Here is a 55,945-nt window from a genome sequence, read left to right as displayed (position 1 = left end):
CGCCCGGAGTCTTCCACGGGGACGTGCTGTTCTTCGGCGCGGCCCGGGAAGAAGCCGCGGACTTCCCCGGCGATCTCGCCGTGCTGCCCGGCAAGGCCGACGGCTGGCGGCCCTACGTCGACGGAACCCTCCACACCCACAGCGTGCCGTGCGGGCACTACGAGATGACCGAACCCGAACCCATGGCCCTGATCGGCGCCACGGTCGCCGAGGCGCTGCGCCGGGCCGGCGACCGGAGCACCGGCCGCACACCCGACCTTCCGGCCCCAGGGGGCCTCGACCGTGCAGGAGATCCCACGTGACCGCGACCGCGCCCCAGGACCTCTACGACCTCGGTGATGCGCCGGAACTCGGCACCGCGCCCCGGCAGATGTACGCCTCCCTCATCCGCCGTGAACGCTACGGCCGACCCGTCGACGCGTTCCGCACGGAGGTCGTCGACGTCCCCCCGGTGCGGCGCGGGCAGGTGCTCGTCAAGGTGATGGCGGCCGGGGTCAACTACAACAACGTCTGGGCGGCGCTCGGCCATCCGCTCGACGTGATCGCCGCCCGGCAGAAGGCCGGCGCCGCGGAGGACTTCCACATCGGCGGCTCCGATCTGTCCGGCATCGTGTGGGCCGTCGGCGAGGACGTGCGCGGGGTGCGGCTCGGCGACGAGGTCGTCGTGCTCGCCAGCCGCTGGGACGAGTCGGCCGAGGACATCCGGCTCGGCGGCGACCCGGCCGTCTCCGGCACCCAGCGCGTGTGGGGGTACGAGGAGAACTACGGCTCCTTCGCGCAGTTCGCGGTCGTCGACGACTACATGTGCCACCCCAAGCCCGCCCGGCTGTCCTGGGCGGAGTCCGCCTGCTACATGGCGACGGCGGCCACCGCCTACCGCCAGCTGTTCGGCTGGCAGCCGCACACGGTCCGGCCCGGCGACCCCGTGCTGATCTGGGGCGGCGCCGGCGGTCTCGGCAGCATCGCCATCCAGCTCGTCCGGCACGTCGGCGGCATCCCGGTCGCGGTCGTCTCCAGCGAGGAGCGCGGCGAGTTCTGCGTGAAGCTCGGCGCACAGGGGTGGATCGACCGGCGCGAGTTCGACCACTGGGGCCGGATGCCGGACACCTCGGACGAGGCGGCGATGGGCCGCTGGCTGACCGGGGCCCGGGCCTTCGGGCGGCGCTTCTGGGAGGTGCTCGGCGAACGCCGCAGCCCGCGCATCGTGCTGGAGCACTCGGGTGCCGACACCATCCCGACCTCCATGTACCTGTGCGACGACGGGGGCATGGTCGTCATCTGCGGCGGCACCACCGGCTACAACGGGGACGTGGACCTGCGGTTCCTGTGGATGCGGCAGAAGCGCCTGCAGGGCTCGCACGTGGCGAGCGCCCGGGAGGCACGGGAGGTGACCCGGCTGATCGACCAGGGCGTCGTCGACCCGTGCCTGTCGCGGACGTTCGGTTTCGAGGAGATCGGCCTGGCGCACCAGCTCATCCACGACAACCGCCACCCGGCGGGCAACATGGCGGTCCTGGTCAACGCACCGGCCTGACGACCCCCAGGGACCGGCGCCCGACCCACCGGCCTCACGGCCCGGGCGCCGGCCCCTCGGCAGGGACGGCGGGGCCGTCCTCTCGGTGGGCCGGTCGGCCGAGGACGGTGCTGAAGACGCCCGGACCGGCCGTGATCACGTGGACGTGCACGGCGGGTGCCGCGGCGGTCCGCGCCTCGATGCGCAGGCCGTCCGGGCAGGGCCGCGCACGCAGGTCGCGCAGGCTGCGCAACTCACCGCGACGCAGCGCCTCCTGGCCGGTGTGCGGGGCCTTCCAGGCGGCCTCTTTCGGCAGGGACGGCGGGGCCGTCCCCTCGGTGGGCCGGTCGGCCGAGGACGGTGCTGAAGACGCCCGGACCGGCCGTGATCACGTGGACGTGCACGGCGGGTGCCGCGGCGGTCCGTGCCTCGACGCGCAGGCCGTCCGGGCAGGGCCGCGCACGCAGGTCGCGCAGGCTGCGCAACTCACCGCGACGCAGCGCCTCCTGGCCGGTGTGCAGGGCCTTCCAGGCGGCCTCTTTGGCGGAGAACAGCGCGGTCACCGACCATGGCGCGCCCCCCGGCCGGGCGGCGCGCAGCACTTCCTCCTCGTCCTCGCGCAGCACCAGGCGGGCGGCGCCGGCGGGGAGGGGACGCAGTTCCAGATCGCAGCCGAGCGGGGTGTCCCGGCCCGGCGCGCGGGCCACGGCGACCGCCACGCCCGCACTGTGCGAGATGGACGCCGCTCGTCCGGGCGGGAACTGCGGCAGGCGCCCGGCACGCGGGATCTCCCCGCAGTCCAGCCCCACCGCGCGCAGCGCACGCCGCGCGGCGAGCCGCCCGGCGAGGAACTCCAGCCGGCGTCGCGGCGGCATCGACGCCACCGCGGACGCCTCCCCGGGCCCGGCGGGCGAGAGGTGCGGTTCGGCGACGCAGGCGACCCCCTGACCCAGCCCGGACGCTTCCAACTCCGTGTGCAGGTCCCGCAGTCGGGCCGCGATGAGCAGGCCGAGACCGGCCGCCGCCGCCACGCGGTGGCCGGCCGGGTCCGGGGGAGCCGGGGAGGTCGCCGGCGGCCGGGTCACGTCAGGCCCGCAGCAGCTTCTTCATGATCTTGCCGGCCGGGTTGCGCGGCACCTGCTCGACGAACTCCACCCGCCGCGGCCGCTTGTAGGGCGCGAGCCGCTGCGCGACATGGGCGAGGAGTTCCACGGCACCGGTCCCCGGCTCGGCCACGACGTAGGCCAGCGGCACCTCGCCGTAGTCCTCGTCGCCCGTGCCGACGACCGCGGCGTCCCGGACCGCGGGGTGGGTCATCAGGGCCCGCTCGATCTCCGACGGGTAGACGTTCTGGCCGGCGCGGATGATGACGTCCTTGGTGCGGTCCACGAGGTGGATACGGCCCCCCTCGTCCACGAAGCCCAGGTCCCCGGTGCGGATCCAGCCGGCGAGGTCGATCTCCCGGGTGGCCTCCGGATCGTTCCAGTAGCCCTGCATGACGCCCGGGCCGCGCACGACGATCTCACCGATCTCCCCGCGCGGCAGTTCCGCCCCGGCCTCGTCGGTCGCGCGCGCGGACATGCCGGGCACCACACGCCCGCAGGGGATGCGCGCGGTGACGTCCCCGGGAGCGGGGTGCTCGTCGGGACCGAGGGTGACGAACGGTCCGCCGACCTCCGTCATGCCGTAGACCTGCCGGAAGCCGCAGCCGAGCCGCCGTACGGCCTCCGCGTACACGTCGAGGGGCATGGGGGCCGCGCCGTACAGGACCTCCCGGAGCGTGGAGAGGTCGGCCCGCTCGGCGCCCTTGGCCTGCAGCATGAAGCGCAGCATCTGCGGGACCAGCCACATGTGCGTCGCGCGACGTTCTTCCACCGCGGCCAGCGCCCGCTGCGGGGTGAAGCCCGGCATCAGCACGATGGTGGCGCCCGCGGCCATGTAGGTCAGGGACACCACCATGCTGCCGTGGTACAGCGGGCAGCAGTTGACCATGACGATGTCGTCGGTGGGCCGGGCCATGACCAGCCAGCCCAGGGCGATGGCGCGGAACGAGGCGCCGTCGACCGTGACGCCCTTGGCCTGTCCGGTGGTCGCCGAGGTGTGCAGCACGGCCACCGGATCGGTGTCGGCCACGGCCGGCAGGACCCGGTCGGCGGCCATGGTCCCCAGGGCCTCGAACACGGGCTTGTCGAACGCCACCCTGATCCGCACCGACGCCGGCAGCTCGGGGTGCCGGTCCAGCAGTTCCGACTCGCCGAGAACGGCCACCGCGCCGACGCGTTCGATGATCCCGGCGACCTCCGGCACGGTCAGGCTGTGGTTCAGCGGGACGAACAGCGCGCCCAGCCGGGCCAGCGCGAAATAGCTCTCCAGGACCTCGATGCGGTCCTTGGCCAGGACGGCGACCCGGTCACCGGGTTCGATGCCCAGGTCGGCCAGGCCACGGGCGAGTTCGAGCGTGCGGTCGTGCAACTGCGACCAGGTGACCTCGCGCCGCTCGTCGACCAGTGCGGTCCGCTCCGCGAAGCACTGGCGGTTGCGTTCCAGCAGCTGCGTCAGCCACATCACGCACCGCCGCCGGCACCGGCCGCGGAACGCTCGGCCACGAATCGCTCGTAGTCGGCGATCGAGTGCAGCTTCTCCATGTCGTCGGCGGTGATCTCCACACCGGAGCGCTGCTCGACGAGCAGGACGAGACGCACCAGGTCCCCGGAGTCGATGCCGCTCGCCGCGAGATCGACGTCGTCACCGACCCGGTCACCGTCGGCGAACTCCTGCGTGCCGGTGAGCTCGACCAGCAACTGCCTGATGGTGCTCATGGTTTCCCCTTCCACCGCGGCGAACCGGCCGCCGAGCGGGTCGCGTCTGTCGCCTGTCACCCGAACAAGAGGCGACAGCGCCGAAGCGCAATCCCCTTGCGGTGGCGTGACCTTTGTCACGCGGTCATGCGGCCGGCCGGGGGATTGCGGGCCCGCCGCTGGGCCTCTTTCCGAGACGGAGGCTGTGCCCGACCTGCCGGGCGACGTGGGCGCCACGGCGCCCGAGGAGTGCCGAAGGAGTGATGCCAGTGCCCAGGCGAGGGATCCGGGTCCGGGACGTGTACGCCCCTGTCGCGGCGGAGACCGGCCGGGGAGGCGGAGCATGAGCGGGCCGTCGGCGGACACCGCGGCCGTCGGTGCGGACGCGGTGTCCGGCCGCGACGGTGAGGGTGAGGTGCCCGGGCGGGACGGTGCGGATGCTCCGCCCGGCCGTCACGGTGAGGGTGAGGTGCCCGGCCGGGATGGTCAGGACGAGCTGCCCGGCCGGTTCGAGGCGCTCATCGCCGCGGGGGAGGCCGTCGAACCGCGCGACTGGATGCCCGACGGCTACCGCCGCATGATGGTCCGCCAGATCGCACAGCACGCGCACTCCGAGATCATCGGCATGCAGCCGGAGGGTACGTGGCTCACCCGGGCGCCGTCCCTGCACCGCAAGTCGGTGCTCATCGCCAAGGTCCAGGACGAGGCCGGCCACGGGCTGTACCTGTACTCCGCCGCCGAGACACTCGGTGTGGACCGCGACGAACTGCTCGACGCCCTGCACAAAGGGCAGCAGCGCGCCTCGGCGACGTTCAACCACCCCGCCCTGACGTGGGCGGACACCGGCACCATCGCCTGGCTGACGGACGGCGCCGCCGTCATCAACCAGGCCCCCCTGTGCCGCACTTCGTACGGGCCGTACGCGCGGGCGATGCGCCGGGTCTGCCAGGAGGAGGCCTTCCACGTGCGGCAGGGATACGACCTGATGCGCGCGCTGTGCGAAGGGACTCCCGAGCAGCGGGCGATGGCCCAGGACGCGGTGGACCGCTGGTGGCTGCCGGCCGTCGCCCTGATGTTCGGGCCGCCCGACACGGAGGCGGGCGGGGCCGACGCCCGGACCGCCGCGCTCGGTGCCGCGGTCTCCCGCCGGGCCATGGCCTGGGGCATCAAACGCCACACCAACGACGAGCTGCGTCAGCGCTTCGTCGACGCTTGCGTCCCGCAGGCCGAACGCCTGGGTCTGACCCTGCCGGACCCGGCGATCCGGTGGAACGAGGAGCGCGGCCACTACGACTTCACCCCCGTCGACTGGGACGTCTACCGGCGGGCCCTCGGCGACGACACGCACTGGTCCAGGCAGCGCATCGCACACCGGCGCGCCGCTCACGAGGACGGCGCCTGGGTGCGAAGGGCCGCCGCCGCGTACGCCGCCCGCACGGAACAGGCCCCCGAACCGCCCGCCGCCCGGGACACGGGTGTGCCGCCCGAGGCCCGGGACACAGGTGTGTCGCCTGTGGCACGGGACGCCGGTGTGCCGCCCGTGGCCCGGGATGCCGGTGAGCCGCCCGTGGCCCGGGACGCCGGTGAGCCGCGCGCCGCCCGGGACACCGGTGAGCCGCGCGTGAAACCGGCCGCCGGTGGGCCTCCCGTGAAGGGGAACGCCGGTGAGCCGCGCGCGACCTCCGGTGCCGGGAAGAACACGTACGACGGGACGGGGGAGCCGGTATGAGCCGGGAGCAAGAGGGTGTCCCCGCGTCCTGGGAGGTCTTTCTCCGGCCCCGGCGCGGCCTCGCCCACCAGCACGTGGGCTCGGTGCGCGCCTCCGACGCGGACACGGCCCTGCTCAGGGCCCGTGACCTGTACACGCGCCGCGGCGACCCGCTGTCGCTGTGGGTGGTCCGCTCCGACGCCGTGCACACCGCCTCCCCGGACGAACGCGACCCCTACTTCGCCAACGCCCGGCACAAGCCCTACCGGTACCCGCAGCAGTTCGCGCCGCTGACGGAGAAAGGCCCCGACGGTGACCACGACCTCTGACCCGGCACTCCCCACCGCGGGAGGCGCCCGTGCCGACGCCCACCTCGCCGTACACCTGCTGCGCCTCGGCGACGACGCCCTCGTCCTCGGCCAGCGGCTGTGCCAGTGGATCACCCGTGCGCCGACCATCGAGGAGGACCTGGCGCTGTCCAACATCGCCCTCGACCTCGTCGGCCAGGCCCGGATGCTGCTCACCCTCGCCGGACGCGCCGACGGAACCGGCCGTGACGAGGACGAGTTCGCCTTCGCCCGCACCGGCAGGGAGTTCACCAACGCCCTGCTGACCGAACTGCCCAACGGGGACTTCGCGGCCACCGTCGCCCGGCAGCTCGCCTACACCCACTACGCCGTCCTCCACTACGAGGCACTGGGCGGCTGCGCGGACCCCGAACTCGCCGCCTTCGGGCAGCGGGCCGCCAAGGAGGTCGCCTTCCACCGGCTGCACGCCGACACCTGGACCGAGCGGCTCGGCCTCGGCACCGCCGAGAGCGGCCGCCGGATGCAGGAGGGCCTGGACCGGGTGTGGCCCTACACGGCGGAACTGTTCGAGGAGGACGAGGTGCTGCGCCGGCTCGTCGCGGCCGGCACGGTGCCCTCGCCGGCTCCGCTGCGTCCGCTGTGGGAGCGGCGCACCGCGGACGTCATCGCCCGCGCCGGCCTCACCGTGCCCACCCCGGCGTGGCAGGCCCGCGGCGGCCGGGAGGGCCTGCACACCGAGGAGTTCCCGTCGCTGATCGCCGAACTGCAGTCGGTGCACCGCCAGTTCCCCGGAGGCACGTGGTGAGCGGCCCTACGGCACCGGCGGCGCGGTCCGGGCCGCAAAGCCCCGCGCGTACGGTGCGGGAGATCCGGAGGCTGGTGGAGGCCCTGCCGGACCCGGAGCTTCCGGTGATCGCCCTCGGCGACCTCGGTGTGATCCGCTCGGTCGCCCCCGCTGCCGACGGAGTGCTGGAAGTCGAGGTCACCCCCACCTACCTGGGCTGCCCGGCACTGCCCGCCATCGTCTCGGCGATCCAGGAGGTGCTCACCGCCGGCGGCCACCCGGACGCGCGGATCCGGCAGGTGCTGACACCGCCGTGGACGACCGATCGCATCACGGCCGCCGGGCGGGAGAAGCTCGCCGCCCACGGCATCGCCCCGCCGGCCCCCGCGCACGGGGCCGGCCCGGTCCTCGTCCAGCTCGCCGGTGTGCGCTGCCCGCACTGCGGTTCCCGGGCCACCCGGCCGCACAGCACCTTCGGACCGGCCCGCTGCCAGTCGGTGATGCGCTGCACCGCCTGCCACGAGCTGTTCCCGCACCTGACCGCGCTATGAGGTCCACAGTGAACACCCCCGCCACCCCCGCCACTCCGGCTCCGGGGGCCAGCGACATGCCTCCGGCTCCGGGGGCCACCGGCAACACCCGGGCTCCGGCGGCCACCGACATGCCTCCGACTCCGGGCACCACCTCCGCCACTCCGGCTCCGGCCGCCACCGGCACCACCCGGACTCCGGCCGTCTGCTCCACCACTCCCACTCCCGCCACCCCCTCTACCGCCCGCGGCCCCGCCACCGCTACCACTCCCGCTGTCTCCACCACTCCCGCCCCCGCCACCCTTCCCACCACTCCCGCCCCCGCCACCCTTCCCACCACTCCCGCGCCCGGCGTCACCCCCACTACCGCCACCACCGGGCCCGGATCCGTGCCCTCGACTCCGGTCCGGGCGCCAGGACGGCGCAGCGGGTGGTACCGGCTCGCCGTCGTCGCGGTGCGGGCACTGTCCGGGAACGCCGTCGCGATCACCCTGGACGCGCCCGGCGTCCTGCGGGAGGTCTTCGCCCACCGGCCCGGCGAGCACGTCGTCGTGCGGCACCACCGCGGCGGCGCCGGTCCCGGCACCGAACTGCGCCGCAGCTACTCGGTGTGCCCCCCGCCCACGGAACCCGCCGCGCTGCGCCTGGTCGTCAAGCGTGGCGCCCCCGACGGCTTCGGCGCCTACGCCGCGACCCGCCTGGCCCCGGGCGACACCCTCGAACTCTCCCCGCCCAGCGGGGCCTTCGCCCTGCCGGAGCGCCCCGGAGCCCACCACGTCCTGGTCGCGGGCGGCTCCGGTATCACCCCGCTCGCCGCCATGGCCGCGGCCGCGCTGCGCGACGACCCGGACTGCCGAGTCTCCCTGGTCCACTCGGTGCCCACCTCCGCCGACGCCCTGCTCGCCGACGAACTGGCCGTGGTGAAGGACGCGTTCGTCGACCGCTTCACCGTCCTGTACGTCCTGACCCGCGAGGACCGCGAGGGCGGCGGCCCGCTGGGCGGGCGGATCGACGCCGCGACGCTGCCCCGCCTGCTCACCGCCCTGCACGCCCGGCCCGGCCCCGGCACCACCTTCGCCCTGTGCGGCCCGGCCGGCCTGGTCGCCACCGTCCGGCAGGCCCTGACGGAACGGGGCGCCGATCCGGACCTCGTACGCTCGGAACTGTTCACCCTCGGCGACACCCCGCCGGCGACTCCGTCACCGGTCACCGGAACGACGGCCCCCGACCGGACCCGGGTCACCGCGCTCTTCGACGGGCGCCGGCGCGTCGCGACCGCGGGCCCCGAGGACGCCGCGCTGCTCGACGCGCTGCTGCGCGCCCATCCCGACGTGCCCTACGCGTGCCGCGAGGGCATCTGCGGCAGTTGCCGGGCCAAGGTCGTGTCCGGCCGGGTGGCGACCGGATCCGCGCACGCGCTGGACGCCGGGGAGCTGGCCGCCGGCTACACGCTCACCTGCCGCGCCCGCCCGCTGAGCGCCGAGATCACCCTCGACTTCGACGCCTGACCGGGCCCACACCGGCACCGCGACGGCCGGAACCCACTCCCAGCTGAAGGAGAAGACGATGACCACCCCCCTGCGGCACGACGGCAAGACCGCCCTGGTCACCGGAGGCAGCCGCGGCATCGGCCGGGCGATCGGCCGGCGGCTCGCACGCGAGGGCGCCCTGGTGGCCGTCCACTACGGGCACGACCGGTCGGCGGCCGAGCGGACCGTCAAGGAGATCGAGGCCGACGGCGGGCTGGCCTTCCCCGTCCACGCCGAACTCGGTGTGCCCGGTGACGCCGACACGCTGTGGTCGGCCTTCGACCGCGCCCTGGCCGGCCGGGACGCCGAACCCGGACTGGACATCCTCGTCAACAACGCCGGCATCACCCTCCCGCGCCGGATCGCGGACGTGACCGAGGCCGACTACGACCGGGCGTTCGCCGTCAACACCAAGGCGCCCTTCTTCGTCGTCCAGCGCGGACTCGACCGGCTGCGCGACGGCGGCCGGATCGTGAACGTCTCCTCGGTGGCCACCCGCCTGGCCTTCCCCCCGCTCGTCGCCTACACCATGACCAAGGCCGCCCTGGACTACCTCACCCTGGCCCTCGCGCAGGAGCTGGGACCCCGGGGCATCACGGTGAACAGCGTCGCCCCCGGCTACACCGAGACCGAGATCAACCCCACGCTGAGCGTTCCGGAGATCCGTCAGCGGTACGCCGGAGCCTCCGTGTTCGGCCGGCTCGGGGCCCCGGCGGACATCGCCGACGTCGTGTCCTTCGTCGCGAGCGACGACGCCCGCTGGGTGACCGGCCAGTGGATCGACGCGTCCGGCGGCGTCCACCTCGGCGTGTGACCCCGGGCCCTTCCCGCCGCGCCGCCGCCCGGGCACCCGGCCGGTCGACGGCAGCACTAGGAGACACCATGAATGACAGCACCTCCGCACCCGGCCGGCCGGCCGCGGACGACGCCCTGACCCGGCCGTTCGCGGGCGCCAGTCCCTACGACGCCTATGTGCACGCATCCGTCCTCAACGGCCTGCAGCACCCCCTCACCGAGGCTCCGGACGAGATGGGGTTCCTCGTCACCACACAGGTGATGGAGCTGTGGTTCACCCTGATCGTCCACGAGTGGCGCGTGGCCGGTACGGCCTTCGCGAAGGACGACCTGAACGCGGCCACGGGAGCCCTCGTGCGCAGCCGCCGCGCGCTGACCGCCCTCGACGCGACCTGGGGGCCGCTCGCCGCCCTGACACCCGCTCAGTTCAACGCCTTCCGGGCCGCCTTCGGGCAGGCGTCCGGCTTCCAGTCGGCGATGTACCGGCACATGGAGTTCCTCCTCGGCGACAAGTCCGCCTCGATGCTGCGCCTGCACGGGGGAGACCCGGCGGCGCACGAGGCGCTCAGCGCCACCTACCGCGAACCGTCCCTGTACGACGAGGCCCTGGGCTTCCTGCACCGTCAGGGCCTGCCCGTCCCCGAGCACGTACGGGAGCGGGACATGACCGAGCCGTACCGTTCGGACCCTGGTGTCGTCGAGGTGTGGCGGCGGATCTACTCCGGCCCGCAGGCCCACCCGCTGCTCGCCCTCGGTGAACTGCTCACCGACATCGCCGAACTGGTCCAGCGCTGGCGTTTCGACCACGTCATGGTCGTACGCCGTGCGATGGGCGGCAAGAGCGGCAGCGCCGGTTCCACCGGGCTGGACTGGCTCGAACGGCGCGCCGTCCGGCCGGTGTTCCCCGAACTGTGGGAGGTGCGCGGTGACGTCTAGGGCCATCTCCGCCTTCGCGGCGCAGGAGGAGCAGCGGGTGCTGAGCCTGAAGCCGGTACTGGCCCCGGTGCACGGCCGCTACGGCGACCACCCGCACCAGGTCTACGACGCCTGGCCGGCCGAGGACCCCGGCGCCCCGCTGGTGATCCTGCTGCACGGCGGGTACTGGCGCTACGACCGGATGCATCTGACCCCCTTCGCGGCCTACCTCTCCCGGCAGGGCTTCGACGTGCTGCTGCCGGGCTTCCGCCGTTCCGGCGGGGCGGGCGGCTATCCGGAGACCTTCGACGACGTCGCCCGGATCGTGGACACCCTGCCCGCGGGGCGGCCGTACGTCCTGTCGGGTCACTGCTCCGGTGGCCATCTGGCCCTGTGGTGCGCGGCCCGCGCCCTGTTGCCCGAGGATTCGCCCTGGCACACCCGGGAGCTGCCGACGAGTGTGCTCGCCCTCGCGCCGATCACGGATCTCACCGCCACCCGCCGCGACGACCTCAGCGACGGCGCCGCCGTGCAACTCCTCGGCGGCGAGGAGCCGTTCGCGCGGCGGCTGCCCCTGGTCGATCCGCTCACCCTGCTGCGCGGCGCGGGCACGACCGGCGTGCCGACCGTGCTCCTGCACGGCGCCGTCGACGAGGAGGTGCCCCTCACCCAGTTCGCCGACTACGCGGCCGTGCACGAGGATCTGAGAACCGTCATCCTGCCCGGAACGGGCCACTACACGCTCATCGAGCCGGACGCGCCCGGCGCCCGCGCGGTGGCCGACACCCTGTGGGAGCTGTCGTCCGCCTTCGGTGCACGACGGCCCGGCAACGACACGCGGAAGGCCTTTCAGCCGTGACGACCGCCCCCACCGCACTCGACGCACGAGCCGCGCGGTCCGACGCGGACGACGTCCTGGCCCCCCTCGCCGAGCGGTTCCTGATGCCGGACGGGGTCGTCTACCTCGACGGCAACTCCCTCGGCCCGCTGCCCGCCGCCGTCCCCCCGGCCCTGGCCGACGTCGTGACCCGGCAGTGGGGCACCGACCTGATCCACTCCTGGAACGCCAACGGCTGGTGGGACGCGCCGCTACGGGTGGGCGACACCATCGGACGCCTCATCGGCGCCGCGCCGGGCCAGACGGTGGCGGGGGACTCCACCAGCGTGCAGATGTTCACGGCGCTCGGCGCGGCCGTCGCGCAGAGTCCCGGCCGGCCGCTGCTCGTCACCGACCCCGGCCACTTCCCCACCGACCGGTACCTGGCGGAGGCGGTCGCCCGTCGCCAGGGCCTCGAAGTGCGGTACGTGCCCCCCGCCCGTCTCGAGGCGTTCCTCGCCGAGGAGGGCGAGGCGGTCGCCGCGGTCAGCTGTTCACCGGTCGACTTCCGCACCGGGGAGCTGCACGACATGGCCGTGATCACCGAGGCCGCGCACCGCGCCGGGGCGCTCGCCGTGTGGGACCTGTGCCATGCCGCCGGCGCCATGCCGCTCCATCTCGACGCCCTCCAGGTGGACTTCGCCGTCGGCTGCGGGTACAAGTTCCTCAACGGCGGCCCGGGCGCCCCCGCCTACCTCTACGTCGCCCGCCGCCACCACGCCTCGCTCGAAACCCCCCTGACCGGCTGGAACGGTCACGCGGACCCCTTCGGCATGGGACCGCGCTACACACCCGCACCGGGCGTCGCCCGGGCCCGCATCGGCACCCCGCCCATCCTCTCGCTGCTCGCCCTGGAAGCGGCGCTCACCGTCTTCGACGGCGTCGACCTCGCCGAGGTCCGCGCCAAGAGCCTCTCCCTGACGGACTTCTTCCTCCACTGCACCACCGAACTCCTCGCCCCCCTCTGCCTCGAAGCCGTCACCCCGGCCGACCCCGCGCGGCGCGCCGGCCATGTCGCCCTGCGCCATCCCCACGCCCACGGGCTGGCCCGGGCGCTGGCGGAGCGGGGCGTGATCGTCGACATGCGCCCCCCGGATCTTCTGCGCTTCGGCGTGAACGCCCTCTACACCACACACCGTCAACTGCTGACAGCCGTACAGCGGTTGCGTGACATCGTGCGAGACGCGGCCTACGACCCGACACCACCGGCACCGGGACCGGTCACCTGAGCGTTCCGGGCTTGGTCGCCCGAGGATCGCGAAGCCGGTCAGCCGTGTGTTCCGATCCTGGTCATCCGAGGGGTCCCAGGGCGCGGTCACCGACGGCTCGGGGCCCGGCGACGCCGTGCCCGGTCCCGGACGCTCGCCGGCGCCTCAGAGGTCGAGGACGACCTCGCCGGCCGGCTCGCTGCAGCAGACGAGGACGGTGCCGGGGCCGGGAGGTTCCAGAGGCTGTGTCGTGTAGGCGACGTCGCCCGACAGCAGTTGGGTGACGCACGTGTGGCAGACCCCGGTCCGGCAGGACCAGCGGGTGGGTACGTCACAGGCCTCGGCGAGACCGAGGAGCGTCGCGTGGGCCGGGGACCACCGGGTGGTGACGCCGCTGCGGGCGAAGGTGACGAGGGGACCGGTGCCCGGTGGGCCGGGCGGCCGGTGCGGCCGGGCGGTGGCCGTGGGTGTCACACCGGGGTTGACGGCGGGAAGCGAGCCGAACCGCTCCATGTGGATGCGTTCGGGGCGCAGGCCGTGGTCGTGCAGCCGGCCGCCGAGTTCGTCCATGAAGGCGGTCGGCCCGCAGAGGTAGGCGTCGGCGTCGGTGGGCAGGCCCATGTCCGCGAGCGAGGAGGCGGTCGGACGCCCGGCGGTGACGGGGCGTTCGCCGTGCTCCTCGGCGGTCTCGGCGGTGTAGAAGATGTGCTCGTGGGCGTCGGGGAGCCGGGCCAGGAGCGCGTGGGCCTCGTCGGCGAAGGCGTGGTGCGCACGGTCGTGGGCGACGTGGATCCACCAGACGGGGCGCGGGTCGTGCAGGGCGGCGAGCTGGTGGAGCATGGCGAGCACGGGGGTGGCGCCGATCCCCGCGGAGGCGAGGACGACCGGTCGTGCGCCTTCTTCGAGCACGAACGTTCCGCGGGGGCTGGCGATGTCCACGAGGTCCCCGGGGCGCAGCGTGTCGTGGATGTACCGGCTGACCTGCCCGTGGGCCTCGTGCTTGACGCTGATCCGGTAGGTGCCGGCCGAGGGCGCCGAGGACAGGGAGTAGCTGCGCACCGTCGGACCCGCGTCGCCGGCGGTGAGGCGGACGGAGAGGTACTGGCCCGCGCGGGCCGCGGGCAGCGCGGTGCCGTCGGTGGTGTCGAGGTAGATCGACGAGACGGTGGGGGTCTCGGGGACGATGCGGGCGACGCGCATGGTCTTGAAGCCCGGCCATCCCTGCTCCTCTTCCGGCCGCCGGGTGCCGGGCCCGCCCGGCGCCTCCGGTTCCCGCCGCGGGGCCGTGGTGGCGGCGAGTTCCCGGAAGGACCGCTGCCAGCCGGGACTGAGCGCGGAGATCCGCAGTGCCCGGCGCAGCTTCGCGGGGTCGCGGCCGGGGAGGTAGAGCAGTGCGTCGGTGTCGGCCACGCTGAGTTCCCCGGGGCCCCTGCGCGTCAGGGTGATCTCGTCCCCGGCCTGCACGCGTCCCTCGGTGAGGACGCGCAGGTAGAAGCCCGGACGGTGGTGGGCGACCAGCAACGCGGCCATGGCCGGTTCGCCCAGCCGCATGCCGACGCGGTAGCAGGTGACACGCGGCTGGGTGACCTCGAACTCGGCCTCGCCGATGCGGTACCGGTCGCCGATGCACACGTCGTCGTCCGGCAACCCGTCGACGGTGAAGTTCTCCCCGAAGATCCCGAAGCCCAGGTCGTCCCGGCCGAGGTACTTCTCCCAGTAGCGGTAGGACTGCACCTGGTAGACGAGGACGGCACGGATGTCACCGCCGTGCCCGGCCAGGTCTCCCTGGCCGTCCCCGTCGACGTTCAGCCGTCGCACCATCCGGGGCCCGTGCACGGGTGACTTCCAGGCCCCGGTGCGGACGGTCCTGCCCTGCCAGGAGACGTCTTTCGGCATACCCACGTTGACGGACAGCAGCGTCGCCACAGCGAACCTCCTGCGGGTGACCGGCCGCGGGTCTTCCTCGTGGCGTCCACGGCGCTGTGCTGGTGCGCCCCGACCGATCCTAGTTGCGTACCCCTGGCGTCGCGAGGTCGCGCAGGGATCGGCGACGACGCCCCGTCTCCGCCGGCCTGCCCGCGGCCTGGGCGTTCGGGTGACCTGTCACACCGGCCCCCATTGACCTCCGCCGTCCGCCAGCCTAGCCTCCATTCCCATACGCAGACGACGTCCACATATGGAGACAGGGTTCATGGCGGGGATCAGTGTGAAGGCCGAAGGCACCGTCCGGCGGCTGCGCGAAGGCATGGCGGGCGGGGTGCTCGCCTTCCCGCTCACGAGCTTCGGCGAGGACGGTGTCCTCGACCTGGAGTCCTACCGGGCCTATCTCGCCGCCCAGTTGGCCGCCGCTCCGGGCGCGGTCTTCCCCGCCTGCGGCACCGGGGAGTTCTTCTCGCTGGACGAGGACGAGTACCGCGCGGTGATCGAGGCCACCGTGGAGGTCGCCGCCGGGCGGCTTCCCGTGGTCGCGGGCGTCGGCTACGGCTGGGCGCAGGCCCGCCGGTTCGCCCGGATAGCCGAGGAGGCCGGCGCCGACGCCCTGCTGGTGCTGCCGCACTATCTCGTCGCGGCCCCGCAGGACGGGCTGGTCGAGCAGCTCCGCCAGGTCGCCGCCGGCACGTCACTGCCCCTCATCGCCTACCAGCGCGGCCAGGTCGCCTTCACCGTCGACGGCCTCCGTAGGATCGCCGGCATCCCGAACGTCGTCGGCCTCAAGGACGGCCACAGCGACCTCGACCGGCTCCAGCGCCTCACCCTCGCCGCACCCGACGGCTTCCTCTTCTTCAACGGCGCCGCCACCGCCGAGGTCCAGGCCCGCGCGTACGCCGCCGTCGGCGTCCCCGCCTACTCGTCGGCGGTGCACGCCTTCGCGCCCGAGATCGCCGGCGCCTTCTTCACCGCTCTGCGCGACGGCGACGACGCCGTGGTGACCACGCTGCTGCGCGACTTCTACGTCCCGCTGGTCGAACTGCGCGACCGGGTCCCCGGATACGCCGTCTCGCTCGTCAAGGCCGCCGCCCGGCTGCGCGGCCTGCCGGTCGGCCCCGTGCGCGCCCCGCTCACCGACCCCGGCCCGGCCGACCTCGCGGAACTGACGAAACTCCTCGACACCGGCCTGACCCTGGTTGCCGCCTCGTGACCGGGAGAGAGCGGCGCAGCCGCATCGCGCGGCACCCCTCGGCCACCGCATGCGGAGTTCGACAGTCCGAAGGGGAACCGCCCTGCCTCTCCTCGTAGTCGGGACCGGCGTCCTGGTGGTGCCGTTCCTGATGACCCGGCTCAAACCCGACGGCTTCGTCGCGCCGCCCCTCGTGGCGGTCGCGTTGACCCTGGTACGGGTCACCGGGGCGAAGCCGCTGTGGGGCGGTCTGCCGCTGTCCTTCGCTCCGGCGGTCCTCGGACCCGGCGGCGTCCTGGTGGGGGAGCGGGCCCTCGACGTCCTCAGCCCCTGACCACCGACCAGACCACCGCACACACAGGGAACCGTGACCACCATGAACCAGCCGACCGTCACCCGCTTCGCCGTCTACCCCGTGGCCGGCCGTGACTGCATGGAGCTGAACCTCTCCGGCGCCCACGGCCCGTACTTCACCCGCAACATCGTCGTCCTCACGGACTCCGCGGGCCGCACGGGACTGGGAGAGGTGCCCGGCGGCGAGAAGATCACCCAGACGCTCCGCGACGCCGAACCCCTCGTCCTGGGCGCGAAGCTGGGCGACTACAAGCGGGTCCTGCGCGCGATCGGAGACCGCTTCGGCGACCGTGACTCCGGTGGCCGCGGAGCCCAGACCTTCGACCTGCGCACCACGGTGCACGCGGTCACCGCCGTCGAGTCGGCGCTGCTCGACCTGCTGGGCCAGCACCTCGGCGTACCGGTCGCGGCCCTCCTGGGCGACGGTCAACAGCGCGACAGCGTACGCGTGCTGGGGTACCTCTTCTACGTCGGCGACCCCGGCCGGACCGACCTGGAGTACCTCCGCGAACCCGACTGCGAGGTCGACTGGTACCGCCTGCGGCACGAGGAGGCCCTGACACCCGAGTCGATCGTGCGCCGGGCCGAGGCAGCCTACGACCTGTACGGCTTCCGCGACTTCAAGCTCAAGGGCGGAGTCCTGGCAGGCGCCGAGGAGGTCAAGGCCGTACGGGCGCTGAAGGACCGCTTCCCCGAGGCCCGGATCACCCTCGACCCGAACGGCGCCTGGTCCCTGCGGGAGGCCGTCGAGCTGTGCGAGCCCCTCGTCGGCACCCTCGCCTATGCCGAGGATCCCTGCGGGGCGGAGGGCGGCTACTCGGGGCGGGAGATCCTGGCCGAGTTCCGGCGCGCGACCGGCCTGCCCACCGCGACCAACATGATCGCCACCGACTGGCGCCAGCTCACCCACGCCCTGGCCCTGCAGTCGGTCTCCATCCCGCTGGCCGACCCGCACTTCTGGACCATGCAGGGCTCGGTGCGCGTGGCCCAGCTGTGCAACGCGATGGGCCTGACCTGGGGCTGCCACTCGAACAACCACTTCGACATCTCCCTCGCCATGGTCACCCACTGCGGCGCCGCGGCCCCCGGCCCCTGCAACGCCCTCGACACGCACTGGATATGGCAGGAAGGCCTGGAACGCCTGACGACCGCCCCACCGCGCATCGTCGACGGCGAGATCTCCGTCCCCGACGCCCCCGGCCTGGGCGTCACCCTGGACATGGACCGCCTCCTCGCGGCCCATGAGCTCTACCGGACGAAGGCGCTCGGGGCGAGGGACGACGCCGTAGGCATGCAATACCTGGTCCCCGACTGGAAGTTCGACGCCCGCCGCCCCTGCCTGGTGCGCTGACCGAAGACCGGCCCGCGGCCCGTCGCGAGAGCCGGGCCCGGGCCCCTGCCTCCAGCTGCCCCGAGCGCCGCCGTGCCCGGAGCCGTGCTCGACGCACCGCTCGCGCCGGTCACTTCTGCTCCAGCGCGGCCAGCCGCAGCTCGAGCTGGTCGACCCGGTGCCGTAGCAGGGCGACCTGTGCTTCCAGGCTGACCTCTCGCTCCGCCCTGCGCTGAATCCGCGGTGACGCGGCGGCGCGTGCGATCACCGCGTCCAGCTGGACCAGGCGCTGCGGCCCGTTCGGGCCGTCCACCAGCCGGGACCGGATCTCCCCGTTGCGGTACCAGGAACGCAGGGCCGAGCGGGAAACGCCGGTCTCCGCTTCCGCCTTGGCCAGCGTGACCCACGGCGTCTCGTCCAGCTGCTCGAACAGCTCCAGCTCGCTCTGCCAGCGCGCGAGCCGGTCCTCCCAGCCCGACGGTGTCCCCATCACACCCTCCCTTCATCACCCTGACCCTGTCAATAGCAGTGTATTGACAGGGTTGGCACCATGGAAGCATGCCTTTCGAACGGTTCACAGGGGAAGCCCGCAAGGTGGTCGTCACGGCTCAGGAGGAGGCGCGGCTGCTCCGGCACGACCACATCGGCACAGAGCACATCCTGCTGGGGCTGCTCGACGCGCCGGACACCACGGCGGCGAAAGTCCTGCACGGGCTCGGGTACGACAAGGAGACGGCACAGGCCGATGTCGCAGCGATGGCCAAGCCCGGCACCCGCGAGCTGAGCGGCCACATCCCGTTCGCGCCGAGCGCGAAGAAGACGCTGGACCTCGCCCTGCGCGAGGCGCAGCGGCTGCACCACACGTACATCGGTACGGAACACATCCTGCTCGCCCTGATCGCCGGGGCCGGTCAGGGAGTCGGCGCGAAGGTCCTCGCCGAGCGGATCGATCCGGTCGGCAAGATCCGGGCCGCGGTGCTGGCCGCACTGGAGGGATCGCAGGACGTCGTCGCGGCCGGCCCATGGCCGGCCGGCACACCCGCCACCGAGGACACCGTGTCCACCGCCAGCGCGCTGGCCGGCGGGGCACCGGTCGGCAGCCATCACCTGCTCGAGGCGATGCTGCGGGCCGAGAACAGCATGGCGGCCAGGGTGCTGCGCGAACTCGGGGTCGACCCGGACGCCGTGGCCGCCAAGATCGACGAACTGGATCCGGAGACGACCACGGACGCGAACCCGGAGGAGGCCGCCGCCCGCAAGATGGAGATCCGGCTGGTCGACGACGAGGTGCACCTGATCCTGCGGGACCCGGCCACGGTGACGGCCGCGAGGCAGGTCACCGAGCTGTCCGGCGGCCCGGTCCGGGGCGCCGGGCCGGTAGCCGGCATGTTCGTCCCGGTCTGGCGGTCGACCAACCAGCTGCTGCTGCAGATCCAGCGCGTGCTGGAACCGGAACCCGAAGCCGACGACGGCTCCGCCGCGAGCAAGGTGGCCAGGGCCGTGCGTACGGTACTCGCGCCGCGGCTCCGCCGGTGAACACTCCACCCACCGAGGCGGGAGAAGCACGAGCAGGCAAGGGCAAGTACGAGCAGGCGAGGGCGTTCGGCGCAGCGGGGGCAACCATGACCATCACCATCGTCGGCGCCGGACTGGGCGGTCTGGCCCTGGCCCGGGTGCTGCACGTGCACGGCATCGATGCCGTCGTGTACGAACGGGAGTCCTCGCGTGGCGCGCGGGGTCAGGGCGGCATGCTCGACCTGCACTCCGGGACCGGGCAGCGGGCGCTGCGCGAGGCCGGCCTGATCGACCGGTTCCACGCGATCGCCCGTGGTGAAGGCCAGGACCTGCGACTTCTCGAACCGGACGGCACTCTGCTGCTGCGGGAGGACACGCCCGACGACGCCCCGCTCGAGCGACCTGAGGTCGACCGTGCGGATCTGCGCGACCTGTTGCTCGACTCCCTCCCCGAACACGCGGTGCGCTGGGGGCACATGTTCGAGTCCGCCGGCCATGGCCTGCTGCACTTCGCCGACGGCAGCAGTGCGCCGTACGACCTGCTGGTCGGCGCCGACGGCGCGGAGTCCCGGGTCCGCGCGCTGCTCACCGACGCCCGGCCCGCGCACACCGGCCACAACGTCGTCGAGCTCGGGATTCCCGACATCGACCGCACCCACCCCGACCTCGCGGAGATGGTCGGGCGCGGCAACTACTGGGTGCTCGGCGACGGGCGATCCCTGTCGGCGCAGCGGAACGGCGACGGCCGCGTGCGCGTCTACCTGGGCTTCCACCACACTGCCGAGGACTGGCCGGCGACCGCCGGGATCCCGTTCGGCGACCCCGCCGCAGCCCGGGTGCGGCTGATCGACCTGTTCAGCGACTGGGACCCACGGTTCACCGCACTGATCGCGGCCTGTGACGACACGGTCCTGCCACGGTCGATCAGCGCTCTCCCGGTCGGCATGACCTGGACGTCGAGGCCGGACGTGACGTTGCTCGGCGATGCCGCGCACCTGATGCCGCCGGTGGGCCAGGGCGCCAACATGGCGCTGCTCGACGGTGCCCTGCTCGGCCTCGCGCTGGCCGCGCACCCGGACGACCTTCCCGCCGCCGTCAAAGAATACGAACGCGAGATGTTCGCACGTACCAGCGCTGCCGCCCGGCAGTCGGCGCACGTCCAGGAGATCCTGGCGGCGCCGGACGCCGGCCGGAGAATGCTCGCATTCTTCCGACCCGGCTGAACCGCGGGCCGTATCCGCGGAACGGGCCGCCCGGGGCACTGCCACGACGCGGTCCGGGCCGCGGCTCGGCGGGCGTTTCGGAGGGGTCGACCGGACCGAGACCCTGCACAACAAGACCATCAGATGTCTCGGCTACACCACCGGTAACGGCACGGTGAACTGGTTCGGTTGCCCGCCTTCCTGACACGTCCGACGAGGGCTCCGGCGGGCCGGGCGGCAGTCGCCGAGGCCGGTTCTCCTCGGGCCGCGCGGCGAACGGCACGCTCTCGGACGTGGCCCGATCGACAACCGCCAAGCAGGCTCGACGTTTGACGAGCTCTACGAGCGCCACCTGGAGTCGGGGGATGCCGTCGTGTCTCCGGCGCCGCGCCTCAGCAATGGGGCAGGCGATCCCGAAGTGCCGGTACGGGCTTCTGCGTCTCCAGGTCAGCGCATTCTTCCCCGGGGCTTCAGCGGTACGTGCGGCAGTTCGGGTGCGGGCAGGCGCTGCCCGTCGTAGCCCTTCACCTCACCGAAACGCGTCCCGGTCATCCAGTCCGCACGCGCCTGTACGACCTCCGCGTGCGACCGGCACACGAAGTTCCACCACATCACGATCTCCTCGCCGAAGGGTGGTCCACCGAGGAGGACGAGGCGGGCGGTGTCGTCCGACTCGTTGACGAGGGCGAGGGTGTCGCGGTCGTCGGGCACATGGCCGAGCTCGGCCGGCAGCAGACCGGTGCCGGCGGCGCGGACCTCGCCCCGGTCGACGAGGACGCCGTGCTCGAAGCCGGGGTCGACGGCGAGGGTGAGGGCGGCGCGCGGTTCCAGGACGATCTCGGCACCGAGCAGGGGGGTGAACGTCCGCACGGGGGAGACCGCTCCGGCGAGAGAGCCCAGGAACACCCGCAGCGCGGCACCGTCGAGGCACACCGGCTCGGGCACATGGTGCTGGAAGTCCGGTGCGGTGTCCCGGTGTTCCCCGGGCAGCGCCACCCACAGCTGCACCCCGTGCAGCACGGTCGTGCCGGGCGTGGAGACCTCGGAGTGGCTGATGCCGTGCCCGCCGGTCATCAGGTTCAGCTCACCGGGCCGTACGAGGGCGTGGCTGCCCAGGCTGTCCCGGTGCTCGATCTCCCCGCTGAACAGCCAGCTCACCGTCTGCAGCCCGGTGTGCGGGTGCGGGGCGACATCCATGCCGCCGCTGCGGGCGACGTCGTCGGGGCCGTAGTGGTCGGCGAAGCACCAGGCGCCGATCAGGCTGCGGGTCCGCTGGGGGAGGGTGCGGCGTACCGTCATCGCGCGGGGGCCGCCGAGCGGGACGTCGCGGGGGGTGAGGACCTCGACCCGGGCCGCCCGGTCGGGCCGGGCCTCTCCGGCGGGGGAGCCGCACCGCATCTCGGCGGGCCTCGTCTCGGTGTTGCTCACCGGAACCCACCTCCCATCCCTGTAGTTTCACTTTCAACAACTATGGTGATCATAGCTCTCCCGTCCAGGCTCCGTGCACCCGCTCGGGCGGAGGCGGCAGGGCAGCCGGAGGAGTCCCGGGTCGACCGGTCCCGTCCCGGCCGGGTCTCGGACATGAGCGGGCATCCGGTCCGTCCGGAGCGGTGACGGTCCCCGGCGGGGCGGCCGCTCACGCCGGCCGCCGTTTCCCGGGCCGCTCACGTCGCCGGATTCCGTTCCTCGGCCGGGACCGGCAGCACGACGATGCGCTGGACGGCACGGCTGAGGACCACCACGCCCACGAGGATCAGCAGGGCCCCGCACGCCTGCGGCACGAGCCACCACCCGGTGCGGATGCGCTCGTCGAAGAGGGTGATGCCCAGCGTCAGGCTGACCACGGCGTCCCCGATGGTCAGCGCGGGCTGGGCCGCGGCCAGCGGACCGGCCTGCAGCGCGTTCTCCAGCAGCAGCACGGAGGCGACGCCGGCGAGCGCGAAGCCGTACGTCTGCCAGGACCGCACGAACGCCGTGAAGCCCTGGTCGGCGAACGTGCCGCTGGCCGACTTCAGGAGGGCGGCGGTCAGGGCGTTGCCCGTCGCGGAGGCGGCCGCGAGCAGCGCGGCGCGCCGGGCCGGGGAGCGTTCCCGGCAGGCCAGCAGCACCGCCACGGCCATCCCGCCGACGCACAGGCTCAGGGCCGGGATCCACCGGCCGAGCGGCGCTGAATCGGTGGCGCCGTGCGGGGCGGCCGCGATGAGCAGGACCGCGAGCCCCGCCACACAGCCGCCGACGCCCCACCAGCCCGAGCGGGGCAGCCGCCGGTGCATCAGCGGCGCGGCGACGAGCAGCGCGAAGGGCAGTTCCAGGATGAACAGCGGCTGGACCAGCGCGAGCGGGCCGTTGACCAGGGCCAGGCTCTGGAACAGCGCGGCGCAGATCACGCCGGCCATCCCGATGATCCAGTAGGGCCGGCGCACCAGCTCCGCGAGCAACCGGATCCCACCGCGACTGCTGGCCGAGGCCGCCTTGCGCTGGAACGCGGTGCCCACGGCGTTGCTGGCCGCTCCCGCGACGGCGAACACCGCCGCCAGTTCGATCACGACCGTCTCCCGCCTGCGGCAGCCTCCCGGAAGGAGGATCGGGCCCTTTCAGCCTACGAAAGGCGGCGCCGCCGTGCCGGGTCGGGACGCGGCCGAGCGGCCCCGTCCGCGTCCGGACGAGCTATCCGGCCGTATCCGGGGTATCCGCCTCCACGAGTCCGTTCGGGTGAGGGACGTGGAGGGGTGCATGGCGCAGGCGGTCCGCGACATCATGACCTGCAATCCGGTCGCGGTGGGACCGGAGACACCGGTCCGGGAGGTCGCCGCCCGCATGCGCGACGAGGACATAGGCGCGGTCCTGGTCTGCGCCGGGGACCGGCTGCGCGGACTGGTGACCGACCGGGACCTCACCGTGCGGATCCTCGCCGAGGGCGGGGACGTCAGCGCACGGACGGTGGCCGAGGCGTGCAGCAGCGAGCTGGTCACCGTGGCCCCGGACGACGACGTCGACCGTGCCGTGCAGCTGATGCGCGGCAAGGCGCTGCGCCGGCTGCCGGTCGTCGACGACGGACGCGTGGTCGGGATCATCGCCCTGGGCGACGTGGCCCTGGAGTACGACCCCGAATCCACGCTGGGACAGATCAGCGCGGCCGGCCCCACCCGGTGACCCCGGACGGCACCGGCCGCGCCGCGGTCGGCCGGGCGGGCGGTCAGGAGACGGCCAGGTCGTCCGCGTACACGCCGCCCCGCCCGTACCAGCCGTGGACGTACACGGTGGCGGTGCCCGAGGCGCCGGGGGCGAACGGCACCGTCAGCTTCTTCGACCACGACGAGGCCGGCGTCCAGGCGCCGGCCCTGGCTCCCCCCCCCCCCCCGCTGAGGCCTAGGTAGGCGTCCGGCCCCGCACCCGGCCGCTCAGCGTGTGCGCGGTGTCGGGCTTCAGGGGGAGGGACTGCCCGCATGACTGCCCGCACCGGCCGGTCCGCGAGGCGGACGGGGCGGTCTGCGGCGGCGACGGCGCCCACGTCCGTGCGACTGTCGGCGATCTCGGTGCCGCCGTTGTCGGCGGCGTATCCGCCGGGGGAGGGGATCACGTCGCCGCCGCGAGAGCGGATGGTGGCGAGGTCCGCGCCGAGGACCGAGCCGTCGACGGGCGTGCCGGTGTCCCCGTTCCGGGCGTCACCCCGGTTGCGCACCTCTGACCGCTGCGCCGTGCCGGAGGCGGCGTGATCAACGTGCCGCCGGTTCGCTTCCACCGGGTCGCTTCCACCGGTTCCGGTCGGGGAGCCGCCCCTGTCGAGGGCGTCGCCCCTGTCGGAGGTCGCTTCCCTCGCCCCCGGCGGTCGGGGGAGCCGCCATTGGTCGAGGTGCCGCCCCGGTCGCATGATCAGGCCGCCCTCCTGCCGTCGGTGTGGAGTGCCGAGTCGGCCTCGCGCACGCGCCACTCCTCGACGGTCTCCTGCTGGCGCCGCGCCCGTTCCAGGAGGGTGTCGAGCAGCTCGGGATCCAGGCGCCGGTCGGTAGGACTGAGCCTGCGCAGTGTCGTCCATCCGGCCGCCTTGCCCTCCACCCCCAGCCGCAGCGCCTCCAGTTCCAGCACGGTGCTCAGCGCCGAGCGCCGGATCACGTTGCCGTTCGCTTTCAGCCGGGCTGCCTTCTCAACCGTCCAGCCCGCCAGGACCTTGTAGTGGCGCACCGGGACGTCCAGGTCCCGCATGATGTCCAGGAGCGCCGCGCGGTCCTCGTCGATCTGGGCCGCGACCGGAGCCATGGCCCGGCCGAGCTCGGAACCGCGGGTGGCACGCGCCAGGTGCCCGGCGCGCTGGGTTCCGGCCGTGGCGCCGGCGAGGTGGTCGTTGAGGTAGATGCCGAGCAGCTTCATGTCGGTGCCCCCGGTGGACTCGGAACCAGGCGTACCGGACCGCGACGGACCGTTCATGGTGGGTCTCCTTGCTGTGTTCGGGCGTGGGCGTCGTTCGCGCCAGGGCGCGCGGAGTGCGCGGAGTGCGCGGGGCGCGCGGGGTGCGCGGGGTGCGCGGGGTGTGCTCACCGTCGTCGTGACGCGTACCAGGCAGGGGCTGCGGGGCGTCGAGCCGAAACCGAACCGCACGGCGGGTTCGACCGGGGCGAGGGAGCCGAGGTCCCGTCCCTCGTGGACGGCGCTCGCCGCGACGATCCGGTGCACGTCGCGCGCGCCGTACCACTCGCGCCGGCCGCCACCGGCGCTTCCGCGGGTCCGAACGCCGAGCAGCAGACGGGCCCCCGGGTCGATCAGCGCCGACCAGCAGGTCCGGGCGGCCAGTGCGTCGGGTACCGCCCTGAGCACCGAACCGGGCACGTTCCGGCGGCCGACCACGAGGCGCACGTCGAGCAGCGAACCGGCCGTGACCGCCCACCGGTGTGCGCTGACGTGAACCCGTACCGGCACCACGCGCACCTCGTCGAAGGCATAGGTGCCGGCGATGAAGTCGGCCGTGCGCCGGGTCGGGGCGAGCAGCAGGCGGTGGCCGTCCGCACGCTCGATCATCACGTCGCTGAACGCACCGAAGGGCGAGCGGGGCCAGTGGCCCACCACCACCCGGGTACCGGAGGCCGTGCCGATGCCGGCGATCCAGCCGTCGAAGCGCAGCCGGGCGACGCGGGCGGCGCCCGGCGCGGACGGCTTCACCGGCCCGGGGCCCCGCGGCGGCGGTCCCGGGCGCCGGGCCGCACGTGTACCCGTGCCCGTCGCCGGGCATCGGCGCGGCAGGCCCCGCGCGCGGGTGTCCGGGCCGGTCGGCCCGCTCGCGGCGCGGGGGCGCGACCAGCCTGCCCGGGCCCGTACGCATCCACGCGCACCGACTCCCCCGCGGGCGGGTGCCGAAACCCGGTGCGGCCGGCCTCGGCGTGTTCAGCCGCCCCAGACCGACCAGGACGCCGTTCCCTGGGCGGACGCCAGGACGGCGAGCACGACCAGGTCCGCCACGCCCAGTCCCAGTCCCAGGAGGGCGCGGAACCGGCGTGGCGTGTCCCGGCGCAGGGCGATGATCGCCAGCACGATGGCGATGGGGCCGAGGACGAGATTGAGGACGAGCAGCCCGACGAGTCCGAGGACGAAGGAGGCCACCGCCATGCCTTCGGTGTCACGCCGGCCCGTCCGGCGCGAGGGGGGCGCGGTCAGTCGCATCGTCAGGCCCTCCTCGTCCGGTTGCGGCGCCGCCGCTCGCGTCCCGAGAAGACCAGGAGCCAGACGGCGATGAGCGCACCGAGCACCAGCGTGACCGGCCAGGGGAGATAGGCCGCCGAGCCCACCACGATGCCCAGCAGGAGCAGGGCGACGACCAGGAACAGCACGGCTACCTCCTTGGGCCGGCGGCGACGACGACGGTGACGGCAGAGGACGGCGGCCTGCCGTCCTGCCCGTGCAGCGGCTTCTGCGACCGCTTCCTCAACGCGTTCATGACATCTCTGGTTACCCGCGAGTTCGCGTCTCACGCCGCTCTTGCGGTGCCCAGCCGTGCTGCTGACCGTCCGTCAGGGGCGGCGTACTGCCGGGGGCGGCCTCATGCCGGCGCCCGCAAGCGGGGCGTCCGGTGCACACGAGTCCGCCGAAGCCCTCGGAACCGCGACGCGGACCGGCGGCCGGCCGGGACCGGGCACCCGGCCGGCCCGGCGCGGACCGGCTGCGGGGGCGATGAGCCCGGCCGGGCCGCGACGGGACCGGTCGTCGGCTCGACGGGACCCGTCGACGGCTCGACGGCCGCCTCCGTTCCGCTCCTCCCGGTCAGCTGGCGCGGGTACCGCCACCCCGGCGGATACGGCCCAGCAGATCCCGGTGGTACGCCGCGAGTTGGCCGGCCGGCACCGGAGCGGGGCTGCCGGACAGGGTGTACCAGGTGTCGCCGCCGGAGTGCTGGATGGTGACCCGCACGCTGTGTCCGTCGGACTGGAGGAAGGTCGCCACGGTGAGATCGCCGGTGATGACGCCGACCTCGTCGGTCATCGCTCCGCCGGGGCCGGCCGTGACCCGGTCGACGTAACTGTCGATGCTGGGAGGGGTCTGCGCGGGGCGACTGTTGGTGCCGGGAGGGTTGCTCATGGGGCGCAGGTTTCCATCAACGCGACCGGCGTGCCCCGCACCGCGCAGGTGTCGTGCGTGCGTGTCCCCACGTTGGGCGTGCGGCGGTGACGCGCCGGACCATACCGGAGGTCACCCGAGCCCCGGACCATACCGGAGGTCACCGGAGCCCCGGACCACACCGGAGGTCACCGGAGCCCCGGACCACACCGGAACCCCGGAGCTCACCCGAACAAGGGGAACCGGTCGGCGGCCGGGCCGAGGGCGGCCCGTTCGACGTCGGTGAGCGGGGTCCGTCCGGTGCCCACGCGTGCGTAGTGCGCGTCGCTCCATTCCGGCGGGGCGGCCGTGCCGAGCAGCCCGTCCAGGGTGGTGCGCACGGCGGCCAGTCCCTCGGGCGAGGGCCCCGGGGCGAGCGGGAGTCCCACCGTCAGGTCGAGGTGGTGGACGGTCGCCTCGACCGCGAGGGTCGTGATCAGGTCGCCGGACGTCAGCACGTGCCCCTGCGTCGCCACCCGGCGCGCCGGATCGGCCGCCCGCGCCGCGTGCACGACCGCCGCCAGCGTCTCCAGGTAGAGCTCCCGCAACTGACCGAAGTCGAGGAACATGCTCGCGCTCACCCGGGCCCAGCGGCGGCCGTTCGCCGCCCCGGCGGAGCCCGGCCGCCAGTCCCGCCAGTACGTCACCGCGTCCCGGTCGGTGGGCTCGTCGGCGGGCGTGTGCAGGGCGACCAGGCCGCGCTGGGCGTCCTGCAGACAATGGAGGACGAGGTCGCGGACCGCCCAGCCCGTGCAGCCGGTCGGCCGCCACGACTCCTCGTCATCCAGGTCCGCGACGACCGCCGAGGCGGTCTCGTAGGCGGCGCGCAACGTCCGCGCCGCAGCCGCCGTCTCGAGTGTGGTCATGGTCCTCCTGTCCACGCCGGATGGTGCCGCGTCGGCCGAGCCGTCCCGAATCGTACGCAACCCCGGGACGAGCGGGCGGACGTCGGTGGCCGAGGCAGCGGCCGCCGGGGCGCGGCGAGGCCTCAGGCCGCCAGTCGCTTCGCCTTCTCGGCCGCCTCCTCCAGCGCGCGGTCACGGGAGGCCTCGAACAGCGTGACCAGTTCGGCCATCGCCGGGTTGTGCGGGGCCATGGTCAGTTCCGGGACGATGAACTCCAGTTCCATGCCCAGGAAGTCGGCGAACACGGCCGTGAGGTAGTTCTGCACGTACTCGTACGGCTCGCGCGGCGTGCCCGGTGCGTACGAGCCGCCCCGGCTGGCGACGACGATCACCGGGGTGCCCTTCACGGACTGGGTCTCGCCGGCGGTGCGGCCGACGAGGATCACGTTGTCCAGCCAGGCCTTGAGGGTCGAGGGGATCGCGAAGTTGTACATCGGCGCCCCGATCAGCACCGCGTCGGCCGCCTCCAGTTCCTCGATCAGGCGCACCCGCCCGGCGAAGGCGGCCGCCTGCTCGGGCGTGTGGGAGTCGGGTCCGGCGAAGCCGGCGGTGTGTGCGTCGGCCGTGATGTGCGGGACGGGCTCGGCGGCCAGGTCCCGGTAGACGATCGTGCCGTCCGGGTGCTGCTCCTGCCAGTGCGAGCGGAAGGCCGCGGTCACGGCGCGCGAGGCCGACGCCTCGGTGGGGAACGCGGAGGAGTCGATGTGCAGCAGGGTGGCCATGTGTGTCTCCAGACAGCGCAGGGGGCAGCCCGGCGCCTGAGCAAGGGGCTGAACTTTCGTACTGAACTATTGATAACACAGGGACTTACTTTTTTTCAGTCGCCTACGTCGGGGTAGTACCCTGATCACATGGCGGTGGACCAGAACCACGACAGCGCGGCATGCAAGCGGGTGGACGAGGGCATCACCCGCGTCTTCCAGTTGCTCGGCAAGCGCTGGAGCGGCCCCATCGTGTCCGTCCTGGTGGAGCAGCCCGCGTACTTCACCGATCTGCGCCGAGCCGTCCCCGGCATCAGCGAGCGCATGCTGGCCGACCGGCTCGCGGAACTCGGCGCCGCCGGCCTCGTCCTGCGCGAGGTCGACGAAGGCCCGCCGCTGCGCGTCGCGTACCGGCTGACCCGAGCCGGAGCCGCACTGGAGCCCGCGCTGAAGGAACTCGCCGAGTGGGCGAAGACCCACCTGCCCGATGCCGGGCCGTGTCCGGGAGCGCGGTAGACACCTTCCGGTGGACCTGCAGGCGCCGCGGACCGGCTCGGTCGCCCGGACAGGTGTGCACCGGGGCGTTGATCAGTCGACCGGCCAGGTGTGCACCGGGGCGTTGAGGTGCATGTAGTCGATGTACAGCTGCGTCATCCGCCTCAGTGCCTCGTGGCGGCCGGCGTGCACGGATGCTTCGAGATGGTGGAACATCTCCTTCTGCCACACAGCTCCGTTGCGCGCCGTCACACATCGCTGCTCGATGATCCCCAGCAGCGGCTCCCGCCACGCCGCGTCCATGCCGGACTGTTCGAGGCCGCGGTGCGCGAGCGGCAGCAACCGCCGCAGCACCAGCTCCGGCACCGGCACCTCACCCATCCCGGGCCAGTACAGCAGCGCGTCGATGCCGTTGCGGGCCGCGGTGTGCAGGTTGTCCTCGGCGGCCGCGAAGGACATCCGCGACCACACCGGCCGGTCCTCCTCCACCAGCACCCGGGTGAGCCCGTAGTAGAAGGCCCCGTTGGCGAGGGTGTCGGCGACGGTCGGGCCCGCGGGCAGCACCCGGTTCTCCACCCGGATGTGCGGTACGTCGTGGGCGACGGCGTAGACCGGGCGGTTCCAGCGGTAGATGGTGCCGTTGTGCAGGGTGAGTTCACCCAGCTCGGGGGTGTCACCGCGGTCCAGCGTCTCCGCCGGGTCCTGTTCGTCGCACAGCGGGAGGAGAGCCGGGAAGTAGCGCAGGTTCTCCTCGAACAGGTCGAAGACGCTGTTGATCCACCGCTCGCCAAACCACACCCGGGGCCGTACCCCCTGCACCTTGATCTCCTCCGGGCGGGTGTCGGTGGCCTGCTCGAACAGCGGGATGCGGGTCTCGTGCCACAGCTCCTTGCCGAACAGGAACGGCGCGTTCGCCGCCAGCCCCACCTGGACACCGGCGATCGCCTGCGCCGCGTTCCAGTACGGAGCGAACTCCTCCGGCGACACCTGAAGATGGAACTGCGTACTGGTGCACGCGGCCTCCGGGGTGATGGTGTCCGCGTACGTGCGCAGCCGGTCGACGCCGTCCACCTCGATACGCAGGTCCTCGCCCCGGGCCGCGAACACCTGGTCGTTGAGCAGCCGGTAGCGCGGGTTCTCCGACAGTGCTCCCTCGCCGATGTCGTGCTGCCGTAGCGTGGGCAGGATCCCGACCGTGATCAGCCGGGCGCCGACCGAACGGGCCCGCCCGTCCGCGTGGTTGAGCGCGGCACGGATCTCTGACTCCCAGGCGTCGGGGCCGCCCGCCGTCAGCCGCCGGGGCGGGACGTTGATCTCCAGGTTGAACCGGCCCAGCTCGGTGGACCAGGCGGGATCCGAGATCGCCTCCAGCACATCGCTGTTGCACATCGCCGGCTCGGCGTCGTCGTCGACCAGATTCAGCTCGATCTCCAGGCCGACCTGCGGCCGCTCGGACTCGAACCGCTCCTCGCGCAGCATCTGCGCCAGCGCGTCGAGGCACTCCTGCATCTTGATCCGGTACCGGCGGCGGTCCTCGCGGGTGAAGACGAGCGCCGGGACGTCCCGTCCCATCCGACCTCCTGCGATCCCCTCGCCGGACACCTCTCCACCCAGCGTCGCACCATCGCGCGAACCGCACCAAGCGGAGACCGCGTCCGCCCGGTGATCCCGCGCGAACACCACGCTTCTCTCGCGTCCGGACCGCACCTGCACCGCGCCGGGACGGCGTGTCCCGCGCCGGGTCGGGGCCCGGGCCGCCGCGGCGGCGCCCGGCCCGCGCCACGTCGGGCCGGCCTGTCCGCGCCGCGTCGCGGTGGCCTGTCCTGCACCGCGTCGGGACGGCTGCCCGGCGCCGTATGCGTGTGTGTGGGGGGCCTTGTCCGGCGCCGCGGTCAGGCCGCTCGTCCTTCGCCGCGTCGGGGTCCCGGGCTTCACGGGCGGCGGATGGGGGAGGACGGGAGCATGACCAGGTCCCGGGGCGCCCGCCGGCCCACGATCGCCGACGTCGCCGCGGCGGCGTCAATGCCGGGATACTGGGCGCCCATGGACAAGGTCGAAGTCGTCGTCGCCCATTCCGAGCGCGCGACTCTGCGCGTCGGCGACGTGTTCCTGAAGGTGGACGCCGACCAGGCGCGCATCGACGTCGAGGTCGAGGCGATGTCCCTCGCGCCGGTCCCGACCCCAGAGGTCCTATGGCGCAAGGAGCCCGTGCTCGCGCTCGCCGCACTCCCGGGGGCGGTGCTCGGCCGTCTCGGTGAGCCGTCGGCCGGGGCGTCGGCGGCGTGGGCCGCCGCGGGCGCCGCCATCCGGAAGCTGCACGAAGCGCCGTTGCCGCCTTGGGCCGGCCGTCGCCGTCGGAGTCCCGACGAGTTGGTGGTGGAACTCGACGGCGAGTGCGAGTTGCTCGTGACGAACGGCGTCCTGCCCGCCGACCTGGTCGCCCGCAACCGCCAGGTCGCCGAGGCCGCGCTCCGGCCGTGGACTCCGGCGTTCACGCACGGCGACCTGCAGATCGATCACGTCTTCGTCGACGGCGACGAGGTCACGGGCATCATCGACTGGTCCGAGGCGGGCCGGGGTGATGCCCTGTTCGACCTCGCTACCCTGACGCTCGGACACGAGGAGCACCTCGACGACGTCATCGCCGGTTATGGCACGGACGTCGACCTCGACGTGATCCACGCGTGGTGGTCGTTGCGAAGCCTGCTGGGAGTTCGCTGGCTGGTCGAGCACGGCTTCGACCCCTTCGCGCCAGGCTGTGAGGTCGACGTGCTGAGATCCCGGATGTGAGGCTGGGGGGCCGGACTGGCCACGTATGCGTTCCGACGCGTCGAGCAGGTCATCCCCTGGGGCGCATCGTTGCCCTTGCTCTCGACAGGGTGTGGTGCGCAGTCGTCGCCAGCAGATGACGGCGCGGCCCAGGGTGACGAACGCGTGATGGATGCCGTCGCGGATCTCCCAGCGGATACGCCGCGGCGGAACCAGTGCAGCAGCGCGATCGTGATGCGCGCCCACAACTCGTCGTCGATCTCCCACGGTCTGACAGCGGTCTTCCTGGTCTCGACTGGTTCGCACCCTCTTCGGCCGGCGTCAACGAGAACTGACACACCGTCACTCCCGGCGATCCAGAAAGCTCATCTTGTGAGGAGTCATAAGTGCTCCACGAGCCGAGGACATCCGGGACCATGAAGCATGCTCCCGGATGACTGGCACCTCACCCAAGACGTCGACGACTTCCTCGCCCGAGCCGGTGACTTCCTGTGCTCGCGCCCCGCCCTGCACAACACGCCGCTGACGGACATCGAGAAACTGCGGAGAGGCAGGGCGGCCGAACGCGACGCCGCTGCCGCCGTTTTCGGCCGACTGGAAGCACAAGGTCAGGTCCGTGCGATCTTCTATCTCACTTCGCGCGGCCGCCTGGGCCTCACACCCCTCTCCGGCGAGCAGGCGGACACCCTCGCTGCTCACCTGGCGGGCCTCGGCCACTCTCCCTCCACCGTCATCGCGGACCATGACACCGCCGGTGCTTTCGCCGAGTCATGGCAGCGGACCACGGGCGCGGCGCCGGTACCCTACTGGCGGACGCATCTCTACCGTCTCGGCACGCTCACCCCGCAGCAGCCGCCCCCGGCGGGCCATGGACGCATCACGGGCGGTAAAGACCGTGAGCAAGTCGTGCGCTGGTGCCGTGAGTTCTGCGTCGACGTAGGGGAGCAGTCTTCCATCGACTTGATCGACGCCGGCTCCTGGGACGACTCGCGCTTCGGCGACAGGCACTTCACGTTCTGGGAGACCCCGGACGGCACCCCCGCCTCGATGGCGGCCGCGACCTCGGTCGTCGGCGGCATGGTCCGGGTGGACCCCGTCTACACCCCCGCCCACCTCCGCGGCCGCGGCTACGCGGCGGCCGTGACGGCCGAGGTGAGCAGGGCCGCGCTGGCCGCGGGGGCGACGGACGTCGTCCTGTTCACGGACCCGGCCAACCCCACCAGCAACGCCCTCTACCAGCGCATCGGATACGTCCATGTCGCTGACTTCGCCGGGTACAGGTTCTCCTACGATGCACCACAAGCCGGGTGAGGTGCGCCCGGGGTGACCGTCCGGGTGAGGTGCGCAGTCAAGCGATGTCGTCGGCCCCCTTGGGCAGGTGGACACCGTAGCCGGAAAGGGCCCGGTCAAGGCTGACGTCGGCGGCGTCCCACGGAGACCCGTGCGCGAACGGCCCGGCGTGCTCGGCGCAGTGCGGGCCTTCCGGATCCCAGGCGGCCAGACCCCCGACCAGCAGCACACCCACGAACGACGCCGGCACCCGGGGCAGGCGGTGGAACACCAACTCGCTTAGAGGCGTGGAGGCGTGGAACGGGTGTGCGGGTGTGCGGCGCCCGGAGTGCGTGGCGCGCCCGGCTCTAGACCGGGCGCGCGGTCGCACAGGTTCGGTTCGGTTCGGTTCGGTTCAGGCGGTCTTGAACGCCACGCCACCGTAGAAGCCGATTTCCTCGGACCGGGGCGGCGGTGTGGTGTCCGGCCGCCAGAACGGGACCTGGGCCACACCCGGTTCGATCAGTTCGAAGCCGTCGAAGAACCGCTCGACCTCGGCGCGGGAGCGGAGGTTCAGGGAGGCGCTGGCCTTGTTGTAGACGGCCTGGGCGGCGCGGCGGTCGGCGAAGTCGCCGGTGGCGTGCGACAGCACGAGACAGCTGCCGGCCGGCAGCGCGTCGCGAAGGGTGGCGACGACCTCGGCGGGACGCTCGGCGTCCGTGAGGAAGTGGAGGACGGCCACGAGGAGCACGGCGACCGGCCGGTCGAAGTCGATGATGTCGCGGACCCCGGGATGGCCCAGGACCGCGTGCGGATCGCGCAGGTCGCCGAGCACGATGCTGGTCGTACCCGAGCGGCTGAGCAGTGCGTTGCCGTGGGCGGCCACGATCGGATCGTTGTCGACGTAGGCGACCCGCACGTCCGGCGCCGCCGCCTGCGCGACCTCGTGCACGTTCGGCGAGGTGGGCAGCCCCGTGCCGATGTCCAGGATCTGCCGGATGCCGTTGCTGACGACGTGCCGGACGGCGCGGTGCAGGAAGGCGCGGTTCGCCCGCACCCCCATCCGCACCTCGGGTGCCGCGGCGGCCAGCTCGTCGGCCGCCCGCTGGTCCACCTCGTAGTTGTCCTTGCCGCCCAGGAGGTAGTCGTAGATCCGCGCGGGATGCGGTTTGCTGGTGTCGATGTTCGCGGCCTGGACGCTGTCCTGTGGCACGCTGCGCTCCTCTCGCGACCGTGACGGCCCCGGCTCCGTCAGCGACTGGCCCAAGCCTCCCACATCAACTGACGCTGCTGCTCAGGCGGTTACTCGTCGCGGGCGGGGCGCCGCAGTGACGCGGCGGCCGGGGTGCACCGCGTGGGTGGGACGGGGCCGGCCCTCGGCGGCGCGACGGCTGGTGGACGGACGGGCGTGGGCTGAGAGCGCCTCGTGTGACGGCGTGTGGGTGGCGTGGGCGGGGTGGGGGTTGCCTCGTGTGAAGGTTGGTGGACGGGATGGGTGGGGTGCGGGGTCGCCTCGCCTGACGGCCGGTGAGGGCCGGCGATGGGATGGACACGGGGCGGGATGTCTCCCGCGACTGTTGCCGGCCGGCATCGGCCTCGGGGGTGTGCCGGAGTCCGTCTCACCCGGTCGGCCCGCTTCCGTTGGTCCGGGCGGGGCGGATGACGGAAGGTCTGAGGGGGACCGGTGTGCACGTCCGGCCCGCCTGCCCCGAGAGACTGGACCACCTGAATACCGCGACGGCTCGGAGTACGGAACGCCCGGTCGGCCAGATCCTCGACGACTTGGCGACCTGATGGCCGTACCGAGGCCGTAGCCCCTGGACCGGCCCGCCGCCTGGTCATTGACGATCCGGCGGCGGGTCGACCATCGGGGCGGGGAACGTCAATCCATGCGCTCCGGCAGTTCCCCGCCCCGGTCCTCCTGCCCGGTCCCCCGTCCTGGTCCAGTTCCGCGTTGCGTCCCCGTCTCGCTTCGGCCCCTCGGCCCTCATCGCGTCCCCTCACTTCGGCCCCGGCCCTCATCGCGCCCGTGCCGCCTCCTTCTCCCCCTGTTCTCGTTGCCCCAGGGCGGCCGGGCGATGTGCCGCAGGCGCCCGTGCCGGTGCGCTTGCCTTCCCCTCCCGACTCCCTTGCTGCTGGAAACCGATCGGTTTACGATGACGGAAACCGATCGGTTTACCGTCTGGAGATGGACATGACTTCGATCAAGGACTCCGTCGTTCTGGTCACCGGTGGCAGCCGGGGGCTGGGTAAGGCGCTGGTGGAGGAGCTGTACGCGCGGGGTGCCGCGAAGGTGTACGCGACGGCCCGCGACCCGCGCACGGTGACGCACCCTGATGCCGTGCCTCTCGCCCTGGAGGTCACCGACCCGCAGTCGGTCGCGGCCGCGGCGGCGCAGGCGCAGGACGTCACCGTCCTGGTCAACAACGCCGGCATCTCGCTCGGGGCGACCTCCTTCCTGGACTCGCCGGTCGAGGACGTCCGCCGGGAGTTCGAGACCAACTTCTTCGGGCCGCTGCTCGTCACCCGGGTCTTCGTACCGGTCATCGAGCGCAACGGCGGCGGGCACCTCCTCAACGTCCACTCCGTGCTCTCCTGGGTCGCGGTCGCCGGCTCCTACAGCGCCACCAAGGCGGCTCTGTGGTCGCAGACCAACACCTTGCGTCTGGAACTGGGTCCGCGCGGCATCGGGGTCACCGGGCTGCACGTCGGCTACATCGACACCGACATGGCCTCCGCCGTCGACGCGCCCAAATCCGCGCCGGGTGACGTGGCCGCCCTCGCGCTCGACGGCATCGAGGCCGGGGCGTACGAGGTACTGGCGGACGACGTCTCGCGGCGTGTGAAGGCTGGACTCTCGGGAGGCCTCGCGGCGCTCTATCCGCAGCTGGAGAACGCGAACTAGGCCACGTCTCTTCGATCAGCCAGGGCGCGTATCGAGTTGTGATCGATCTGCGGGATTCGCCTCGCAACAAAGGCTGATCACATGGCCGGCGAGCGATCGCACTGGATGCACATGCCGGTCAGCCTGTGGGCAGGCCGATCTGATGGCGTTCGAGCACGGAGCGGAGCTCCGAAAGGACCTGTACGGCGGCCAATCCCGAGGGGCCGCCGAGGGCGCCTGCGGTCAGCTCGGCCAGCGTTCCAGTGAAGGTTGCCTCCGCCGCCTCGACGAGTTGCAGGCCGTCATCGGTCAGGTCCAGCAGTGATGAGCGACGATCCGATGGATTGGTTCGCCGTACGACCCATGCCTGCTTCTCCAGACGGTCGATGCCCTTGCTGGTCGCACCGATCCCGATGGCGAACTCGGCGGCAAGGTCCGCCACCCGGGCCCCAGGGTGGTCGCGCAGGAAGCGCAGGAATTCGAACTGCGAGGTGACGATCCCGTGCCGCTCGCGAAGACGGTCGTTCAGTGCGTTGTAGAGGCGCGTCTCACAGCGAACGAGGTCGGCGAAGAAGCCCGGGAGGTCGACCCGGCCACCGCTTGACTTAGATGCCATGGCATATATCTTAGCAGCCAGACAGATGCCTGGGCATATAGTTCCTTGGCATGCACTTGCGATGGGGGCGACAATGAGCAGGCAACAGCGCGCGGAGATCGACGCGATGGTCCGGCGGCCCCGGCCTGAGGGCCCTCGGTCGGTGGAGGAGCTCCGCGCCGGGTTCAGGGCGATGATGGCCGAAATGATCGTCCCGGCCGGGATCGGCACCCAGACTGCGACGCTCGGCGACCGGCGCGCGGTGCTCGTCGAGCCGGCCGGCACTCCGAAGGCCGGGACGATCCTTTACTTCCACGGCGGCTCCTACGTGGTCGGTTCACCGGAGACGGCGATGTCGCTGACGGGGAACCTGGTGACCAAAACAGGATTCAGGGCGTTCTCGTTGGATTACCGGCTCGCCCCTGAGCACCCGTTCCCGGCCGCGATCGAGGACGGGCTGAGCGCCTACCGCGCACTTCTCGACAGCGGCGAAGACCCTTCGGCGATCGCGTTCGCCGGGGACTCCGCCGGTGGCGGCCTCACTGCCGCCACCTGCCTCGCCGCTCGCGGCTCGGGCCTGCCCATGCCCGCCGCGATCGTGGCGTTCTCCCCTGGTCTCGACATGACCCGGACAGGCGGGAGTATGGACAGCAAGGCGGGCATCGATCCGTTCTTCACGCGCGAGGGCCTGGAACACACCGGGGCCATGTACCTCGCGGGGCAGGACCCACACCAGCCCATGCTCAGTCCCGCCATCTGCGCCGACCTGACCGGTTTCCCCCCGATACTTCTGCAGGCGGGCACCAACGAAATGCTCCTGGACGACTCCACACGCATGGCCACGCGCGCGAGGGAAGCCGGAGTGGACGTCATCCTGGACGTCACCGCTGACGTTCCACATGTCTTCCAGGCGTTCGTCGGCGTCCTGGACGAAGCCGACGAGGCACTGGAGCGCGCCGCTCTCTTTCTCCGTCAGCACATCCGCACCAAGGGCGCGGCACACGCCTCGGCAAGCTGAAGGCGGCATACGCCCTCGTACGGACGACGGCCCACGCCCCGGGCCCTGGCTCGCCGTTCCCCTTCCTGGCAGCCAGGGCCCCGCCCCGCTCCGAGGGCCGGTCAAGGCCCCGAGGCCCGTCCGCCGTAAGCAGTGTCTCTCCCGGGGATGCCAGAGGGCCAACGGCTGCTTCCCAGCGGCACCACCCACACCGAACAGCCCCACCACGGCGACCGGTACGAACTGACCGTCCGCGACAAACGCACCCTCGCCCTCGACAAGCACCACAGTGTCCAAGGCGGCCGCCGGGCGCCCGTCAGCCTGGTCACCGTCACCTTCGACGGCCGCCTCGAGGTCACCGATCCACAGCTGCTGCACCGTACCCTGACCCAAGGGAGCGGCAAGGCCAAGGCTTACGGCTGCGGCCTGCTCATCCTGGCGCCGCTCGCCGCAACGAGGTGAACCGGTGACCACGGTCTCCCGGCGCCCTGCCCTCACCCCGCGCCAACTCACCCGCACCGGCGAGCGGCTCTCGTTCGTCTACCTCGAGCGCTGCGCCGTGCACCAAGACGCCAACGCCATCACCGCCGAGGACGCCGACCGCACCACCCATATACCGTCGGCGACCATCAGCACCCTCCTCCTGGGACCCGGCACCCGCATCACCCACCAGGCGATGAGCGTCCTCGGCGAAAGCGGCGCCGCCGTCTGCTGGGTGGGAGAACAAGGAGTGCGCTACTACGCCGCCGGCCGCGCCCTGACCCGCTCCTCACGGCTAGCCGAAGCACAAGCCGTGCAGTGGGCCAACGTCCGCAGCCGCCGCCTCGCCGTGGCCCGCGCCATGTACCGGCTGCGCTTCCCCGACGAGGACCCCGCCGGCCTCACCCGCAAGGAACTCCTCGGCCGGGAAGGCAGCCGCGTCAAGGATTGCTCCGCCTCCTGGCGGTCCCCGGCCGCTCCTTCGTCCTCGACTTCGCCGACTTGTACAAGACCGAGATCGGCATCCCGCTCGCCTTCGACATCGCCGCCGAAGAGGAAGAAGACATCGGCCCGCGCACCCGCCGTGCCCTACGGGACCGCATCAACGCAACGTCCCTGCTCGACCGCTGCGTCAACGACATCGAACGCCTCCTGCTGCCGGACGCAACCACGGAGATCAGCAACGACCAGGATGTCGTCACCCTCCACAGCGACGGCGGCTACACCGTCCCCGCGGGCTACAACTATGCTGCGGCACTGCGCCGAGATCCAGGCCGAGATCGCTCACCGGCTCGGCGGACAGAGCCCTCTCGAACTCCGGCTCCTCATCGAGTTCTTCGTGGCGTCCTGGCGCTACACCCTGGACGAATGACTGCCCGGCTGCCTGCCGGGTGAACTGCCCGCACTCTTGCGGCGGACCTGCTCATCCATGAACTCCGCCCTCGGCTTGTCCTTCATGGCCTGAGGTCGACATGGGCCTCGAACATGGCCGCTCACCTGGGCGTTCGCCGTACGCTGGGGCGGCGATCGCCTGATCGTGCGCTCCGGCCGAGGCCGGCCCCGGGCAAGCGTCCCGCGTGCGGGAGGAAGTCGCCGAACGAAACCGACTCAAACCATAAAGAACGGGCTCGGTACAGGACAGCTCCCGCATGCGCCTACGTGCTCTGAGCGGACCGCGCACTTTCGGTCGATTTGACGCTGACGGCTAGTGACAGAATGTAATATTCCGGACATCGAGACCCGCGAATCGCGCGATGATGGTCATATTTGTCCCCGGAGCGCAGCGGGACTGATTCGGGCACGTTTGCGACCGGCGTTCGCGGGTAACGCCTGCACATCTGTGTGTTTCTCGTGTCAGATTGCGGGGTCTTGGTGGCCACAATGGGTCACTTGTCTGTCTTCCCTTGGGTTCCCCTCCTTTCGACCAAAAGGCGGGGCAGTTCTTCGTTCGTAGCTCAGCCGGTTTGGGGGATGGCGTGGTGCTGGAACAAGGTGGGTGTCGCCACGAGCACGTGGGCGCGGCGGAGGGTTCGCGGCTGCGGCACTGCGGTCGGGCGAGGTCCGCCCGTCATCGATGTCTGAGGTCCGTCACCCCTGAGGAGGCACGCCCGACGGCACGACCCGTGCTCCGCGAGCCGGCCGTATGACCGCGCGGGAAGCGGGGCTGCGCTTTCAGGTGCTGGGGCCGGTCGCCGTGCGGTGCGGGGACGCACCGGTCCGTCTGCCCGGCACCGTGGCACGCCGCGTGCTCACCTTGCTGATGCTGTCTCCCGGCGAAGTGCTCAGCACCCCCCGTCTCGCCAAGGCGGTCTGGGGCTCGTACTGCCCGGCGACCGCTTCCAACCAGGTGCGCAAGGCGGTCGCCCAACTCCGCCACTCCATACCAGGCGCGGGCGCGCACCTGCTCACCGACGGCCCGAACTACCGGCTGAACGTCAGCGCGGTCGAGTCCGACCTGGTGGAGTTCAACCAGCGCCGCCTGCGGGTCCGCAAACTCGCGGAGAGCGGAGTGGGCGAGGCGCAGCGCATCCAGGAACTGCAGGTGGCCCTGTCTCTCTTCCGCGGACAGGTGGCGGCCGACATCGTCGACGGCGACGATCTGGAGAGCGGCGCGATCCGCGCGGCCGCCCGGGTGGTGGAGGAGCGGCGGCTCGCCGTCCAGAAGGAACTGATCTCGCTGCGGCTGCGCTCTTCGCCACCGGCGCTGGCGATAGAGGACCTGCGGGACCTCGTGGCGCAGCACCCGCTCGCGGAGGACCTGCGCGCACAGCTCATGCTCGCGCTGTCCCTCTCCGGCAGGCAGGCCGACGCGCTCGCCGAGTACGCCGAGATCCGCACCCTGCTCCGCGACGAACTCGGCATCGACCCCGATCACTCGCTGGCCCAGGTGCACGAAGCGGTGCTGTGCGGTGACGCGCACACCTACCTGCGGGCCGGAGCCTCGCCCCGCGATTATGAACAGCCCGTGATCACCGAACTCGACGCGGGTAGACAGCACATGGCACCACGGGTCCGCAAGACGCCCGTCCGGGCCACCTGCACCCTGCCCCACGGGCCGACCGACTTCGTCGGCCGCCGGGAGGAGGTGGACACCCTGCTGCGGACCGCCAGGGCGGGCTCCCGGGGCCCGGGGCCGCTGCTCATCTGCGTCGACGGCATGGGCGGCGTCGGCAAGACGGCTCTCGCCCTGCACACGGCCCATCGGCTGGCTCAGGTCTTTCCGGACGGCCAGTTCTACGTCGACCTGCACGCCTTCAGTCCCTGCGAGCGGCCCCGCGAACCCGCCGAGGTCCTTCAGGTGCTCCTCCGCTCACTGGGGATCGAGGAACAGCGCATCCCGGCGGACCTCGACAGCCAGGTGGCTATGTGGCGTGCCCGGCTGGCCGACTCCAAGGTGCTGCTGCTGCTCGACAACGCCGCGAGCGAGGCGCAGATCGTGCCGCTGCTGCCGCCGGGCAACGGTTCCGTCGTTCTGATCACCAGCCGCCGTCGCCTCTACGGCCTCGACGGTACCGAGCCCTGCCCGGCCTCCCGGATGAGCGCGGGCGACTCCCGAGAACTGCTTGAGCGGCTGCTCGGGGGCGGACTGGAGTCCCAGGCGGCGGAACTGCTTGTCGCGTACTGCGGGGGACTCCCACTGGCACTGCGCCTGGCCGCCGCCAAGCTGCGCAGCCGCCCCACCTGGACGCTGTCCCATCTGGTGGAGCGCCTGGGCGACATGCGGCGTCGGCTTGCCGAACTCCAGGTGGGCGACCGGAGCGTCCGGTCGGTGCTCCAGCTCTCCTTCGACGCGCTGACCGAGGCGCAGCGCCGCGCCCTGTGCGTGCTGGCCCTGGTGCCCGACGCCGGCATGGGCGTGTACGAGGCGGCGGCCCTGCTCGACACCGATCCGGCCGAAGCCGAGCTGCTGTTGGAGGGCCTGCTCGACGTGAACCTCCTCGAACAGCCCCACATCGGCCGCTACGCCCTGCACGGGCTCATGGCCGGTGTCACGACGGGCACGGGCGAGTTCGAGCGGCTCCTGCGCGGCGGCGGGCGGCGCTCCGCGCTCCGCTGGCTGCTCGCCCACCACCTGGCGGTCACCTCGCGAAGCTGCCTCCTGCTCGGGCGGCCGGACGACGGGGCCGGCACCGGTGCCGACGCCGTTCCCCACCTCCCCGAGATCAACAGCCGGAAAGAGGCGACGGAGATCTGCGAGCGGTGGCTGCCCGCGATCGTGGAGACGCTGTGCGCCTCCGGACAGGAGGAGTTCTTCGTCGCGGCCGCGCAGCTCGCACGCAACCTGCGCTTCGTCCTGGCCCCGGAGGGCGGAGGCCGGGAGGAGGCCGGCAGCGGAGAGGACGACGGCGGGGTCGCCGGTTCCAGGGAGATCGAGGCGTACCGCAGGGCGCTGCTCGGGCTGGCAGCCGCCTGCCGGGGCGTCGGTCTGCTGGAGCACGGCACGCGGCTGACGGCCGCGGCGACGCGTTCGGCCGAGACCCGGTGCGTCCGTCCCGCGGAGCGCGTGCCGTAGCCGGGCCCGTCGGGTCCGCGCGGGAGCGGCGCGACGTCTTCCGGGCCTGCGCGGGGGCCGGGCCCCTCCGAGGTCGGCCCCGCGAAGGCATGGTGCGGCCGCAGGAGAGGCGGCGCGGTCGGAGGCGGAAGAGTCCGAAAGCGGCCGGGGTCCAGTGTGTCACCGCCCCCCCGGCCGCGGCAGGAGGGGCGGGGTCAATGCGTGGCCGTATCCCGGCCGCCGCAGGACGGGCGGGGCCAACGCGTGGCCGTATCCCGGCCGCCGCAGGACGGGCGGGGTCAACGCGTTGCCGCATCCCGGCCGCCGCAGGACGGGCGGGGCCAACGCGTTGCCGCATCCCGGCCGCCGCAGGACCGGCGGGCCCAATGCGTCACCGCGCCCCGTGGCCGCAGGACCGGTGGAGCCAGTGCGTCGCCTCCCGCCACGGAGGGGGTCGGGCCGGGGCAATGCGCCGCCGCGCCCCGCCGCCGGAGGCCCGGCGGAGCCGATGCGTCGCCGTGCCCCCGCCGCCGCAGGGCGGGCGGGGTCAGGGCGCGGGCGCCAGCCGTGGCCGTTCGGCGGGCTCCAGCCTCACCGGGATGCTCCGGTAGGCCCGGAAGGTGACGCTGGGTCGCCGCTCCACGGCGCCCGCCGCGGTCGGTGCGGCCGGTGCGTGCGCCAGCCACCGCAGCACGGCCCGTCCCTCCACCTGGGCCAGTGCCGCGCCCAGGCAGTGATGCACACCGCCACCGAAACTCACGTGCGGATTGGGATCACGGGTGATGTCGAGCCGCTCGGGGTCGGCGAAACGGGCCGGGTCATGGTTGGCGGACCCCAGCAGCAGCACCAGGATGCGGCCGGCGCGCACGGTGCGGCCCTCGATCTCCACCGCCTCCCTCACATAGCGCGCGGTGGCCTGGATCGGCGCGTCGTAGCGCAGGAACTCCTCGACGGCGGGGACCGCCAGCTCGGGCCGGTCCCGCAACAGGGCCAACTGCCCCGGGTGTCGCAGCAGCCCGGAGAAAATCGTGGAGATCAGGTTGGTGGTGGTCTCGAAACCCGCGAAGAACAGGAACACCACGTTGTCGACCAGTGTCTCCCGGTCGAAGTCGGCATGGGTGCGCTGCGCTGCCAGTAGGTTGCTGATCAGGTCGTCGGCGGGCCGCTTCGACCGCTCGTCGACCAGAGCCGAGACGTAGTCGCGCAGCCAGGTAACCGCGGCGTGCGCCGCCGCCCGCTCCTCCACGGGCACGTACAGGGCGAACGCCTTGGCCAGCTCCACCGCGTACGGCCGCACCGCTGCCCGGTCCACGTCCGGGATGCCGATCAGCTCGCAGACCACGGTGACCGGCAAAGGGAAGGCCAGGTCGCCGACCACGTCGAGGACCCCGCCCGGGCCCGCCCGGTCCTGGGCCTCGTCCATCAGCCGGTCCACCTGGGTGGCGACGTAGTCCTCCAGCCTGCGCATCAGCCCCGGGCTGAACGAACGCTGCATGATGCCCCGCAGGAACGTGTGCGCGGGCGCGTCCTGGTCCAGCACGATTCGCTTCAGGAACTCGTTCGCGGGCCCGGCCCCGGTGGAGAACTCGTGGTACTCCGGCGGGTACTCGTGCCCGAGCCGGCGGTCCTTGAGCAGCCGGCTGACGTCCTGGTGGTGCGAGACCACCCACTGGCCGGCCGCGCCTCGGGCCAGTCGGCCGGACTCGCGGAGAGCGGCGTACACCGGGTAGGGATCCGCGACCACGGCGGGATCGCGGGAGTCGAACTTGACGGGCAGCTCTCGCATACGGCCGGCACCTCCTGTTGCTCGAGCGTGGTGTCCGGCAAGGAGCCTGACAGCCCGGGAGCGAGGGCGGGGGAACCTGTCGCCAGTCCTTCACCGCCGCCCTCCTCCCCGCCCCGGGCTCGCAGACTGGGCGGCCAGGCAACCGCCGGACCCGAGCCGCGCACCCGAGGGTGCCGGGAGGTGACGCAGCGTTGAACACCGTGCTGAACATGCCCCGCTTCCTGCTGGACGACGCGCGGGCGATGCGCGACCCCTACCCGGTCTACCGCCGCCTGCGCGAGTACGGCCCGGTCTGCCGGGGCGGCCCGGGGCAGTGGGTCTTCCCGCGGCACGAGGAGGTCTCCGCGCTGCTCCGCGACCCCCGGCTGGGCCGGGAGTTCCCCGAGCAGTACCAGGCGGTGTCGGTGGGCGAAGGGCCGGCCAACGACTATCTGCGGCGCATCGTCGTCGATCGCGACCCGCCCGACCACACCCGGCTGCGCCGGCTGCTCGTCAAGTCTCTCAGTCCGGCGATGGTGCGCGCGCTGCGCGAGCCCATCGCCCGGCTCGTCGACGGCATGCTGGACCGGTTCGCCGACGAGCGCCGCTTCGACCTCGTCGCCGACCTGGCCGTGCCCGTACCGATGACGGTGATGAGCGAGCTGCTGGACATCCCCGGCCCCCACCGGGCCGACATCGCCCGCCTCTCCACCTCGCTCGCCCAGGCGTTCGCGGTGTTCATCCCGCCGGAGAAGCAACGCGAGGCGCACGGGGCCGTGGTCGAGCTGCGCGAGTACATGGCGCAGCTGGTCCGCGAGCGCAGACGCCGCCCCGGCGAGGACCTGCTGTCGCGGATGCTCGCCGCGGTCAAGGACGGCGAGGAGCCGCTGACCGACGAGGAGATCATCGACAACGCGCTGTTCGTCTACTACGCGGGCTTCGAGACGACCACCAACGCCATCGCCACCGGCGGCGACCTCCTCGTGCGGCAGCCGCACACCCAGCGGCAGTTGCGGGAGGACCCGGGCATCGCCGGCAGCGCGCTGGAGGAGTTCATGCGCTACGACGCGCCCATCCACGCCACGACCCGGATGGCCCTGGAGCCGATCGACATCGCCGGACTGACGGTCCGCAGGGGACGCGTGGTGGTGCTGCTGCTCGCCTCCGCCAACCACGACGAGCGGGTGTTCCACGACCCGCACCGGGCCGACCTGACCAGGTCGCCCAACCCGCACCTCAGCTTCGGCGGGGGAGTGCACCACTGTCTCGGCGCGGCGCTGGCCAGGGTGGAGGGGGCGGTGGTCTTCGAGCGGCTGGTCTCCCGGTTCGCGGACATCGAGTCGGCGGGCGAGGGCGTGTGGGAACCCAGCGCGGGCGGCTTCCGGTTCCCCTACTGGGCGCACCGCAGCGTGCCGGTGGCGGTGCGGCCCGCCTGAGCGCGGCGCGGGAGGGAGCCCGCCGGTGCCGCGATCGCGGTCACGACGAGGCCCGTGCCGGCGGTCCACCGTCCGGGCAGGGCCGGGAAGCCGGTGGCGACCGGGTCGAAGGCGGCGTCCGCCCGGCGAGCCCGGCGGGCCCCGCCGGAGACCGGGCGCACCGTGAACGTGCCCTGGTCACCGGAGGGTTCGAGGACGACCTCGGCGTCGTCGAAGCCGAGCCAGGACCCCATCGCGGGATACCAGACCTTGTAGTACGCCTCCTTGGCGCTGAAGAGGACCTGGCACCACGGCACGTCGGGCCGGCGCGCGCCCAGTTCGGCGAGATGGGCCCGCTCGGCCGCCGAGGTCACTCCCGCCAGCACCCGCGAGGGCAGCGGCGCGCACGGCTCGGCGTCGATCCCCACACCGTCGGCGTCCCGGGACCGGGCCACCGCCGCCGCTCGGTAACCGCGGCAGTGCGTCAGGGAACCGACCGTCCCGACAGGCCACCGGGGTGCCCCGTGGATGTCGCGCACCAGGGCGGCGGGCGGGACCCCCAAGTCGGCCAGGCAGGAGCGTGCCAGCCGCCGGACGGTGGCGTACTCCGCGCGGCGCGCGGGCAGCGCGTCGGCCACCTCCCGCCGTTCCGCCTCGAAGAGCGTGGGGCCCGTCAGCTCCCGGGTGCTCTCCCGGCCCGCCGCGTACGCGGGCAGCAGCGTCCGGATCACGCCGGGGACGGCCGTCGCACGGAGCCTGTCGGAGTGCGGCGCCCCGCGGGTCAACCGGATGCCGCCGTCGCCCGCAGCGCCACCTTGTCGATCTTGCCGACCGGGGTGCGCGGCAGCACCGGCAGTTCGCGCACCTCGTCGGGCAGCTTGAACGCGGCCAGCCCTCTGCCCGCCAGGTAGCGCTTGATCTCCACCAGCGAGGGCGCCTGCCCCGGCCCCCCGCTCGGGACCACGAACGCGAGGACGCCCTCCCCGAGTCCGGCGTCCGGCCGGGCCACCACGGCGGCGTCGTCGATGGCCTCGTGGCCGCGCAGATGCCCCTCGATCTCGTCGGCCGACACCTTCTCGCCGCCCCGGTTGATCACGTCCTTGGCGCGGCCGACGATCACCAGGTTGCCCTCGGGCGTGAGCCGGGCCAGGTCGCCGGTACGGAAGAAGCCGTCGGGAGTGAACGAGGTGCGGTTCGCCTCCGGCGCGTTCCAGTAGCCGTTGATCGTGTACGGGCCGCGGGTGACCAGCTCGCCCACAGCGCCCGCCGGAACCTCCCGCAACTCCTCGTCGACGAGGCGCAGTTCGTCGAACTCGGACAGCGGGCGGCCCTCGGTTCCGTGCACCACCTCCTCCGGGTCGTCCAGGCGCGTGTACGTGAGCAGGCCCTCGCCGATGCCGAACCAGTTCGTGATGCGGCAGCCGAGCGCGGACTGCGTGCGCCCGGCGGCCTGCTCGTCGAACTTGGAGCTGCCCACCTGGAGGACGACCCCTTTCATGTCCACCGATCGCTGCGCGGCGACCTTGGACCACAGCGCCGCCAGGGCGGGGACCACGGTGGTGTGGGTGACGCCCTCCCGCTCGATCAGCGGGAAGACCTCGTCGGGGGAGGGACTCGCGGCCAGTACCGCCTTGCCGCCCACCAGCAGCGCGCCGAGCACCCCCGGGCACCCCAGGGCGGCGTTGTGCGCCGCCGGGTTCGCCGCCAGGTACACGCTCTCCGCGCCGAACTCCAGGGCCTGGGCGCAGGCGGCGATGTTGTAGAGATAGTCGTCGTGCGTCCGGGGTATCAGCTTGGGCTTGCCGGTGCTGCCGCCGCTGAGCAGCAGGAACGCCACACCGGAGGGATCGACCTCGGGCAGAGGCCCGCCGCCGGCGCCCTCGGCGCGGACCCGGGACAACGGGGCCAGGTCCCCGCTGTCGCCCGCCACGATCACCGTACGGACGCCGGGGAGGGACGCGGCGTACCGGGCGAGGGCGCGGTAGTCGAAGCCCTGGAAACGGCCGGCGGTGACGTAACCGACCGCCCCGGAGGCTTCGATCAGGTGCCGTACCTCGCTCTCCCGGTGTCCCGGCAGCGCGAATACCGGGATGACGCCGGCCCGGAACAGTCCCACCGTGACGGTGAGGAACTCGACGACGTTCGGCAGCTGGACCATGACCCGGTCCCCGGGGCTGACGCCCAGGGCCAGCAGACCGCGCGCGATGTCGTCGGCCTCGGCACGCACCTCGCCGTGCGTGACACGGCGCTCGCGGTCCACGGCCGCGACGCGGTCGGGGAAGGCCAGGGCCGTCTCCGTCAGCGCGTCGCCTAGCGGCACCCCTCGCCAGATCCCGGCGGCCCGGTAGCGGGCGGCGTCCTCGTCGCTCCACGGCGTGAACTCGTCCATGCCAGCAGTGTCGCGGCTCGCCGGGCCGCGCCGACCGGGGCGAACAGAGCCGTGAAAGAGACGAAGGACGCCACCGCGATCGCTCCTATCGTCACCAGCGTCGCCGACGAGATCCCGGCACCGGGACACCCCGCCTAGGAGTGATGGATGAGTCGCCCTCGTACGCTGAACTGGCTCGACGCACCTCGCGACGACAGCGGTGTGGAGATGTTCGACGAGGCATCCCACACCTACCGGCCCTACACCGAACTCGCCGACGCGGCGCTCCGGATCGCGGGCGGGCTGATTGCGCGGGGCGTTCCTCGCGGGGCGGTCGTACCGCTGCTGTGCTCGACCGGACCCGATCTCGTCGCCGCCTTCTACGGGGTGCAGGCCGCCGGATGCGTGGTGAGCGTGCTGGCGCCCCCCACCCGGATGTCGGGCGAGTCCGCCCGCGCCCACGTCCGCGCCGTCGTCGGGGCGGTGGACGCGGGCACCGTGCTGGTCGACGCCGCCCATCACGACTACGCCGTGGACGTCCTCGCCGAGACCGGACGGGGTGTCCGTGTCCTGCTCCTGGAGGAGCTCCTCACGGGTGATCCCGGCCGGCGGGACCCCGCCGAACCGGCCCTCGTCCAGTTCACCTCGGGCAGCTCGGGCCGCCCTCGCGGCGTGCGGATCAGCCACGCAGCACTCGACGCCAACACCTCCGCGATCCGCGGCTGGGAGCGCGCGGGCCGCGACGACTCCTGGTGCTCCTGGCTGCCCATGCACCACGACATGGGGCTCATCGGCTGCCTCGTGGTGCCCGTCTCCGGCAACAACCGGCTGGCGGTGTGCAGGCCCGAGACCTTCCTGCGCCATCCGCTGGCGTACCTCGCCCGTTTCGACGCCAACCGGGTCGCGCGGCCCGCCACCATCACCGCCACCCCGGCGTTCGGCCTGCAACGCATCGTGGACAAGGTGGGCCACGCCGACCTGGAGGGCGCCGACCTCTCCCGCACCCGGGCGGTGATCGTCGGGGCCGAACGCATCGACCCCGCGCTCGTGACCCGCTTCACGGAGCTGACGCGCCCGCACGGTCTGTCCCCGCACACCCTCACCCCCGCCTACGGGCTGGCCGAGAGCACCCTCGCCGTCACCGGAGTGCCCGTCGAGGAGACCCCGCGCGCCGTCCTCGTGCACCGGGACGAACTGCGGGTCGGAGCGGAGGTGAGCCTCGCGGACGGGGCCACGGACCGGGCGACGGTCCAGGTGATGAGCTGCGGCCGGGCACTGGACGGCCTGACGGTACAGGTCGTCGGCGAGGACGGAGCGCCGCTGCCCGAGGGCCACGTCGGCGAACTGGCTGTCTCGGGCTCCTCGGTGGCCGACGGCTACCTCGCGGACGGCTCCGCCGAGGGCACCGCCTTCGTGGACGGACGGCTTCTCACCCGCGACGTCGCCTTCCGGCTGGCCGGCGAGTTCTACGTGCTGGGCAGGCTGGGCGACAGCGTCAAGGTCCACGCCCGCTCGCTCTTCGCCGAGGACGTCGAGCTGATGCTCGCCAGGGCCGGGCTCAACCTGAGCAGGGTCTGCGTCGTGCTCGGCGAGGCGGACGGGAGCCCGCACGCCGTCGCCGTGCTGGAGGGACTCGGCACCCGGGCCGCCGAAGTGGCGGAGGACGTGCTCGCCACGGCCTGCCCCGGCACCCGCCGGCACGTGGCCCAGGTGCCGCGCGGCGCGATCCCCCGTACCAGCAGCGGCAAGAGCCGCCGCCGCCAGCTGTGGCAGCGCCTCAGCCAGGAACACGTCTTCGACGCGGTGCCCGCCGCGCCCGACGGCCCCGCCTGACCGGCCCCGTACACCACAGCCCGAGCTGCCCCAGAACAGGAGACCACATGTCCTACTCCGGTGAAGAGGTGCGCGAGACCGTGCTCGCGATCATCGAGCAACTCGCCCCCGAACGGGAGCGGTTCAAGGCGGGCGAAGACATGCGTCTGGTCGAGGACCTGGGGTTCCACTCCCTGGCCCTGCTGGAGATGGCGTTCGCGATCGAGGACGACTTCGACCTGCCGCCGATCGACGAGCAGACCGGACGTGCCATCAAGACCACCGAGCAGGTCGTCAGCTACGTCCTGAGCCAGGTCGAGATCCGGACGCCGTCGTGATCACCACCACCGACCCGGGCACGACGACGTCATGAAGGAATGAAGGAGCCACGATGACCGAGGCGATCCTCCTCTCGGACCTCACCAAGCGATTCGGCGAGCAGACCGCGCTCGACCGCGTGTCGCTGGCGATACCGGCCGGAACCGTGGTGGGCCTGCTGGGCCCCAACGGAGCGGGCAAGACCACCCTCATCAACTGCCTGACGACGCTGCTGCAACCCGACGGCGGCACCATTCGCGTCCTGGGCCACGACCCCGCCACGGACCCGTCCCTGGTACGCGCCAACATCGCCGTCACCGGGCAGTTCGCCGCCCTCGACGAACAGATCAGCCCGCGCGAGAACCTGGTGTTCTTCGGCCGGCTCCTCGGCCTCGGCAAGGGCGAGGCCCAGCAGCGGGCGGGGGAGATGCTGGAGCGGTTCGAACTCGGCGAAGCGGCGTACACGCCGGTCGGATACCTCTCCGGCGGCATGCGCCGCCGCCTCGACCTCGCGGTGAGCCTGGTGGTCCCGAGGCCGGTGCTGGTACTGGACGAACCGACCACCGGCCTCGACCCGCGCAGCCGCAAACTCCTGTGGGACATGGTCAGGGCCGAGGCCGCTCGGGGAGTCGCCGTCCTGCTCACCACGCAGTACCTGGAAGAGGCCGACCAGCTGGCCGACCGCATCGTCGTCATCGACAAGGGCCGGGTCCTCGCGGACGGCTCCTCGGACGAACTCAAGCTCGACGTGGGCGGCCTCATGTGCCGCCTCACCCTGACCAGCGCCGCCGACACCGCGGCGGCCCGCCAGGCCCTCGGCGACCTCCCCGGCGTGACGGCCGAGGGCGACCAGGTGGCCGTGCCCATGGCGCGCGCCGAGGACGTCGGCGCCGTGCTGGGCCAGCTGGGTGGCAAAGGGCTGCGGATCGCCGACATCGAGGTCACCAAGCCGACGCTCGACGAGGTCTTCTTCGCCCTCACCGAGCCGATGGCGAAGGAGACCACCCGATGAGCGTCACGCCAGGCGTCGCGGCGCCCGGCGCCCCGGTGTCCCCGGGCCGCCCGGCCGGCCGGCGGCACGACTTCCAGGTGCTCTTCGACCGGTTGCGGGTGCGCTCGTTCTCCCGGGGCGGACTGGTGGCCACCGTGGTCCAGCCGCTGGTCTTCTTCGCCATCTTCTACTGCACCTTCGCCGGCATGCTGGACGAGCAGGGCATCGAGTTCGGCCGCTTCGTCACTCCCACCGTCCTGGTCCAGGCCCTGATGTTCGTGGCCATCGGCAGCGCCACCGACCTGGCCGCCGACCGCTCGAGCGGAGTCTTCTCCCGCCTGCTGACCAGCCCGGTCGACATGGGCGCGATGAGCCTGGCGCATCTGGCCGTGGTGGCGCTGCAAGGTCTCCTGTCCAGCGTCGCCATCGTGCTCGCCGGGCATCTGGCGAGCTTCCGCTTCGACCACGGAGTGCTCGCCGCACTGGGCTTCGTGCTGTTCGCCGTGGCGTTCAGCGTGGCCCTGTCATTGGCCACGGCCACCATCGCGCTGCGCCTGCGCAACCTGGAGGCGCTCAGCGCCGTGCTCCACCTGCCCTACCTGCCCCTGCTGGTGCTCTCCACCGGCTTCGTCGAGGCTCACCTCTTCCCCGGCTGGCTCCAGCCGGTCGTCAGCGCCTCCCCGGTGTCCGGAGCGATCGACACGCTGCGCGCCCTGTCGACCACCGAACTCACCTGGCGCGCGACGCTGCCCGGCCTCGCGTGGGTGGCGGGCCTGCTCGTCGTCTTCTCCTGGACCACGACCGTCGCCTTCAGGAAGGTGGCCATCCGATGACCGTGCAGTCGCCGGACACTGCGGCACCGTCGCTGCCGCGGTCCCCCTCGCCCGCCCCGGCCACTCTGGCCGGAGCCTCCGTCGTCATCGCCGGACGGGTGCTGCGCCAGTTCGTCCGAAACCGGATGATGATCATCGTCACCATCGCCTTTCCGCTGCTTCAGCTCTTCATGCTGCTGGCCGCCTTCAACGTGCTGGTGCGCGACACCCAGGACGTCGACTACGTGCGCCGGCTCGCTCCGCTGATCGTGCTCACCACGGCGTTCTCCTCGATCCTCACCACGGCGATCGCCCTGTGGAGCGACATCCGCAGCGGGGTGTTCAACCGGCTGCGGGCGATGCCGCTGGACATGCGGGCGTACGTCGTCGGGCGGATCGGCGGCGACTTCGTCCGGATCATGGGCGTGGCCGTCCTGGTCACGCTCGTTGCCCACACGGTCGGCTTCCGGTTCTCCCGGGGGCCGCTGGCGGCGCTCGGCTTCTTCGGGATCGTGGCGCTGTTCGGCATGATGTGCAGCGCGCTGGCCGTCGCCGTCGCCCTCGTCGCCCAGCATCCCGGCATCATCGTGCGCTACGTCCAGATGCCCACGCTCGTGCTCACGCTGATGTCCAGCGGTTACGTGCCACTGGACGCGTTCCCGGGCTGGATCCGGCCGGTGGTCGGCGTCAACCCCGTCTCGCTGGCGGCAGACGCGCTGGCCGGACTCTCCCATCAGGGCGCGCTGACCGCACCGGTCCTCGGGACCGTCGCGTGGACCGTGGGCGTCACGGCGGTGTGCACGGCCGTCGCCACGCGCCGCTTCGCCCTGCTCGTGAAGCGCGGCTGACCGTGGCGGACATCGTCGTACTGGGCGCGGGAGTAGCCGGTCTCGGGCTCGCGGCCTTCGCCGCCCGCCGCGGACACCGGGTGACGCTCGTCGAACGGGACGGGCCGCCCCCCGAGGGCGGGGCCCACACCGAGGTGGCCGACTGGGAGCGGCGCGGCGTGCCGCACGCCCGCCAGGGGCACGCCCTGCTGGGGCTGGGCATCGCGGTGCTGCGCGAGGAGTGCGCCGAGGTGCTGGCGGAGCTGACCGGCCGCGGCGCGGTCGCCGTGCCCCTGGAGACGGGCGGCGACGACCTCGGCCTGCTCAGCCGCCGGCTGGTCTTCGAGGCCGCGCTGCGCCGCCGTGCCGTCGCCGACCCCTCGGTCACGCTGCTGCACGACCGGGTCACCGGCCTGTTGGCCGCCGGGACGCCGCACGGCCGTCCCCACGTGCGCGGAGTGCGCCTCGCTGAGGGCGGCGACGTGACCGCCGACGTGGTACTCGACGCCACCGGCCGCAGGTCCTCCGTGGCCGCATGGCTCACCGCGATCGGCGGCGCCCCGCCCCGGGAGACGGTCCAGTCGTGCGGGTTCTCCTACATCGCGCAGGAGTTCGCCCTGGGCGCGGGCGGCCGGTTCCCGTCCCTGCGGGCCCCGGTGGTGCACGAACTCGACTACGCCACCGTGCTGGCCTTCCCCGGCGACAACGGCCGCTTCCACCTGTCGACCACCATCTCCTCCCACGACCCCGTACGGACCCGGCTGCTGGCACGCCCGGTCTACCTGCGGTTCCTCGCCAGCGTGGACCCGGTACGGGACTGGCTCGACAGGGCGACGCCGGTCGACGACCCCATGCCGATGGCCGGCCTGGAGAACCGCCGCCGGTCACTGGTCGCGGACGGGGCGCCGCTGGTCACCGGTTACGCGCTGGTGGGCGACGCCTGCGTACAGACCAACCCCACCTTCGGACGCGGTGTGTCCCTGGCCCTGGCACACGCCAGGACCGTCGCCGACCGGCTCGACCGTCTCGACCAGGACCCGCACGACTGGGCCATGGAGACGCACGAGGCCACCGAAGGGTGCCTGGGGCTGTGGTTCGAGCAGCAGGTCGCCACCGACGCCGCCCGGCTCGCCGAACTCGCGGGCGGAGCGCACGACGACTCGCTGACCGCCCGCGTCCTCACCGCTCTCGCCGTGCTGCGCGAAGAGGACACGCACGTGCGCGTCGCCGCCGAGTGCGTCTACCACATGCTGCTCACCCCGGCCGAGCTGATGAGGGACCGCAAGGTGGCCCGTCGGGTGCTCGCGTTCCTGCGCGAGCACCCCGATCTCCGGCGCGAACACGCCGGCCCCAACCGTCAAGACTTCGAACGCCTGGTCACCGGCTGAGCGCCCACAGAAGGGAACACCATGAAAGTCACCCTGCCCACGGACGTCACGCTGAGCTACGACATCTACGGCCCTGAAGACGGCCCCGTGGTCGTCCTCGTCCCCGGACAGCACCAGGCATCCCTGTTCGAGACCATGCAGGTGCCGCAGCTGACGAAGGCCGGATACCGCGTCGTCACCTTCGACCTGCGGGGGGTGCACCCGTCGGAGGAGACCCCTCCGCCCTACACGGTGGAACTGCTAGGGCAGGACCTGGCCGCCCTCAACGAGGCGCTGGAGCTGGGTCCGTGTACCTACATCGGCTACTCGGTGGGCGCGATGATCCTGCTGGAGCTGGCGATGAAGCGCCCCGAGCTGATCGAGCGCGCCGCGCTCATCGGGGTGCCGTGGAAGCCCGGCAAGTTGCAGCAGGCCATCCAGGCCGAGGCGGTGGACCGGCTCAAGAACGGGCACAAGGTGCCGGCTCTGCTGGAGGGAGCCTTCCGGGCGATGTACCTGTTCGGGCCGCGGGCGCTCAACCGCGACCAGTTCATCGCGCCCTACCTGGATGGGCTGGCGGGTCTCGCAGAGTCGGGCGGACACGGCGCCATCGGGCACGCCGAGGCGAGCACCGCCTTCCGGCCCAGCGACGAGGAAGTGGCCGCGGTGCGGGTGCCGCTGCTCGTGGTGGGCATGGAGCACGACATCGTCGCGCCCCGGCACCTGTCGCGGGAGCTGGCGGACCTGATCCCCACCGCCGAGTACACCGAGATACGCAACTGCGGGCATGCCTCCCTGCTGGAGAAGCCCACCGAGGTCAACGCGTTGGTCGCGGACTACCTGCGCTCGGGCAAGGTCGGTACCCCGCGCGGCTCGCGTCGGCCCGCCGACGACGGTACGCGGGAGAGCCGTACGGCGGAGGACTGACGCCCCCGCAACGGGACGGCGCCCCGCCGGTCCACAGGCCCGGCGCCCGCGTCCGAACGCCCAAAGCCCCGGGCCGTGAGCCGGTACAGCCGGTGGAACGGATGCCCTACGTCGATCACCCGGGTGTCCAGGCCCGCCTCGGCGGCGTACCGGCGCACGGTGTCCGGCCGCATCACCGTGCCCGTGCCCGCGCTCGGTGTCCGGCTCATCCCGACCGGCAGGCAGTGCAGCACGCTGACCGCGTAGTGGAAGCGTTCGCTGTCCGGCGCCGCCGGGGTGAACCGCTCGCCGACGGACGGCTCCATCAGCAGCACCGCACCCCCGGGCGCCAGCAGCCGGCGGCAGGCCCGGAGCACGTCCACCGGCGCCGACATGTCGTGCAGGGCGTCGAACACGCACACCAGGGTGTGCGCCGCCGCCCCGTCTTCGGCCTCGGCGGCGTCCCCGGCGTGGAAGCTGACCCGTTCGCCGAGCCCTTCGGCGGGGTCGGCGGAGGCGAGGTTCGCCTCGGCGTCCCTGATCGACGCCTCGTCCAGGTCCAGCCCGTGCACCTCGGCGTCGGGGAACATCCGGGCCAGCGCCAGCGTGGAGAGGCCGGAACCGCACGCCACGTCGGCGACGCTGCTCCCCGGCACCCTCAGCCGGGCGTCGATGTCGGGCAGGTGGAGGCTGATCCAGCCGGGAAGGTGGTGCACGAAGACACCGTGGTTCAGGCCCGCCTGCCCCCCGCGCAGGGCCTCGCCGTAGGCCGCATAAGGAAGGCCCCGGCGACCGCGGTAGGCGTCCACCAGTTGCGGCAGCACGGCCGCCATGCCGCCGATGGGCATCACGACCAGCGGGGCGATCCAGTTCGGGCTGCCGGAGTCGAGCAGCGCTTCCGCGTGGGCGGGCGGCAGTGTGAAACGCCGGTCCTCCGGCCGCGCTTCGGGTGCGTCGACGGTCAGCACACCGGCACAGGTCTGCTGTTCCAGCCACTCCCGCACCATGCGGGCGTCGAGGTCGCTCTCCTCGGCCACCTGTGCGGCGGTGGCGGGGCCGGTGTGGCGTAGGGCCTCGTACAGACCCAGCTCCAGACCCAGGTAACAGGTCATCAGCTCGGCCGAGGCGAGGCCGGCCCCGAAGAGCCGCAGGGAGAACGACTGCGTGGAGTCCTGAGCGGCCGCGGCCGGTCTCCCGCGCGCGGGAGACCGG

53 protein-coding genes and 3 pseudogenes (1 of these 56 cut by a window edge) are annotated in these 55,945 nt (G+C 72.8%); 33 read left to right on the top strand and 23 right to left on the bottom strand.

Translation table 11 applies throughout. The features are described 5' to 3' along the window. Window positions 1–302, top strand: the 3' portion of a protein-coding gene (locus ABVB68_RS31010) for a type I polyketide synthase (protein WP_353604493.1). The gene continues 3,577 nt to the left of window position 1, outside the view; only the last 302 of its 3,879 coding nucleotides appear in the window; the start codon falls outside the window, past its left edge; its stop codon occupies window positions 300–302. Continuing rightward, a complete protein-coding gene (ccrA, locus tag ABVB68_RS31005; protein WP_503006386.1) occupies window positions 299–1,534 on the top strand; it encodes a crotonyl-CoA carboxylase/reductase in 1,236 nt (411 codons plus the stop codon). The genes ABVB68_RS31010 and ccrA overlap by 4 nt, the downstream gene beginning before the upstream one ends. A 233-nt stretch (window positions 1,535–1,767) precedes the next feature. Here the strand turns inward: ccrA and ABVB68_RS31000 are convergent, their stop codons facing one another. The 3 genes from ABVB68_RS31000 to ABVB68_RS30990 are packed head-to-tail and all read right to left on the bottom strand — an operon-like array spanning window position 1,768 to window position 4,332. After that, window positions 1,768–2,598: a 4'-phosphopantetheinyl transferase superfamily protein gene (locus tag ABVB68_RS31000; RefSeq protein ID WP_353604492.1), complete on the bottom strand. Its 831-nt coding sequence runs from the start codon at window positions 2,596–2,598 to the stop codon at window positions 1,768–1,770. Between the two features lies 1 nt (window position 2,599). Further along, window positions 2,600–4,078 carry a class I adenylate-forming enzyme family protein gene (locus ABVB68_RS30995; protein ID WP_353604491.1) on the bottom strand — a complete coding sequence of 493 codons (1,479 nt, stop codon included), beginning with the start codon at window positions 4,076–4,078 and terminating at the stop codon, window positions 2,600–2,602. Next, window positions 4,078–4,332, bottom strand: a complete 255-nt coding sequence (locus tag ABVB68_RS30990) for a phosphopantetheine-binding protein (protein ID WP_353604490.1) — start codon at window positions 4,330–4,332, stop codon at window positions 4,078–4,080. Before ABVB68_RS30990 ends, ABVB68_RS30995 begins: the two co-directional genes overlap by 1 nt. 448 nt (window positions 4,333–4,780) lie before the next feature. Between ABVB68_RS30990 and paaA the strand changes: the two are divergent. The 9 genes and pseudogenes from paaA to ABVB68_RS30945 form a co-directional block, all read left to right on the top strand. Beyond that, window positions 4,781–5,758: pseudogene (paaA, locus tag ABVB68_RS30985) on the top strand (1,2-phenylacetyl-CoA epoxidase subunit PaaA); the annotation flags it as partial. A 278-nt stretch (window positions 5,759–6,036) separates the two neighbouring features. Beyond that, a complete protein-coding gene (gene paaB / locus ABVB68_RS30980; protein ID WP_353604489.1) occupies window positions 6,037–6,348 on the top strand; it encodes a 1,2-phenylacetyl-CoA epoxidase subunit PaaB in 312 nt (103 codons plus the stop codon). Window positions 6,349–6,403: 55 nt separating this feature from the next. Further along, window positions 6,404–7,132 carry a 1,2-phenylacetyl-CoA epoxidase subunit PaaC gene (gene paaC / locus ABVB68_RS30975; RefSeq protein WP_503006388.1) on the top strand — a complete coding sequence of 243 codons (729 nt, stop codon included), beginning with the start codon at window positions 6,404–6,406 and terminating at the stop codon, window positions 7,130–7,132. Continuing rightward, entirely contained in the window at window positions 7,129–7,662 is a 534-nt protein-coding gene (paaD, locus tag ABVB68_RS30970; RefSeq protein ID WP_503006384.1) for a 1,2-phenylacetyl-CoA epoxidase subunit PaaD, read from the top strand. The genes paaC and paaD overlap by 4 nt, the downstream gene beginning before the upstream one ends. 8 nt (window positions 7,663–7,670) lie before the next feature. Further along, window positions 7,671–9,149 carry a 2Fe-2S iron-sulfur cluster-binding protein gene (locus ABVB68_RS30965; RefSeq protein ID WP_353604487.1) on the top strand — a complete coding sequence of 493 codons (1,479 nt, stop codon included), beginning with the start codon at window positions 7,671–7,673 and terminating at the stop codon, window positions 9,147–9,149. Between the two features lie 58 nt (window positions 9,150–9,207). After that, the gene (locus tag ABVB68_RS30960; protein WP_353604486.1) at window positions 9,208–9,984 is read left to right on the top strand and encodes an SDR family oxidoreductase; all 777 of its coding nucleotides are present in this window, start codon (window positions 9,208–9,210) and stop codon (window positions 9,982–9,984) included. A 68-nt stretch (window positions 9,985–10,052) separates the two neighbouring features. Further along, on the top strand, window positions 10,053–10,901 hold the full coding sequence (locus ABVB68_RS30955) for a tryptophan 2,3-dioxygenase (protein ID WP_353604485.1): 849 nt from the start codon (window positions 10,053–10,055) through the stop codon (window positions 10,899–10,901). Further along, window positions 10,891–11,739, top strand: coding sequence for an alpha/beta hydrolase (locus ABVB68_RS30950; protein ID WP_353604484.1), 849 nt, complete (start codon window positions 10,891–10,893; stop codon window positions 11,737–11,739). Before ABVB68_RS30955 ends, ABVB68_RS30950 begins: the two co-directional genes overlap by 11 nt. Further along, a complete protein-coding gene (locus tag ABVB68_RS30945; protein ID WP_353604483.1) occupies window positions 11,736–12,986 on the top strand; it encodes a kynureninase in 1,251 nt (416 codons plus the stop codon). Before ABVB68_RS30950 ends, ABVB68_RS30945 begins: the two co-directional genes overlap by 4 nt. A 144-nt stretch (window positions 12,987–13,130) precedes the next feature. Here the strand turns inward: ABVB68_RS30945 and ABVB68_RS30940 are convergent, their stop codons facing one another. Then, entirely contained in the window at window positions 13,131–14,891 is a 1,761-nt protein-coding gene (locus tag ABVB68_RS30940) for an MOSC domain-containing protein (protein ID WP_353604482.1), read from the bottom strand. 265 nt (window positions 14,892–15,156) lie between these two features. Here ABVB68_RS30940 and ABVB68_RS30935 point away from each other — a divergent pair, with 265 nt between their 5' ends. The 3 genes from ABVB68_RS30935 (at window position 15,157) to ABVB68_RS30925 (ending at window position 17,788) form a co-directional block, all read left to right on the top strand. Then, entirely contained in the window at window positions 15,157–16,104 is a 948-nt protein-coding gene (locus tag ABVB68_RS30935; RefSeq protein ID WP_353604481.1) for a 5-dehydro-4-deoxyglucarate dehydratase, read from the top strand. A gap of 130 nt (window positions 16,105–16,234) precedes the next feature. Then, window positions 16,235–16,417: a hypothetical protein gene (locus ABVB68_RS30930; RefSeq protein WP_353604480.1), complete on the top strand. Its 183-nt coding sequence runs from the start codon at window positions 16,235–16,237 to the stop codon at window positions 16,415–16,417. 42 nt (window positions 16,418–16,459) lie between these two features. Beyond that, the gene (locus ABVB68_RS30925) at window positions 16,460–17,788 is read left to right on the top strand and encodes an enolase C-terminal domain-like protein (protein ID WP_353604479.1); all 1,329 of its coding nucleotides are present in this window, start codon (window positions 16,460–16,462) and stop codon (window positions 17,786–17,788) included. A 109-nt stretch (window positions 17,789–17,897) separates the two neighbouring features. Here the strand turns inward: ABVB68_RS30925 and ABVB68_RS30920 are convergent, their stop codons facing one another. Beyond that, the gene (locus ABVB68_RS30920) at window positions 17,898–18,257 is read right to left on the bottom strand and encodes an excisionase (protein WP_353604478.1); all 360 of its coding nucleotides are present in this window, start codon (window positions 18,255–18,257) and stop codon (window positions 17,898–17,900) included. 68 nt (window positions 18,258–18,325) lie between these two features. Here ABVB68_RS30920 and ABVB68_RS30915 point away from each other — a divergent pair, with 68 nt between their 5' ends. Both ABVB68_RS30915 and ABVB68_RS30910 read left to right on the top strand, forming a co-directional pair. Continuing rightward, window positions 18,326–19,303 (top strand): Clp protease N-terminal domain-containing protein, encoded by a 978-nt coding sequence (locus ABVB68_RS30915; RefSeq protein ID WP_353604477.1) that lies wholly within the window; start codon window positions 18,326–18,328, stop codon window positions 19,301–19,303. An 86-nt stretch (window positions 19,304–19,389) separates the two neighbouring features. After that, complete coding sequence (locus tag ABVB68_RS30910; protein ID WP_353604476.1) at window positions 19,390–20,505, top strand: FAD-dependent oxidoreductase; 1,116 nt, start codon at window positions 19,390–19,392, stop codon at window positions 20,503–20,505. 426 nt (window positions 20,506–20,931) lie between these two features. On the opposite strand, the gene ABVB68_RS30905 is transcribed toward ABVB68_RS30910, so the two are convergent. Next, the gene (locus tag ABVB68_RS30905; protein ID WP_353604475.1) at window positions 20,932–21,912 is read right to left on the bottom strand and encodes a pirin family protein; all 981 of its coding nucleotides are present in this window, start codon (window positions 21,910–21,912) and stop codon (window positions 20,932–20,934) included. Window positions 21,913–22,148: 236 nt separating this feature from the next. Further along, window positions 22,149–23,030 (bottom strand): DMT family transporter, encoded by an 882-nt coding sequence (locus ABVB68_RS30900; protein WP_353604474.1) that lies wholly within the window; start codon window positions 23,028–23,030, stop codon window positions 22,149–22,151. A 187-nt stretch (window positions 23,031–23,217) separates the two neighbouring features. Here ABVB68_RS30900 and ABVB68_RS30895 point away from each other — a divergent pair, with 187 nt between their 5' ends. Next, window positions 23,218–23,637, top strand: a complete 420-nt coding sequence (locus ABVB68_RS30895) for a CBS domain-containing protein (protein ID WP_353604473.1) — start codon at window positions 23,218–23,220, stop codon at window positions 23,635–23,637. Window positions 23,638–23,680: 43 nt separating this feature from the next. Here the strand turns inward: ABVB68_RS30895 and ABVB68_RS30890 are convergent, their stop codons facing one another. The 8 genes and pseudogenes from ABVB68_RS30890 to ABVB68_RS30855 form a co-directional block, all read right to left on the bottom strand. Then, window positions 23,681–24,226: a hypothetical protein gene (locus tag ABVB68_RS30890; protein ID WP_353604472.1), complete on the bottom strand. Its 546-nt coding sequence runs from the start codon at window positions 24,224–24,226 to the stop codon at window positions 23,681–23,683. A 131-nt stretch (window positions 24,227–24,357) separates the two neighbouring features. Continuing rightward, on the bottom strand, window positions 24,358–24,909 hold the full coding sequence (locus ABVB68_RS30885) for a hypothetical protein (protein WP_353604501.1): 552 nt from the start codon (window positions 24,907–24,909) through the stop codon (window positions 24,358–24,360). Window positions 24,910–25,002: 93 nt separating this feature from the next. Next, window positions 25,003–25,638, bottom strand: a pseudogene (locus ABVB68_RS30880) (hypothetical protein); the annotation flags it as partial. A gap of 222 nt (window positions 25,639–25,860) precedes the next feature. After that, the gene (locus ABVB68_RS30875) at window positions 25,861–26,136 is read right to left on the bottom strand and encodes a DUF4190 domain-containing protein (protein ID WP_353604471.1); all 276 of its coding nucleotides are present in this window, start codon (window positions 26,134–26,136) and stop codon (window positions 25,861–25,863) included. Between the two features lie 2 nt (window positions 26,137–26,138). After that, window positions 26,139–26,303, bottom strand: coding sequence for a hypothetical protein (locus tag ABVB68_RS30870; RefSeq protein ID WP_353604470.1), 165 nt, complete (start codon window positions 26,301–26,303; stop codon window positions 26,139–26,141). Between the two features lie 430 nt (window positions 26,304–26,733). Further along, window positions 26,734–27,048: a hypothetical protein gene (locus ABVB68_RS30865; protein ID WP_353604469.1), complete on the bottom strand. Its 315-nt coding sequence runs from the start codon at window positions 27,046–27,048 to the stop codon at window positions 26,734–26,736. Between the two features lie 203 nt (window positions 27,049–27,251). Next, window positions 27,252–27,932, bottom strand: a complete 681-nt coding sequence (locus tag ABVB68_RS30860; RefSeq protein WP_353604468.1) for a maleylpyruvate isomerase N-terminal domain-containing protein — start codon at window positions 27,930–27,932, stop codon at window positions 27,252–27,254. A gap of 122 nt (window positions 27,933–28,054) precedes the next feature. Beyond that, a complete protein-coding gene (locus ABVB68_RS30855; RefSeq protein WP_353604467.1) occupies window positions 28,055–28,693 on the bottom strand; it encodes an FMN-dependent NADH-azoreductase in 639 nt (212 codons plus the stop codon). Window positions 28,694–28,822: 129 nt separating this feature from the next. Between ABVB68_RS30855 and ABVB68_RS30850 the strand changes: the two genes are divergently transcribed. Continuing rightward, entirely contained in the window at window positions 28,823–29,188 is a 366-nt protein-coding gene (locus ABVB68_RS30850; protein WP_353604466.1) for a winged helix-turn-helix transcriptional regulator, read from the top strand. Between the two features lie 72 nt (window positions 29,189–29,260). Here ABVB68_RS30850 and ABVB68_RS37050 read toward each other — a convergent pair whose 3' ends face one another. Beyond that, a complete protein-coding gene (locus ABVB68_RS37050) occupies window positions 29,261–30,739 on the bottom strand; it encodes a glutamate-cysteine ligase family protein (RefSeq protein ID WP_503006382.1) in 1,479 nt (492 codons plus the stop codon). A 471-nt stretch (window positions 30,740–31,210) separates the two neighbouring features. Here ABVB68_RS37050 and ABVB68_RS30840 point away from each other — a divergent pair, with 471 nt between their 5' ends. Beyond that, window positions 31,211–31,957, top strand: a complete 747-nt coding sequence (locus ABVB68_RS30840) for a phosphotransferase family protein (protein ID WP_353604499.1) — start codon at window positions 31,211–31,213, stop codon at window positions 31,955–31,957. Window positions 31,958–32,359: 402 nt separating this feature from the next. Continuing rightward, complete coding sequence (locus ABVB68_RS30835) at window positions 32,360–33,247, top strand: GNAT family N-acetyltransferase (protein ID WP_353604465.1); 888 nt, start codon at window positions 32,360–32,362, stop codon at window positions 33,245–33,247. A 37-nt stretch (window positions 33,248–33,284) separates the two neighbouring features. On the opposite strand, the gene ABVB68_RS30830 is transcribed toward ABVB68_RS30835, so the two are convergent. After that, window positions 33,285–33,500: a hypothetical protein gene (locus ABVB68_RS30830; RefSeq protein WP_353604464.1), complete on the bottom strand. Its 216-nt coding sequence runs from the start codon at window positions 33,498–33,500 to the stop codon at window positions 33,285–33,287. Window positions 33,501–33,620: 120 nt separating this feature from the next. Further along, window positions 33,621–34,418: an SAM-dependent methyltransferase gene (locus ABVB68_RS30825; protein WP_353604463.1), complete on the bottom strand. Its 798-nt coding sequence runs from the start codon at window positions 34,416–34,418 to the stop codon at window positions 33,621–33,623. Between the two features lie 981 nt (window positions 34,419–35,399). On the opposite strand from ABVB68_RS30825, the gene ABVB68_RS30820 reads away from it, so the two are divergent. Beyond that, on the top strand, window positions 35,400–36,110 hold the full coding sequence (locus ABVB68_RS30820) for an SDR family oxidoreductase (RefSeq protein WP_353604498.1): 711 nt from the start codon (window positions 35,400–35,402) through the stop codon (window positions 36,108–36,110). A gap of 118 nt (window positions 36,111–36,228) precedes the next feature. On the opposite strand, the gene ABVB68_RS30815 is transcribed toward ABVB68_RS30820, so the two are convergent. After that, the gene (locus ABVB68_RS30815; protein ID WP_353604462.1) at window positions 36,229–36,705 is read right to left on the bottom strand and encodes a MarR family winged helix-turn-helix transcriptional regulator; all 477 of its coding nucleotides are present in this window, start codon (window positions 36,703–36,705) and stop codon (window positions 36,229–36,231) included. Window positions 36,706–36,889: 184 nt separating this feature from the next. Between ABVB68_RS30815 and ABVB68_RS30810 the strand changes: the two genes are divergently transcribed. From ABVB68_RS30810 to ABVB68_RS30795, 4 genes and pseudogenes are all read left to right on the top strand, one after another. Then, window positions 36,890–37,702 (top strand): alpha/beta hydrolase, encoded by an 813-nt coding sequence (locus ABVB68_RS30810; protein WP_503006379.1) that lies wholly within the window; start codon window positions 36,890–36,892, stop codon window positions 37,700–37,702. 147 nt (window positions 37,703–37,849) lie between these two features. Continuing rightward, entirely contained in the window at window positions 37,850–38,143 is a 294-nt protein-coding gene (locus tag ABVB68_RS30805) for a type I-E CRISPR-associated protein Cas6/Cse3/CasE (RefSeq protein WP_353604460.1), read from the top strand. Between the two features lie 4 nt (window positions 38,144–38,147). After that, window positions 38,148–38,908, top strand: a pseudogene (locus ABVB68_RS30800) (CRISPR-associated endonuclease Cas1); the annotation flags it as partial. An 895-nt stretch (window positions 38,909–39,803) separates the two neighbouring features. After that, entirely contained in the window at window positions 39,804–42,173 is a 2,370-nt protein-coding gene (locus ABVB68_RS30795) for an AfsR/SARP family transcriptional regulator (protein WP_353604459.1), read from the top strand. A 526-nt stretch (window positions 42,174–42,699) separates the two neighbouring features. Here the strand turns inward: ABVB68_RS30795 and ABVB68_RS30790 are convergent. Further along, window positions 42,700–43,938 (bottom strand): cytochrome P450, encoded by a 1,239-nt coding sequence (locus ABVB68_RS30790; protein WP_353604458.1) that lies wholly within the window; start codon window positions 43,936–43,938, stop codon window positions 42,700–42,702. Between the two features lie 200 nt (window positions 43,939–44,138). On the opposite strand from ABVB68_RS30790, the gene ABVB68_RS30785 reads away from it, so the two are divergent. Next, window positions 44,139–45,353: a cytochrome P450 gene (locus ABVB68_RS30785; RefSeq protein WP_353604497.1), complete on the top strand. Its 1,215-nt coding sequence runs from the start codon at window positions 44,139–44,141 to the stop codon at window positions 45,351–45,353. On the opposite strand, the gene ABVB68_RS30780 is transcribed toward ABVB68_RS30785, so the two are convergent. Both ABVB68_RS30780 and ABVB68_RS30775 read right to left on the bottom strand, forming a co-directional pair. After that, window positions 45,308–46,063, bottom strand: coding sequence for a 4'-phosphopantetheinyl transferase family protein (locus tag ABVB68_RS30780; protein ID WP_353604457.1), 756 nt, complete (start codon window positions 46,061–46,063; stop codon window positions 45,308–45,310). The genes ABVB68_RS30785 and ABVB68_RS30780 overlap by 46 nt on opposite strands. Window positions 46,064–46,113: 50 nt before the next feature. Continuing rightward, window positions 46,114–47,721, bottom strand: a complete 1,608-nt coding sequence (locus tag ABVB68_RS30775) for a (2,3-dihydroxybenzoyl)adenylate synthase (RefSeq protein WP_353604456.1) — start codon at window positions 47,719–47,721, stop codon at window positions 46,114–46,116. Window positions 47,722–47,868: 147 nt separating this feature from the next. On the opposite strand from ABVB68_RS30775, the gene ABVB68_RS30770 reads away from it, so the two are divergent. Genes ABVB68_RS30770 through ABVB68_RS30740 form a run of 7 tightly spaced genes read left to right on the top strand, consistent with a single transcriptional unit; the run spans window position 47,869 to window position 54,754 of the window. Continuing rightward, window positions 47,869–49,533, top strand: a complete 1,665-nt coding sequence (locus ABVB68_RS30770; protein ID WP_353604455.1) for an AMP-binding protein — start codon at window positions 47,869–47,871, stop codon at window positions 49,531–49,533. 47 nt (window positions 49,534–49,580) lie between these two features. Further along, a complete protein-coding gene (locus ABVB68_RS30765) occupies window positions 49,581–49,850 on the top strand; it encodes an acyl carrier protein (RefSeq protein WP_353604454.1) in 270 nt (89 codons plus the stop codon). A gap of 53 nt (window positions 49,851–49,903) precedes the next feature. After that, window positions 49,904–50,842, top strand: coding sequence for an ATP-binding cassette domain-containing protein (locus tag ABVB68_RS30760; RefSeq protein ID WP_353604453.1), 939 nt, complete (start codon window positions 49,904–49,906; stop codon window positions 50,840–50,842). Next, complete coding sequence (locus tag ABVB68_RS30755; RefSeq protein WP_353604452.1) at window positions 50,839–51,654, top strand: ABC transporter permease; 816 nt, start codon at window positions 50,839–50,841, stop codon at window positions 51,652–51,654. The genes ABVB68_RS30760 and ABVB68_RS30755 overlap by 4 nt, the downstream gene beginning before the upstream one ends. Next, window positions 51,651–52,481 (top strand): ABC transporter permease, encoded by an 831-nt coding sequence (locus ABVB68_RS30750; protein WP_353604451.1) that lies wholly within the window; start codon window positions 51,651–51,653, stop codon window positions 52,479–52,481. The genes ABVB68_RS30755 and ABVB68_RS30750 overlap by 4 nt, the downstream gene beginning before the upstream one ends. Before the next feature lie 2 nt (window positions 52,482–52,483). After that, a complete protein-coding gene (locus ABVB68_RS30745; RefSeq protein WP_353604450.1) occupies window positions 52,484–53,848 on the top strand; it encodes an NAD(P)/FAD-dependent oxidoreductase in 1,365 nt (454 codons plus the stop codon). Window positions 53,849–53,869: 21 nt separating this feature from the next. Beyond that, entirely contained in the window at window positions 53,870–54,754 is an 885-nt protein-coding gene (locus ABVB68_RS30740; RefSeq protein ID WP_353604449.1) for an alpha/beta fold hydrolase, read from the top strand. On the opposite strand, the gene ABVB68_RS30735 is transcribed toward ABVB68_RS30740, so the two are convergent. Continuing rightward, window positions 54,664–55,945, bottom strand: a 1,282-nt coding sequence (locus ABVB68_RS30735; RefSeq protein WP_353604448.1) for a class I SAM-dependent methyltransferase, incomplete at its 5' end; no start/stop codon positions are given. The two genes, ABVB68_RS30740 and ABVB68_RS30735, sit on opposite strands and share 91 nt — an antisense overlap.

The sequence above is a fragment of the Streptomyces sp. NPDC096012 genome, assembly GCF_040426375.1.
In the GTDB taxonomy this organism is placed as follows: domain Bacteria; phylum Actinomycetota; class Actinomycetes; order Streptomycetales; family Streptomycetaceae; genus Streptomyces.
This window is presented reverse-complemented; position numbering and strand designations above follow the sequence as displayed.

Excerpts from the sequence above, each read along its gene's own strand:
- ABVB68_RS30775 (WP_353604456.1), bottom strand. The coding sequence starts at position 47,721 with ATGGACGAGTTCACGCCGTGGAGCGACGAGGACGCCGCCCGCTACCGG.
- ABVB68_RS30840 (WP_353604499.1), top strand. The coding sequence starts at position 31,211 with ATGGACAAGGTCGAAGTCGTCGTCGCCCATTCCGAGCGCGCGACTCTG.
- ABVB68_RS30835 (WP_353604465.1), top strand. The coding sequence starts at position 32,360 with ATGCTCCCGGATGACTGGCACCTCACCCAAGACGTCGACGACTTCCTC.
- ABVB68_RS30855 (WP_353604467.1), bottom strand. The coding sequence starts at position 28,693 with ATGGCCACCCTGCTGCACATCGACTCCTCCGCGTTCCCCACCGAGGCG.
- ABVB68_RS30915 (WP_353604477.1), top strand. The coding sequence starts at position 18,326 with ATGCCTTTCGAACGGTTCACAGGGGAAGCCCGCAAGGTGGTCGTCACG.
- ABVB68_RS30860 (WP_353604468.1), bottom strand. The coding sequence starts at position 27,932 with ATGACCACACTCGAGACGGCGGCTGCGGCGCGGACGTTGCGCGCCGCC.
- ABVB68_RS30760 (WP_353604453.1), top strand. The coding sequence starts at position 49,904 with ATGACCGAGGCGATCCTCCTCTCGGACCTCACCAAGCGATTCGGCGAG.
- ABVB68_RS30960 (WP_353604486.1), top strand. The coding sequence starts at position 9,208 with ATGACCACCCCCCTGCGGCACGACGGCAAGACCGCCCTGGTCACCGGA.
- ABVB68_RS30925 (WP_353604479.1), top strand. The coding sequence starts at position 16,460 with ATGAACCAGCCGACCGTCACCCGCTTCGCCGTCTACCCCGTGGCCGGC.
- ABVB68_RS30765 (WP_353604454.1), top strand. The coding sequence starts at position 49,581 with ATGTCCTACTCCGGTGAAGAGGTGCGCGAGACCGTGCTCGCGATCATC.
- ABVB68_RS30875 (WP_353604471.1), bottom strand. The coding sequence starts at position 26,136 with ATGCGACTGACCGCGCCCCCCTCGCGCCGGACGGGCCGGCGTGACACC.
- ABVB68_RS30795 (WP_353604459.1), top strand. The coding sequence starts at position 39,804 with ATGACCGCGCGGGAAGCGGGGCTGCGCTTTCAGGTGCTGGGGCCGGTC.
- ABVB68_RS30770 (WP_353604455.1), top strand. The coding sequence starts at position 47,869 with ATGAGTCGCCCTCGTACGCTGAACTGGCTCGACGCACCTCGCGACGAC.
- ABVB68_RS30955 (WP_353604485.1), top strand. The coding sequence starts at position 10,053 with ATGAATGACAGCACCTCCGCACCCGGCCGGCCGGCCGCGGACGACGCC.
- ABVB68_RS30990 (WP_353604490.1), bottom strand. The coding sequence starts at position 4,332 with ATGAGCACCATCAGGCAGTTGCTGGTCGAGCTCACCGGCACGCAGGAG.
- ABVB68_RS30740 (WP_353604449.1), top strand. The coding sequence starts at position 53,870 with ATGAAAGTCACCCTGCCCACGGACGTCACGCTGAGCTACGACATCTAC.
- ABVB68_RS30920 (WP_353604478.1), bottom strand. The coding sequence starts at position 18,257 with ATGGGGACACCGTCGGGCTGGGAGGACCGGCTCGCGCGCTGGCAGAGC.
- paaB (WP_353604489.1), top strand. The coding sequence starts at position 6,037 with ATGAGCCGGGAGCAAGAGGGTGTCCCCGCGTCCTGGGAGGTCTTTCTC.
- ABVB68_RS30820 (WP_353604498.1), top strand. The coding sequence starts at position 35,400 with ATGACTTCGATCAAGGACTCCGTCGTTCTGGTCACCGGTGGCAGCCGG.
- ABVB68_RS30995 (WP_353604491.1), bottom strand. The coding sequence starts at position 4,078 with ATGTGGCTGACGCAGCTGCTGGAACGCAACCGCCAGTGCTTCGCGGAG.
- ABVB68_RS30865 (WP_353604469.1), bottom strand. The coding sequence starts at position 27,048 with ATGAGCAACCCTCCCGGCACCAACAGTCGCCCCGCGCAGACCCCTCCC.
- ABVB68_RS30815 (WP_353604462.1), bottom strand. The coding sequence starts at position 36,705 with ATGGCATCTAAGTCAAGCGGTGGCCGGGTCGACCTCCCGGGCTTCTTC.
- ABVB68_RS30895 (WP_353604473.1), top strand. The coding sequence starts at position 23,218 with ATGGCGCAGGCGGTCCGCGACATCATGACCTGCAATCCGGTCGCGGTG.
- ABVB68_RS30935 (WP_353604481.1), top strand. The coding sequence starts at position 15,157 with ATGGCGGGGATCAGTGTGAAGGCCGAAGGCACCGTCCGGCGGCTGCGC.
- ABVB68_RS30750 (WP_353604451.1), top strand. The coding sequence starts at position 51,651 with ATGACCGTGCAGTCGCCGGACACTGCGGCACCGTCGCTGCCGCGGTCC.
- ABVB68_RS30810 (WP_503006379.1), top strand. The coding sequence starts at position 36,890 with ATGATCGTCCCGGCCGGGATCGGCACCCAGACTGCGACGCTCGGCGAC.
- ABVB68_RS37050 (WP_503006382.1), bottom strand. The coding sequence starts at position 30,739 with ATGGGACGGGACGTCCCGGCGCTCGTCTTCACCCGCGAGGACCGCCGC.
- ABVB68_RS30755 (WP_353604452.1), top strand. The coding sequence starts at position 50,839 with ATGAGCGTCACGCCAGGCGTCGCGGCGCCCGGCGCCCCGGTGTCCCCG.
- ABVB68_RS30930 (WP_353604480.1), top strand. The coding sequence starts at position 16,235 with ATGACCCGGCTCAAACCCGACGGCTTCGTCGCGCCGCCCCTCGTGGCG.
- ABVB68_RS30910 (WP_353604476.1), top strand. The coding sequence starts at position 19,390 with ATGACCATCACCATCGTCGGCGCCGGACTGGGCGGTCTGGCCCTGGCC.
- ABVB68_RS30790 (WP_353604458.1), bottom strand. The coding sequence starts at position 43,938 with ATGCGAGAGCTGCCCGTCAAGTTCGACTCCCGCGATCCCGCCGTGGTC.
- ABVB68_RS30850 (WP_353604466.1), top strand. The coding sequence starts at position 28,823 with ATGGCGGTGGACCAGAACCACGACAGCGCGGCATGCAAGCGGGTGGAC.
- ABVB68_RS30885 (WP_353604501.1), bottom strand. The coding sequence starts at position 24,909 with ATGAACGGTCCGTCGCGGTCCGGTACGCCTGGTTCCGAGTCCACCGGG.
- ABVB68_RS30805 (WP_353604460.1), top strand. The coding sequence starts at position 37,850 with ATGCCAGAGGGCCAACGGCTGCTTCCCAGCGGCACCACCCACACCGAA.